Origin of the sequence: Cryptosporangium aurantiacum, assembly GCF_900143005.1 — a bacterium.
Classification (GTDB): Bacteria; Actinomycetota; Actinomycetes; order Mycobacteriales; family Cryptosporangiaceae; genus Cryptosporangium; species Cryptosporangium aurantiacum.
In genome coordinates this window covers 55309-112979 of sequence record NZ_FRCS01000016.1, presented here as the reverse complement: position 1 = coordinate 112979, position 57671 = coordinate 55309, and the positions used below count along the sequence as shown (strand labels likewise).

The 57671-nt window shown below is 72.1% G+C and carries 52 protein-coding genes and 2 pseudogenes (2 of these 54 only partly in view); 39 read left to right on the top strand and 15 right to left on the bottom strand.

Annotated elements, in window-relative coordinates; translation table 11 throughout:
* Window positions 1-1310: the 5' portion of an ATP-binding protein gene (locus BUB75_RS35625; protein ID WP_073263675.1), read on the bottom strand. 1435 nt of this gene lie to the left of the window's left edge; the window shows 1310 of its 2745 coding nt (coding positions 1-1310); the start codon lies at window positions 1308-1310; the stop codon falls past the left edge of the window.
* Between the two features lie 121 nt (window positions 1311-1431).
* On the opposite strand from BUB75_RS35625, the gene BUB75_RS35620 reads away from it, so the two are divergent.
* From BUB75_RS35620 to BUB75_RS35560, 13 genes are all read left to right on the top strand, one after another.
* Complete coding sequence (locus tag BUB75_RS35620; RefSeq protein ID WP_073263673.1) at window positions 1432-2448, top strand: LLM class flavin-dependent oxidoreductase; 1017 nt, start codon at window positions 1432-1434, stop codon at window positions 2446-2448.
* 27 nt (window positions 2449-2475) lie between these two features.
* The gene (locus tag BUB75_RS35615) at window positions 2476-4086 is read left to right on the top strand and encodes a thiamine pyrophosphate-dependent enzyme (protein ID WP_073263671.1); all 1611 of its coding nucleotides are present in this window, start codon (window positions 2476-2478) and stop codon (window positions 4084-4086) included.
* Between the two features lie 15 nt (window positions 4087-4101).
* A complete protein-coding gene (locus BUB75_RS35610) occupies window positions 4102-5571 on the top strand; it encodes an aldehyde dehydrogenase family protein (RefSeq protein WP_073263669.1) in 1470 nt (489 codons plus the stop codon).
* Entirely contained in the window at window positions 5568-6617 is a 1050-nt protein-coding gene (locus BUB75_RS35605) for an Ldh family oxidoreductase (RefSeq protein ID WP_073263667.1), read from the top strand. The genes BUB75_RS35610 and BUB75_RS35605 overlap by 4 nt, the downstream gene beginning before the upstream one ends.
* A 10-nt stretch (window positions 6618-6627) precedes the next feature.
* On the top strand, window positions 6628-7440 hold the full coding sequence (locus BUB75_RS35600) for an enoyl-CoA hydratase/isomerase family protein (RefSeq protein WP_073263665.1): 813 nt from the start codon (window positions 6628-6630) through the stop codon (window positions 7438-7440).
* Complete coding sequence (locus tag BUB75_RS35595; RefSeq protein WP_073263664.1) at window positions 7440-8450, top strand: acyl-CoA dehydrogenase family protein; 1011 nt, start codon at window positions 7440-7442, stop codon at window positions 8448-8450. The genes BUB75_RS35600 and BUB75_RS35595 overlap by 1 nt, the downstream gene beginning before the upstream one ends.
* Window positions 8451-9605, top strand: coding sequence for an acyl-CoA dehydrogenase family protein (locus BUB75_RS35590; RefSeq protein ID WP_073263662.1), 1155 nt, complete (start codon window positions 8451-8453; stop codon window positions 9603-9605). It abuts the gene before it with no gap.
* A complete protein-coding gene (locus BUB75_RS35585; protein ID WP_178380072.1) occupies window positions 9605-11215 on the top strand; it encodes an AMP-binding protein in 1611 nt (536 codons plus the stop codon). Before BUB75_RS35590 ends, BUB75_RS35585 begins: the two co-directional genes overlap by 1 nt.
* A complete protein-coding gene (locus tag BUB75_RS35580) occupies window positions 11208-12428 on the top strand; it encodes an acyl-CoA dehydrogenase family protein (RefSeq protein WP_084742116.1) in 1221 nt (406 codons plus the stop codon). The genes BUB75_RS35585 and BUB75_RS35580 overlap by 8 nt, the downstream gene beginning before the upstream one ends.
* Complete coding sequence (locus tag BUB75_RS35575; RefSeq protein ID WP_073263656.1) at window positions 12425-13573, top strand: acyl-CoA dehydrogenase family protein; 1149 nt, start codon at window positions 12425-12427, stop codon at window positions 13571-13573. The genes BUB75_RS35580 and BUB75_RS35575 overlap by 4 nt, the downstream gene beginning before the upstream one ends.
* Window positions 13570-13971, top strand: coding sequence for a Zn-ribbon domain-containing OB-fold protein (locus tag BUB75_RS35570; RefSeq protein ID WP_073263654.1), 402 nt, complete (start codon window positions 13570-13572; stop codon window positions 13969-13971). The genes BUB75_RS35575 and BUB75_RS35570 overlap by 4 nt, the downstream gene beginning before the upstream one ends.
* A 5-nt stretch (window positions 13972-13976) precedes the next feature.
* Window positions 13977-15179, top strand: coding sequence for a thiolase family protein (locus BUB75_RS35565; protein ID WP_073263652.1), 1203 nt, complete (start codon window positions 13977-13979; stop codon window positions 15177-15179).
* 95 nt (window positions 15180-15274) lie between these two features.
* Complete coding sequence (locus BUB75_RS35560) at window positions 15275-16075, top strand: TauD/TfdA dioxygenase family protein (protein WP_073263650.1); 801 nt, start codon at window positions 15275-15277, stop codon at window positions 16073-16075.
* Between the two features lie 45 nt (window positions 16076-16120).
* Here BUB75_RS35560 and BUB75_RS35555 read toward each other — a convergent pair whose 3' ends face one another.
* A complete protein-coding gene (locus tag BUB75_RS35555) occupies window positions 16121-16885 on the bottom strand; it encodes an SDR family oxidoreductase (RefSeq protein WP_073263648.1) in 765 nt (254 codons plus the stop codon).
* 77 nt (window positions 16886-16962) lie between these two features.
* On the opposite strand from BUB75_RS35555, the gene BUB75_RS35550 reads away from it, so the two are divergent.
* The 3 genes from BUB75_RS35550 (at window position 16963) to BUB75_RS35540 (ending at window position 20417) form a co-directional block, all read left to right on the top strand.
* A complete protein-coding gene (locus tag BUB75_RS35550) occupies window positions 16963-18471 on the top strand; it encodes a class I adenylate-forming enzyme family protein (protein WP_073263646.1) in 1509 nt (502 codons plus the stop codon).
* Window positions 18472-18594: 123 nt separating this feature from the next.
* The gene (locus BUB75_RS35545) at window positions 18595-19131 is read left to right on the top strand and encodes a hypothetical protein (protein ID WP_143175629.1); all 537 of its coding nucleotides are present in this window, start codon (window positions 18595-18597) and stop codon (window positions 19129-19131) included.
* A gap of 122 nt (window positions 19132-19253) precedes the next feature.
* Window positions 19254-20417, top strand: a complete 1164-nt coding sequence (locus tag BUB75_RS35540) for a hypothetical protein (RefSeq protein ID WP_073263642.1) — start codon at window positions 19254-19256, stop codon at window positions 20415-20417.
* A gap of 5 nt (window positions 20418-20422) precedes the next feature.
* Here BUB75_RS35540 and BUB75_RS35535 read toward each other — a convergent pair whose 3' ends face one another.
* Genes BUB75_RS35535 through BUB75_RS35525 form a run of 3 tightly spaced genes read right to left on the bottom strand, consistent with a single transcriptional unit; the run spans window position 20423 to window position 23871 of the window.
* Window positions 20423-21580 carry an acyl-CoA dehydrogenase family protein gene (locus tag BUB75_RS35535; protein WP_178380071.1) on the bottom strand — a complete coding sequence of 386 codons (1158 nt, stop codon included), beginning with the start codon at window positions 21578-21580 and terminating at the stop codon, window positions 20423-20425.
* 4 nt (window positions 21581-21584) lie between these two features.
* Complete coding sequence (locus tag BUB75_RS35530; protein WP_143175634.1) at window positions 21585-22799, bottom strand: CoA transferase; 1215 nt, start codon at window positions 22797-22799, stop codon at window positions 21585-21587.
* Window positions 22786-23871 (bottom strand): acyl-CoA dehydrogenase family protein, encoded by a 1086-nt coding sequence (locus BUB75_RS35525; protein WP_073263640.1) that lies wholly within the window; start codon window positions 23869-23871, stop codon window positions 22786-22788. Before BUB75_RS35525 ends, BUB75_RS35530 begins: the two co-directional genes overlap by 14 nt.
* A gap of 68 nt (window positions 23872-23939) precedes the next feature.
* On the opposite strand from BUB75_RS35525, the gene BUB75_RS35520 reads away from it, so the two are divergent.
* From BUB75_RS35520 to BUB75_RS35480, 9 genes and pseudogenes are all read left to right on the top strand, one after another.
* Window positions 23940-25238, top strand: a complete 1299-nt coding sequence (locus tag BUB75_RS35520; RefSeq protein ID WP_073263639.1) for an acyl-CoA dehydrogenase family protein — start codon at window positions 23940-23942, stop codon at window positions 25236-25238.
* Window positions 25231-26598 carry a hypothetical protein gene (locus BUB75_RS35515; RefSeq protein WP_073263637.1) on the top strand — a complete coding sequence of 456 codons (1368 nt, stop codon included), beginning with the start codon at window positions 25231-25233 and terminating at the stop codon, window positions 26596-26598. Before BUB75_RS35520 ends, BUB75_RS35515 begins: the two co-directional genes overlap by 8 nt.
* Window positions 26595-27845, top strand: a complete 1251-nt coding sequence (locus BUB75_RS35510; RefSeq protein ID WP_073263635.1) for a hotdog family protein — start codon at window positions 26595-26597, stop codon at window positions 27843-27845. The genes BUB75_RS35515 and BUB75_RS35510 overlap by 4 nt, the downstream gene beginning before the upstream one ends.
* 11 nt (window positions 27846-27856) lie before the next feature.
* A complete protein-coding gene (locus BUB75_RS35505; protein ID WP_218617969.1) occupies window positions 27857-28654 on the top strand; it encodes an enoyl-CoA hydratase/isomerase family protein in 798 nt (265 codons plus the stop codon).
* A gap of 60 nt (window positions 28655-28714) precedes the next feature.
* A pseudogene (locus BUB75_RS48645) lies at window positions 28715-29401 on the top strand (enoyl-CoA hydratase/isomerase family protein); the annotation flags it as partial.
* An 84-nt stretch (window positions 29402-29485) separates the two neighbouring features.
* Entirely contained in the window at window positions 29486-30313 is an 828-nt protein-coding gene (locus tag BUB75_RS48640) for an enoyl-CoA hydratase-related protein (protein ID WP_073263771.1), read from the top strand.
* Window positions 30314-30430: 117 nt separating this feature from the next.
* Window positions 30431-31975: a FadD3 family acyl-CoA ligase gene (locus BUB75_RS35490; protein WP_073263631.1), complete on the top strand. Its 1545-nt coding sequence runs from the start codon at window positions 30431-30433 to the stop codon at window positions 31973-31975.
* The gene (locus tag BUB75_RS35485; protein WP_073263629.1) at window positions 31972-32718 is read left to right on the top strand and encodes an NIPSNAP family containing protein; all 747 of its coding nucleotides are present in this window, start codon (window positions 31972-31974) and stop codon (window positions 32716-32718) included. Before BUB75_RS35490 ends, BUB75_RS35485 begins: the two co-directional genes overlap by 4 nt.
* Window positions 32719-32741: 23 nt before the next feature.
* Window positions 32742-33980, top strand: a complete 1239-nt coding sequence (locus BUB75_RS35480) for an amidohydrolase family protein (protein ID WP_073263627.1) — start codon at window positions 32742-32744, stop codon at window positions 33978-33980.
* 74 nt (window positions 33981-34054) lie between these two features.
* On the opposite strand, the gene BUB75_RS35475 is transcribed toward BUB75_RS35480, so the two are convergent.
* Both BUB75_RS35475 and BUB75_RS35470 read right to left on the bottom strand, forming a co-directional pair.
* Window positions 34055-35284, bottom strand: coding sequence for a CaiB/BaiF CoA transferase family protein (locus BUB75_RS35475; protein WP_073263625.1), 1230 nt, complete (start codon window positions 35282-35284; stop codon window positions 34055-34057).
* A 23-nt stretch (window positions 35285-35307) separates the two neighbouring features.
* Window positions 35308-36054, bottom strand: a complete 747-nt coding sequence (locus BUB75_RS35470) for an enoyl-CoA hydratase-related protein (protein WP_218617966.1) — start codon at window positions 36052-36054, stop codon at window positions 35308-35310.
* 88 nt (window positions 36055-36142) lie between these two features.
* On the opposite strand from BUB75_RS35470, the gene BUB75_RS35465 reads away from it, so the two are divergent.
* Entirely contained in the window at window positions 36143-36832 is a 690-nt protein-coding gene (locus tag BUB75_RS35465) for a GntR family transcriptional regulator (RefSeq protein WP_218617965.1), read from the top strand.
* On the opposite strand, the gene BUB75_RS35460 is transcribed toward BUB75_RS35465, so the two are convergent.
* Window positions 36829-38052: a CaiB/BaiF CoA transferase family protein gene (locus BUB75_RS35460; protein ID WP_073263621.1), complete on the bottom strand. Its 1224-nt coding sequence runs from the start codon at window positions 38050-38052 to the stop codon at window positions 36829-36831. The two genes, BUB75_RS35465 and BUB75_RS35460, sit on opposite strands and share 4 nt — an antisense overlap.
* A gap of 260 nt (window positions 38053-38312) precedes the next feature.
* Here BUB75_RS35460 and pgfA point away from each other — a divergent pair, with 260 nt between their 5' ends.
* Entirely contained in the window at window positions 38313-39380 is a 1068-nt protein-coding gene (gene pgfA, locus BUB75_RS35455) for a cell envelope lipid trafficking protein PgfA (protein WP_084742115.1), read from the top strand.
* Window positions 39381-39385: 5 nt separating this feature from the next.
* Here pgfA and BUB75_RS35450 read toward each other — a convergent pair whose 3' ends face one another.
* Window positions 39386-39964 (bottom strand): TetR/AcrR family transcriptional regulator, encoded by a 579-nt coding sequence (locus BUB75_RS35450; protein ID WP_073263618.1) that lies wholly within the window; start codon window positions 39962-39964, stop codon window positions 39386-39388.
* 94 nt (window positions 39965-40058) lie between these two features.
* On the opposite strand from BUB75_RS35450, the gene BUB75_RS35445 reads away from it, so the two are divergent.
* The 8 genes and pseudogenes from BUB75_RS35445 (at window position 40059) to BUB75_RS35410 (ending at window position 48748) form a co-directional block, all read left to right on the top strand.
* Window positions 40059-40508, top strand: a complete 450-nt coding sequence (locus BUB75_RS35445; protein ID WP_073263616.1) for a MaoC family dehydratase — start codon at window positions 40059-40061, stop codon at window positions 40506-40508.
* Window positions 40505-41728, top strand: a complete 1224-nt coding sequence (locus BUB75_RS35440; protein WP_073263615.1) for an acetyl-CoA C-acetyltransferase — start codon at window positions 40505-40507, stop codon at window positions 41726-41728. Before BUB75_RS35445 ends, BUB75_RS35440 begins: the two co-directional genes overlap by 4 nt.
* Before the next feature lie 173 nt (window positions 41729-41901).
* Complete coding sequence (locus BUB75_RS35435) at window positions 41902-43176, top strand: glycosyltransferase family 4 protein (protein WP_073263614.1); 1275 nt, start codon at window positions 41902-41904, stop codon at window positions 43174-43176.
* Window positions 43142-43897 (top strand): annotated as a pseudogene (locus tag BUB75_RS35430) (class I SAM-dependent methyltransferase); the annotation flags it as partial. The gene BUB75_RS35435 and the pseudogene BUB75_RS35430, both read left to right, overlap by 35 nt.
* Complete coding sequence (locus BUB75_RS35425) at window positions 43894-44970, top strand: glucosidase family protein (RefSeq protein ID WP_073263609.1); 1077 nt, start codon at window positions 43894-43896, stop codon at window positions 44968-44970. The pseudogene BUB75_RS35430 and the gene BUB75_RS35425, both read left to right, overlap by 4 nt.
* Window positions 44952-45644, top strand: a complete 693-nt coding sequence (locus BUB75_RS35420) for a class I SAM-dependent methyltransferase (protein WP_073263607.1) — start codon at window positions 44952-44954, stop codon at window positions 45642-45644. The genes BUB75_RS35425 and BUB75_RS35420 overlap by 19 nt, the downstream gene beginning before the upstream one ends.
* A gap of 54 nt (window positions 45645-45698) precedes the next feature.
* Window positions 45699-46322, top strand: coding sequence for a TetR/AcrR family transcriptional regulator (locus tag BUB75_RS35415; RefSeq protein WP_073263605.1), 624 nt, complete (start codon window positions 45699-45701; stop codon window positions 46320-46322).
* A gap of 395 nt (window positions 46323-46717) precedes the next feature.
* A complete protein-coding gene (locus tag BUB75_RS35410; protein ID WP_178380070.1) occupies window positions 46718-48748 on the top strand; it encodes an APC family permease in 2031 nt (676 codons plus the stop codon).
* Window positions 48749-48776: 28 nt separating this feature from the next.
* Here BUB75_RS35410 and BUB75_RS35405 read toward each other — a convergent pair whose 3' ends face one another.
* From BUB75_RS35405 to BUB75_RS35395, 3 genes are read right to left on the bottom strand one after another with little or no spacing between them, the layout of a single operon-like run.
* Window positions 48777-49970 carry an LLM class flavin-dependent oxidoreductase gene (locus tag BUB75_RS35405; protein ID WP_084742125.1) on the bottom strand — a complete coding sequence of 398 codons (1194 nt, stop codon included), beginning with the start codon at window positions 49968-49970 and terminating at the stop codon, window positions 48777-48779.
* A gap of 26 nt (window positions 49971-49996) precedes the next feature.
* The gene (locus BUB75_RS35400; RefSeq protein ID WP_178380069.1) at window positions 49997-51088 is read right to left on the bottom strand and encodes a phosphotransferase family protein; all 1092 of its coding nucleotides are present in this window, start codon (window positions 51086-51088) and stop codon (window positions 49997-49999) included.
* Entirely contained in the window at window positions 51085-52173 is a 1089-nt protein-coding gene (locus tag BUB75_RS35395) for a TIGR03857 family LLM class F420-dependent oxidoreductase (protein WP_073263601.1), read from the bottom strand. Before BUB75_RS35395 ends, BUB75_RS35400 begins: the two co-directional genes overlap by 4 nt.
* A 144-nt stretch (window positions 52174-52317) precedes the next feature.
* On the opposite strand from BUB75_RS35395, the gene BUB75_RS35390 reads away from it, so the two are divergent.
* The 3 genes from BUB75_RS35390 to BUB75_RS35380 are packed head-to-tail and all read left to right on the top strand — an operon-like array spanning window position 52318 to window position 54727.
* Entirely contained in the window at window positions 52318-53175 is an 858-nt protein-coding gene (locus BUB75_RS35390; protein ID WP_073263599.1) for an amidohydrolase family protein, read from the top strand.
* A gap of 12 nt (window positions 53176-53187) precedes the next feature.
* Entirely contained in the window at window positions 53188-54375 is a 1188-nt protein-coding gene (locus BUB75_RS35385) for an amidohydrolase family protein (protein WP_073263597.1), read from the top strand.
* Window positions 54376-54433: 58 nt separating this feature from the next.
* Entirely contained in the window at window positions 54434-54727 is a 294-nt protein-coding gene (locus BUB75_RS35380; protein ID WP_073263595.1) for a hypothetical protein, read from the top strand.
* On the opposite strand, the gene BUB75_RS35375 is transcribed toward BUB75_RS35380, so the two are convergent.
* The 3 genes from BUB75_RS35375 to BUB75_RS35365 are packed head-to-tail and all read right to left on the bottom strand — an operon-like array spanning window position 54724 to window position 56909.
* The gene (locus tag BUB75_RS35375; protein WP_073263593.1) at window positions 54724-55572 is read right to left on the bottom strand and encodes an LLM class flavin-dependent oxidoreductase; all 849 of its coding nucleotides are present in this window, start codon (window positions 55570-55572) and stop codon (window positions 54724-54726) included. The genes BUB75_RS35380 and BUB75_RS35375 overlap by 4 nt on opposite strands.
* 21 nt (window positions 55573-55593) lie before the next feature.
* Entirely contained in the window at window positions 55594-56028 is a 435-nt protein-coding gene (locus BUB75_RS35370) for a nuclear transport factor 2 family protein (RefSeq protein ID WP_073263591.1), read from the bottom strand.
* Window positions 56025-56909, bottom strand: coding sequence for a TIGR03619 family F420-dependent LLM class oxidoreductase (locus tag BUB75_RS35365; RefSeq protein WP_073263589.1), 885 nt, complete (start codon window positions 56907-56909; stop codon window positions 56025-56027). The genes BUB75_RS35370 and BUB75_RS35365 overlap by 4 nt, the downstream gene beginning before the upstream one ends.
* An 88-nt stretch (window positions 56910-56997) precedes the next feature.
* On the opposite strand from BUB75_RS35365, the gene BUB75_RS35360 reads away from it, so the two are divergent.
* Window positions 56998-57671: the beginning of a GMC family oxidoreductase gene (locus tag BUB75_RS35360; protein WP_073263588.1), read on the top strand. Its footprint extends 952 nt past the window's final position; only the first 674 of its 1626 coding nucleotides appear in the window; its start codon is at window positions 56998-57000; its stop codon lies beyond the right edge, outside the window.

The following is a 57671-nucleotide window of genomic DNA, read 5'->3' as shown; positions in this document are numbered from 1 at the left end:
TGCCGGCAGATCCGATCGACGGCCGCAGCGTCGGCCGCGGTGACACGATATCCGGGGCGAACGGCCGCGACTCGCGAAACGAAGAGCCGCACCGCGTCGCCGGTGACGTCCAGACCGGCAACCGGGTGCAGGTGCTCGCCGGTCACCCCGAGCCGCTCCCGGCTGGTGGCCAGGATCCGCAGGTCCGGGCAGGCGCGCAGCAGCCGGTCGGCGACCGCCGCGACCCCCGCGACGAGGTGCTCGCAGTTGTCCAGCACCAGCAGCGTGGCGGCCCGGCCGAGGTGCGTGGTCAGCCGCTGCTCCCGGACGCCGAGCGCGGCGGCGATCGCCCCGGCGACGTGTTCGGGCCGCTCGACCGGCGCCAGCTCGACGAGCCAGGCGCCGCCGGGGACGTCGTCGCGGCAGGCCAGCGCGACCTCGACCGCGAGCCGGCTCTTCCCCGCACCACCGACGCCGGTGAGCGTCACGAGGCGGGTGCGCCGCAGCAGGTCCGGAAGCGCGGCCAGGTCGGCGCGGCGGCCGACGAAGCTGGTGTAGGCGGCCGGGAGGTTCCCGCGGACGGGTTCGCGGAGCATCTCCACGTGCAGCCGTTGCAGCGCGGGCGACGGGTTGACGCCGAGTTCCTCGGCCAGCACCCGGCGCAGCGACGCGTAGGCCTCCAGCGCCTCGGCCGACCGGCCGGACCCCTGCAGCGCACGCATGAGCAGGCCGGTGAACGGCTCGTGCAGCGGGTGCTTCGTGGTGAGCGCGGTCAGCTCCGCGACGACGTCAGCGTGGCGGCCGAGCGCGAGGTCGGCGGTGAACCGGTACTCCAGCGCCGTGAGGCGCAGCGCCTCCAGGCGCACGACCTCGGCCTCGGCGAACGGTTCGGTGGCGAACTCGGCGACCGCCGGGCCGTGCCAGAGCGCGAGCGCCGCGTCCAGCTCGTCGCGGGCGCGGGCCGGAGCACCGTCCGCCAGCGTTCCCGCCGCCGACCGGACGAGCGTCTCGAACCGGTGGGTGTCCAGAGCGCCGGGCGCGACGCACAGCCGGTAGCCGCCGGTGTGGGTCACCAGCTCCGGGTTGCCGAGGCGCAGCGCGGCGCGCAGCTCGCTGATCCGTACGTGCACCATCTCGGGAGCGCTGCGCGGCGGGCGGTCACCCCACAGCGCCTCGGTCAGCTCGCCCACCGGCACGACCTCGTCGGCGCGCAGCAGCAGCACGGCCAGCAACCGCCGGTGCCGGGGACCGCCGAGCGGCAGCGTCGTATCCGCGAGCCTGGCCTCGACCGGGCCGAGGACGCGGTACTCGAGCGTCGCGGCGGTGGACATCGACGCCCAGTGTCCCGCCGTGAGCCCACGGCGACCGTCACCTGGCTGACACCCCGGAAAAACTGGTTTCAGATTCTGCTTCTGCCGGACGCCGCCCGGGTGCGCGACTTAGGCTCCCCCCATGGCCGAACCGCTGATCTCGGTGGGCTTGCCCCCGAGTTCCCGCATCGTCGACTACGCCCGCACCGCCGAACGGCTGGGCTACCACCGCGTCTGGGTCTTCGACTCGCCCGCGCTCTACGGCGATCTCTGGGTCGCGCTGGCCCGCATCGCCGAGGGCACCGAGCGGATCGGATTCGGCGCCGGTGTCGCGGTGCCGAGCCTGCGGCATCCGATGGTGACCGCGTCCGCGATCGCGTCCGTCGAGGAACTGGCCCCCGGCCGGCTGGTGACCGCGTTCGGCACCGGTTTCACCGCGCGTCGGACGCTCGGCCAGAAGGGCATGCGCTGGGCCGACCTCGCGACCTACGTCCGGCAGGTGCGGACGCTGCTCGACGGTGGCGTCACCGAGATCGACGGGCAGCCGTGCCAGATGCTCCACCCGCCCGGCTGGGCACCGGAGCGGCCGATCCGGACGCCGCTCTGGGTGGCGCCCGGCGGGCCGAAGGGGTTCGCGACCGCTCGTGAGCTGGGTGTCGACGGGATCGCGTTGATGATGCCGCCGGGCGAGGACGTCAGCGGCTGGCCCGCCAGCGCGCTGCTGATCAACGGCACGGTCGTCCGCCCGGGGGAAGACCACACGAGCCCACGGCTGGTCGACGCGGCCGGCCCGTGGTTCGCCACGATGTTCCACGGCATTTGGGAGCTGTTCCCGGACGCGTTGGACGGCGTCCCCGGCGGCGCGACCTGGCGAGCGGGGCTGCTCGCGGCCCGGCCGGAGAACGAGCGGCACCTCGCCGTCCACGAGGGACACGGGATGGTGCTGACCGACCGGGACCGGGCCGCGATCGCCGAGGCCGGTGAGGGGATCCTGACCGGCGGCTGGACCGGTGAGCCGGCCGCGATCCGGAACCACCTGCGTGAGGCGGGCGAGACCGGGATCGGCGAGGTGATCTTCACCGCGTCCGGCCCCGACATCCCGGACGAGCTGGAAGCGTTCGCCGCCGCGGTCGGTGCTGACGCATCCTCTGCGCGGTGAACCCGTAGACCATGTAATGTATATTCTATGCAATCGCTGAACGAGGGTGCGCGGGCCGATCAGCTGACCGGCGGCCAGGCGCTGGCCGGGCAGCTCGTCGCCGAGGGTGTCGAGGTGATCTTCGGCCTACCCGGGGACCAGCTGATGACGGCGCTCGACGCGTTCGTCGACCGGCCGGAGCTGCGCTACATCGTCACCCGCCACGAGCAGGCGACCACGTACATGGCCGACGGGTACGCCCGCACGTCAGGGCGCCCCGGCGTCGCGATGGTCGTGCCGGGCGTGGGCGTCTACAACGCGGCCACCGGGCTCGCGACCGCATACGCCTGCTCGTCGCCGGTGCTGCTGCTGGCCGGCCAGGTGAACCGTGCGGGCATCGGCCGCGAACTGGGCCTGCTGCACGACGTCCACGACCAGCTGGAGATCGTCCGGCCGATCACCAAGTGGGCCCGGCGGATCACCGACCCGGCCGACGTCGCGGCGGGCGTCGGCGAGGCGTTCACCCGGATGACGTCCGGGCGGCCGCGGCCGGTGGAGGTGGAGATCCCGCCCGAGACGTTCGCCGAGAAGACCACCGCTGGTGTGGTGGACCCGGTACGGGTGCCCCGGGCAGCGGCGGAGGACGCGCAGCTCACCGCCGCCGCGGCGGCGCTGCGCACAGCGTCCGCACCCGTGGTGGTCGCCGGAGGCGGCGTTGTTCTCGGGGACGCGACGGCCGCGCTCACGCGGGTCGCCGAACTCCTGCAGGCGCCGGTCGTCACCACCCGCGAGGGCAAGGGAGCGATCGACGATCGCCATCCGCTCTCGGTCGGGACCGCCTGGGTGAACCCGCGGATGCGGCCGGTGCTCGGCGCGGCGGACGTCGTGCTGGCGGTCGGCACCCGGGGCGCGGGCCTCGGCCTGCGCGACGGTCAGCGGCTGATCCACCTGGACGTCGACGCCGAGCAGATCGGCCGTAACCACCCGGCGGCGGTGGCGGTCGCCGGGGACGCGGCGCTCACCCTGGAGAAGCTCGCCGAGCAGCTCGACCAGCGACCGGACGGGACCGCGGAGACCCGCGCGATGCGGGCCACCGCCGAGGAGCGGCTGGCCGCCGTCGGGCCGCAGTGGGAGATGGTCCGGGCGCTGCGCCGGGGCATCCCGGAGGACGGCATCCTGGTCTGCGACACGACGAGCGTCGCCTACATGTGCCACATGGGCTACCCGGTGTACGCGCCGCGCACCTACCTCTCCACGTCGTACATGGGCACGCTCGGCTTCGGTTACCCGGCGTCGCTGGGTGTGAAGGTCGCGGCGCCGGACGCGCCGGTCGTCACCGTGACCGGCGACGGCGGGTTCCTGTTCGGGTCCAACGAGCTGGCCACCGCGGTGCAGCACGGCATTCACACGGTCACGGTCGTCTTCGACGACGGGGCGTACGGCAACTCCAACCGCGACCAGCGCGACCGGTTCGGCGGCCGGGAGTACGGCACCGCGCTGCGCAACCCCGACTGGGTCGCGCTGGCCCGGGCGTTCGGTGCGGACGGGATGGTCGTGAACGACATCGCGAGGTTGCCCGCCGCGCTGACCGAGGCGCTGGCTACCGAGGGCTCGACCGTGATCGCGGTTCCGATGGACCGCCTGCCGTCGCCGTTCTGAGTCGGAGGGATTGTGATGGTCGTCGATCTCGACCGGCACGAACAACTGGCCGCCGAGGTGCTGCCGCAGACCGGCCTGCTGGTCGGCGACGCGTGGCTGCGCGCGGGCAGCGGCGGGGAGTACCAGCACGTCGACGCCGCGACCGGGCGTCCGCAGGCCACCGTGCCGCTGGCCGGCGCGGCCGAGGTGGACGCGGCGGTGGCGGCGGCCCGGGACGCGTTTCCGGCCTGGCGCGGACTGCGGCCGGATCTCCGGCGGAACGCCCTGCTCCGGCTCGCGGAGCTGATCCGTTCGCGGGCGTCCACGATCGGCCAGGTGCTGACGCTGGAGTGTGGTTCGCCGATACTCGGTGCCACCGCGTTACCCGCGCGAGCCGCTGACTACCTCGAGTACTACGCGGGGCTGGCGGACAAGATCGAGGGCAGCGTGATCCCGATCTTCCCGGAGCGGGCGTTCGACTACACGCTGCCCGAGCCGTACGGGGTCGTCGCGGTCGTGTCCACCTGGAACGGCGGCATCTCCGCGCTGGGCCGGAAGGCCGGTGCGGCGCTCGCGGCCGGCAACACGGTCGTCGTCAAGGCGATGGAGCTGGCGCCGTTCAGCGCGGTGATCTTCGGCGAACTCGCGCTCGAAGCGGGTTTTCCGCCCGGGGTCGTCAATGTGCTGCCGGGCGGGGTGGAGGCCGGACGAGCGCTGGTGGCCCATCCCGGCGTCGACAAGATCAGCTTCACCGGCGGGATCGAGGCCGCCCGGCAGATCCTGGTCGCGGCCGCGCAGCACATCACGCCGGTGGTGCTCGAGCTCGGCGGCAAGTCCGGGAACATCGTCTTCCCCGACGCCGACCTGGACGCCGCCGGGGCGTTCGCCGGCGTCGCCTGCATGCGCAACTCCGGCCAGGGCTGCGTGATGCCGACCCGGTTGATCGTCCACTCCTCGATCCATGACCAGATCGTTTCCCGCGCGCTCGCCGGAATCGCGGCCATGCCGATCGGGGATCCGCTCGACCCGGCGACCGCGTTCGGGCCGGTGGTGTCGGCGCGGCACGCCGACCGCATCCTGGCCATGGTCTCGGCGGCCGACGGGGAGATCCTGACCGGAGGCCACCGGCTGGACGAGCCCGGGTTCTACGTGGCGCCCACGGTGGTCGACCGGATCGCGGCCGATGCGCCGCTGGCGCAGGAAGAGGTGTTCGGCCCGGTCCTGGCGGTGCTGACGTTCGACGACGAGGACGAGGCGATCGCGCTGGCCAACGCGACGCCGTACGGGCTCGCCGGGTACGTGCACACGACCGACCTGTCCCGCGCCCACCGGGTCGCCGCGGCCCTCGACGCCGGGTACGTCTCGCTCAACGGGTTCGCGGCACTGCCCGCCGCGGCCCCGTTCGGCGGTTACGGCCGCAGCGGCTTCGGCAAGGAGGGCGGCCGCGAGGGCCTGGCCGAGTTCGTCCGGACCAAAAACGTCTACCTGCCGCTGGAGCTCCGATGATCGTCGCCGCCGGCCGTCTGCACACGCTGCTCTCCGACATCCTGGAGGGGCTCGGCGCGCCCCGCGAGTACGCCGACACGGTCGCCACGCTGCTGGTGGAGGCCGACCTGCGTGGCGTCGACTCGCACGGCGCGCACCTGATGGCGCTCTACGCCCAGCGGATCCGCAGCGGGCACCTCGACCCGGCCGCCAAGCCGAAAATCGTCTCCGACGAGGGCTCCACGCTGGTGCTCGACGCGGGCCTCGGGTTCGGGCAGATCGCCGGGCTCGCCGCCGTCCACCACGCGATCTCCCGCTCCGAGGAGTTCGGGATCGCCGCGGTGGCGGTCCGCGAGGGCACCCACCTCGGCGCGCTCGCCGCGTACACCGAGCGGGTGGCGCGCGCCGGGCGGATCTGCCTGTGCTTCCAGAACGGCCCGACGTTCGTGCCGCCGTTCGGCGGCATCGACCAGCTGTTCTCCACGAACCCGCTGTCGTATGCGATCCCGACCGGTGACGAACCGACGATCGTGTTCGACGTCGCGACGACGACCGTCGCCGGCAACAAGCTGCTGCTGGCGCAGAAACGCGGGGACGCGTCGATCCCGGCCGGGTGGGCGACCGATGCCGACGGCGTCCCGACGACCGACCCGGCGGTGGCGTCCGTGCGGCACCTGCAGTGGTTCGGCGGCCACAAGGGTTACGGGCTCGCGCTGCTGGTCGAACTGCTCGCGGGTGTGCTTACCGGCAGCAGCTTCGGGCGGACCGAACACACCGCGTCTCCGGTGCACGGCGCCGAGCGGGTCGCGAAGGGTTTCCTGTTCCTGGCGATCGACCCCGCTCGGTTCGTGCCCGACTTCCGGGCCCGGGTGGACACGCTGATCCGGGACGTCCACGCGTCCCGGCCCGCCGCCGGTGTCGAACGCGTGCTGGTGCCCGGTGAACTCGAACACGAGCGGCGTCAGCAGCGTCACCGCGATGGCATCCCGCTGCCGGAGGCGCTGTGCGCGGAACTCGATCGGTACGCGTCCGAGGTCGGGGTTCCCGGTCTCACGGCTTCCGTCTGAGGGGTCTTTCATGTCTGATCGTTACGACTTCACCTACTTCCGGACCGAGCTGCGGCCGCCCGGCGTCCTGTGGGTGACGTTCGACCGGCCGGAGCGCCGCAACGCGATCACGCCCGAGATGCACGACGAGATCGCGCCGCTGTTCGCGCGGATCGCCGCCGACCGGGACGTCCGGGTCGTGGTGCTGACCGGCGCGGGGGATAAGGCGTTCTGCGTCGGCGCGGACTTCAGCGGGATGCAGTCCAACCTCGACTCGTCGGCGTACGAGGACGGGCATCCTTCGCTGATGCAGGGCTCGGTCGCGGTGGTGCGCGGGCAGCTCGCGGTGCCGCAGCCGATGATCGCGGTGATCAACGGTGACGCGCTCGGGCTCGGCGCGACGATGGCGCTGTTCTGCGACATCACGCTGATGGCCGACACCGCCCGGATCGGTGACCCGCATGTCAAGGCCGGGCTGGTCGCCGGGGACGGCGGCACCGTGCTGTGGCCGCTGATGCTCGGTCTGAACCGGGGCAAGGAGTACCTGTTCACCGGCGACCTGATGACCGCGGCCGAAGCGGACGGGTTCGGCCTGGTCAACCACGTCTACCCGGCGGCATCGCTGGAGGCCGAAGCGACGAAACTGGCCGAGCGGATCGCGGCCGGGCCCGCGGTGGCGATCCAGTTCAACAAGCGGCTCGCCAACGCCGACCTGGTGGACCGGGTCAACCGGGTGCTGGACGCGTCGCTGGCGATGGAGGCGCTGACGTTCGAGACCGCGGACCACCGGGAGGCGGTGCGGGCGTTCCTGGAGAAGCGGCCACCGCGGTTCGGCGGGGTCTGATGGACCTTTCGCTCACCGCGGACCAGGAGGCGCTCCGGGAGGCGTTCGGCGACCTGCTCGCCAAGGAGTCGACGCCCGCGCGGGTGCGGGCCGCCGAGCCGTCCGGGTACGACGAGGAGCTGTGGCGCACGCTGGTCGCGGCCGACGTCCCGCTGATGGGAGTGCCGTCCGGGGGCGGTGCGTCGCTCGCGGAGCTGGTCGTGGTGGCGCGGGAGGCCGGGCGGCGGTTGGCGCCGGTGCCGCTGGTGGAGGCGTGGGTGGCTGCGCGGCTGCTGGCGCGGTTCCCGGCGGGCGTTGCGCTGCTGCGCGGCGTCGGAACCGGCGAGATCCTGCCGACCCTGGCGGTGCGCCCGGTCGCGGGCCCGGCGGCTGCGCCGGTGGCGCGGCTGGTGCCGGGTGGGGCCGTCGCGGACGCCGTCGTCGTCCTCGCCGGGGACGAGTTGCTGCTGGTCCGGCGGGACGGACCTCGGCCGTACGCACCCGTCCCGCCGAACCTGGGCTGCCAGCCGCTCGCCGACGTACCACTCGCCGGGGGCGTGCCGCTCGCGCAGGGCCCGGAGGCCCGGGAGGCGTTCGCGGCCGCGGTGACCGAATGGACGCTGCTCACCGCCGCCACGCTGGACGGACTGCGTGCCGAGGCGTTGCGGATCGGCGTCGAGTACGTGACCGAACGGCACGCGTTCGGCGTCCCGATCGGCTGGTTCCAGACCGTGGCCCACCGGCTGGCGGACGCGGTGACCGCGGGCGAAGGGGCCGAACTGCTCGTCCACGAGGCGGCCTGGGCGCTCGACGGCGACCGGCCGCGCGGCGCGGCGCTGGCGTCGATGGCGTTCCTGCACGCGGCCGAGGTCGCGTTCGTGACCACCCGGGCCTGCCTGCAGTTCCACGGCGGGTACGGCTACACGCTCGAGTACGACATCCAGCTCTACCTGCGCCGCGCCAAGGCCTGGCCGCTGGCCCTCGGCGCGCCCCGGGACCTCTACCGCGCGCTGGCCCGGGAGGTGTTCTGAATGGACTTCACCCCGCACGACGCGTTCGCCGCGCACCGCGAGGCGGCCCGGGCCTGGGCGGCCGAGCACCTGAAACCCGAGTGGGTGGACGACGAACGCCTCCGCGGCGCCCACCACCACCCGGAACTGCACCGCCTGCTCGCCGCCCACGGACTCCTGGCCGCCGGCTGGCCGGCCGAGTACGGCGGTTCGGACGTCGACCGGGGCTTCGCCGACGCGGTGTTCGAGGAGATCCACGACTACGGCCTCGCCCAGGACGGCTGGATCACGACCTGGATGGTGCTGCACACGCTGCTGCGCACCGGCACCGAGGAGCAGAAGCGGACGATGATCCCGGCCGCGCTGCGGGGCGAGGCGATCATCGTCCTCGGTTACACCGAGCCCGGCTCCGGATCCGACATGGCCGCCGCGCGGACCCGGGCCGTGCCCGACGGCGACCACTGGGTGATCGACGGCGCGAAGATGTTCACCAGCACCGCCGACCAGGGCACCCACGTTTTCCTGCTCACCCGGACGTCCGAGCCGAAGAACCGCGGGTTGACGTTCTTCCTGGTTCCGCTGGACGCTTCCGGCGTGGAGGTACAGCCGGTCCACACCGTCGGCGGTCAGCGGACCAACGCCACGTTCTACACCGGAGTCCGGGTGCCGGACTCCGCGCGCGTCGGTGCGGTGGACGGCGGCTGGGACGTCGTCCGGATCGCGATGGTGTTCGAGCGCGGAACGCGCAACGGGAACCACCGGCCGGGCCTGCTGGACCGGGCCGCGTCCTGGGCCCGGGACGCGGGTGTCGTGGACGACCCGGGCGTCGCCGAACAGCTCGCGCGGCTGGCCATCGACGAGGAGGTCGCGCGGCTGCTCACCGCCCGCGCGGAGTGGATCACCAGGGACGGCGGCCTGCCCGGCGTCGAAGGGTCGATGGCCAAGCTGTTCACCAGCGAGGCCGCCCAACGACAGCACGCCGCGCTGCTCGACCTGCTCGGCGCGGAGGCGGTACTCGACCAGCGCGCCCCGGACGCACCGCTGGCGGGCGAGGTCGAGTTCGCGTTCCGCAACAGCCTGGTCGACACGATCTACGGCGGCACGAGCGAGATCATGCGCGAGATCATCGCCGCCGGCCGCCTGGGCTTACCCCGCAGTCGTCCGAAGGAGCGATGATGCTCGACCGCGCCGTACTCCCGCCGCACGCGGTGGCCCGCTGGGCCGCGCAGACCCCGGACGCCGTCGCCGTGGCGCACGTGGACGGTCGCGGCCTCACCTACGCGCAGTTGCACGCGGACGCCCTGACCTGGGCCGGTGCGCTGCGCGGGCTGGGCGTGGAGGCGGGCAGCCACGTCGCGACGCTGCTGCCGCAGGGCTTCTACGGTCACCGGACGCTGCTCGCGCTCGGCTGGCTCCGCGCGGTGGAGGTGCCGCTGAACACCGCGTACGTCGGCGACATTCTGCGGCACGCGCTGTCCCTGTCCGACGCCGAGTTCCTGCTCACGACCGAGGCCTTCCTCGAGCGGATCCGCCCGCTCCTGGGCGTCCTTCCGCGGCTCGGGACGATCGTCCTCGTGGACAGCGTGCCGGACGAGGCCCCCGCGCCCCTGGTGGGGGAGGAGGTGACCCCGGCGCGCCAGCCCCGGCTGATCGGGGCAGCCGACTTCGCGGGGGCAGTCGCCGCGGCGGACGCGCACACGTTCGACGGGCCGCACGTCTGGGACATCGCCAGCTTGCTGTTCACCTCCGGCACGACCGGTCCGTCGAAGGCCGTGATCACTCCCTGGGGGCTGGCGCTCCAGATGTGGTCCTGGGTCCCGGACGACACGATCGGCCCGGGGGAGGGCCTGTTCAACCCGCTGCCGATGTTCCACAACTCCGGTCGCTCCGGCTTCGCCTACGCGCTCGCCCACGGCGCGCGGTTCGTGATCCGCGACAAATTCAGTGCGACGTCGTTCTGGGACGACGTCCGGGGCACCGACTGCCGGACCGCGGCGCTCGTCGGGCCGATGACCGCGCTGATCTACGGCGCTCCACCGCGCGCCGACGACGCGGACAACCCGCTGCGCAACGTCATCCTCGGCCCGATGATCCCGGAGATGGAGGCGTTCGAGAAGCGCTTCGGCGTCCGGGTCGCGACCTGCTACGGCCAGACCGAGGTCGGCGCGCCGATCGCGTCCGGCTGGGACCACGGGCCGTGGGAGGCCACCGGCCGGGAACGCACCTCGTATCCGTGGCCGGAGATCCGGCTGGTCGACGCGCACGACGAACCGGTGCCGGATGGGGAGGTGGGCGAGTTGGTCGTCCGCAGCGCCGAGCCGTGGGCGCTGAACCTGGGCTACTACCGGATGCCTGCCGAATCGATGGAGGCGTGGCGCAACGGCTGGTTCCACACCGGCGACATGTTCCGCCGGGACGCTGAGGGCTGGTACACGTTCTTCGACCGCCGGAAGGACGTGCTGCGCCGCCGCGGCGAGAACATCTCCTCGTTCGAGGTCGAGCGCGGCGTCGGGGAACACCCCGCCGTTGTCGAGTGCGTCGCCGTCGGGGTTCCGTCCGGTCTGGGGGACGACGAGGTGCTGGCGGCCGTGCTGGTGAACGATCCGGCGTTCGAGCCGGCGTCGCTGGTCGAGTTCCTCGACGGGCGGATGCCGTCGTTCATGATTCCCCGGTACGTCCGGGTGCTGGACGACTTCCCGCGGAACAGCACGACCGGCCGGGTGCGCAAGGACGAGCTGCGGGCCCTAGTGGCCGAGGACCGCGGCTGGGATCGGCTCGGTGGCTGAGGTGGCGTTCGGCGGCGGCGATGCGTTCGGGTTGGGGGCCGACGCGGCGGCGTTCGGCGAGCGGGTCCGGGCGTTCCTCGACCGGGAGCTGACCGGGGCGGCCGGCTACGCCGACCCGGCCGACCTGACCGGGCTGGCCGAGGAGTTCGAGCGCGAGCTCTCGCGGCGGGCCGGGGCCGAAGGGCTGCTGGGGTCCGCGGTGGACGCCGCGCACGGCGGCCCCGGCCGGGGCGCGGCGCATCAGGCCGCGTTCGACTACGTGGCCGCGGCCTGCGACGCCCCGCTGGTCGACACCGCGCTGACGCTGGCCGGGCATCCGCTGTTACACGACGCGAACGCCGAGCAGCAGGCGTACTTCCTGCCGCGGATGTTGCGCGGCGAGATCCTGATGTGCATCGCGTACACCGAGCCCGACGCGGGCACCGACCTGCGGGCGATCACCACGACCGCAGCGGGCGACGGCGACGGTTACCGGCTCACCGGGGTGAAGACGCTGGTCACCGGCGCGCACAAGGCCGACTGGTGCGTGACGATCGCCAGGACCCCCGAACCGGACCGGCCGGGCGCGCTGACGATGTTCCTGGTCGACCTCGCGGCGCCGGGTGTCACCGTGCGCCGCCGCCCGACGATGAACGGCTGGACGCTCGACGAGATCGAGTTCGACGACGTCCGGCTCGGGGCGGACGCCGTGCTGGGGCAGCCGGGGCAGGCGTGGCGGCAACTCGTGGCGGCGGTGCGATCCGAGCGGTCGGGGCTGTTTTATCTGGGGTTCGCGCGGCACGTGCTGGACCTGCTGGTGACCTATGTGCGCGCGACCCGGCGCGGTGGGCAGCTGCTCGCGGACGATCCGCTGGTCCGGGACGCGATCGCCGGGCTGGAGATCGATGTGGAGGCGGGGTCGGTGCTGGCGGCGCGTGCGGTTGCGGCTCCCGGTTCGGCGCTGGCGTCGATGGCGAAGGTGTTCGGCACCGAGCTGCTGCAGCGGCTCGCACAGACCGCCACCGAGATCGCCGGACACGCCGGAACCGTCTGGGCCCCACCGCACAGTTCGGCACCACCGCACGGGGCCGCATCACCGCACGGGGCCGCGGGCGGCCGGTTCGCCTGGGAGTACCTGGAACGTGTCCACGGCACGATCGGCGCCGGGGCGAACGAGGTCCTGCGCGACGGCATCGCCGACTTCGGCCTCGGCCTCCCGAGGCAAGCCCGATGACCCCCACCGCGGCAGCTCCGGCCGTCGACGCGGCGGCGATCCTCGCGCTGACCGAGTCGCCGCCCGGCTACGACCCGGATTGGTGGCGCGGCGCGCTGCCCAGGTTCACCGGCGGACTGCCGGGCGGCCGGGGCCGGTTCGCCGACGCGGTCGACGCGATCCGGCAGCTCGCCGCAGCGGCGGTGCCGTCGCCGGTCCACAACGGCGTCGTCCAGAGCGGCGCGCTGCTGGCGGCGCTCGGGGAGCGGGAGCACCTGAACGCGCTGACCGCTGGTGAGCGCCGGTACGCGTTCTGCGTCACCGAGCCGGACGGCAGCTACGGGCCCGGCAGCATCCGGACCCGCGCCGAGCCCACCGGGAAGAGCTGGCGGCTCGACGGCACGAAGTGTTTTGTCCCGTACGCCGCCGACGCCGACGTCCTCCTCGTTGTCGCGAGAGTCCCCGGCCCGGTCAGCGTCGCGGACGGGCGGAGGGCGCCCGACGTCGTGGCCGCGTTCGCGGTCGATGCCGCCGCGCCGGGCGTCCGCATCGAGCCGATCCCGACGATCGGCCTCGACCACCAGTGCGCGATCAGCCTCCGGGCGGCACCGGCGCGCCGCCTCGGGGCTTTCCGCCGTCCCGGCCGGCCACCGGACCCCACGGACCCGACGGACCCCACGGAGCCGACGGACCCCACGGACTCCGCGCTCTCGCGGGGCACGATCGCGCTCGCGGCGGACGCGCTCGGCGCCGCGGAGGCGGCGATGCGGTACGCGGTCGAGCGCGTCTCGACCCGCGTCCAGCAGGGGACGCCGCTGGGCACCCGCCAGGCCGTGAAACACCGCTGTGCGGACATGCTGCTCGACGTCGCGCTGGTCGCCGGTGTGGTGGAGCGTGCGGCGCGCCTCCTAGACCGGGACGCTGCACCGGACGACGTCCGCCGCGCCGCCGCGATCGCCAAGGCTGCCGCGGCGACGCGGTGCCGCCGGGTCACCGCGTCCGCTCACCAGCTCTGCGGCGGCGACGGCATCCACGCCGACCGGCCGCTCCACCTCTGGTACCGCCGGGTGAAGGCCGCCGAACCGATGCTCGGCGACCCGCGCCACCACCGCGCCACGGTGGCCACCACGCTCCTCGACTCCTCTCGATCGGAAGGCTTCGGATGAGCACACAACAGATTCCCTTCGTGGATTACCTGGAACTGGGTGACGATCCACATCTGGTCGCCGAGGAGTGCACCGCCTGCGCGGCGCGCTACTTCGGCCGCCGCAACGCCTGTGCGCGCTGCGGCGCCCGGGAGTTCCACCGCGTCCCGATCGCGACGAGCGGCGAGGTCCGCGCGTTCACGATCGTCACGTTCGCGGCGCCCGGCGTCCCGGTGCCGTTCGTCGCTGCGGTCGTGGACTGCGACGGCACCAGCGTGCGCGCCAACCTGGTGGACGTGGACACCGACCCGGACCACGTCCACCTGGGCATGAAGGTGGCGCTGACGACCTACGTCACCGGCGTCGACGACGAAGGCGTCGAGGCTGTCAACTACGGCTTCCGGCCGGTGGAGGGGTAACGAACATGGCGGAGACCCTGTGGATCCTCGGCATCCACATGACGAAGTTCGGCAAGCACCCCGACGAGGACCTCGTCGACCTGGCCTCGGAAGCGGCGCTCGGCGCGCTCGCCGACGGCGGTGTGTCGATGAAGGACATCGGCGTGCTGGCGGCGGGCAACCTGCTCGGCGGCGTCGGCGGCATCGGACAGCTGCTGCAGAAGCAGATCGGGCAGACCGGTATCCCGGTCTACAACGTCCAGAACGCGTGCGCGACCGGCGCGACCGCGCTGCGGACCGTCTGCATGGCGATCAAGGCCGGCGAGGCCGAGATGGGGCTCGCGGTCGGCGTCGAGAAGCTGTCCGGCGCGGGCTTGCTCGGCGCGCGTCCGCGGAAGGACGAGAGCGGGACGTGGAGCCGGTCGGGGCGGCTCGGGGCGGTCGGTGCGGTCGACGGCCGGATCGGCACCGAGACGATGGCCGGGGTGTTCGCGCAGGTCGGGATGGAGTACGGCCACAAGTACGGTGGTGCGGATTTTGAGCTGTTCGCGCGGATCAGCGAGAAGAACCACGCCCACTCGACGCTGAACCCGCTCGCCGCCTACCAGAAGCGGATGAGCCTGGAGCAGATCATGAACGACGTCATGATCGCGTACCCGAACACGCGGCCGATGTGTTCGGCGAACACCGACGGCGCCGCGGCCGCGGTGGTGATCGCGGACTCGGCGCTGCAGCGGCTGCCGCTCGAGCAGCGTCGCCGGGCGGTGAAGATCGCCGCGTCGGTGTTGACCAGCGACCCGTGGACGGAGGCGTGCCAGGTGTTGCCGGACGTCAACACGCTGACCCGCGCCGCCGCCGCGCAGGCGTACGAGCAGGCCGGGGTCGGGCCCGGTGACCTGGACCTGGTCGAGCTGCACGACTGCTTCGCCACCGCCGAACTCGTCCACTACGACAACCTGATGCTCTGCGAGGAGGGCGGTGCGGTGGACTTCTTCAAGTCCGGAGCGCCGTGGCGGGACGGCTCGACGCCGGTGAACGTGTCCGGTGGGCTGCAGTCCAAGGGGCATCCGATCGCGGCGACCGGCATCGCGAACGTGTGGGAGATCGCGACCCACCTGCGCGGTGAGGCCGGGGATCGTCAGATCGAGGGGGCTCGCGTCGGGCTGGCGCACGTGATCGGCCTCGGTTCCGCGTGTGGCGTCCACATCTTGGAGAAGGCCGCGGCGTAGCACCAAGTAGTAAGGGGCCGCAGGCGGCAACGGCGGGCTACGGCCCGTTCGAGTTCATCATGTATAAAGTATAGAAAACCTTGGCTGGAGGAGACATGGCGACTGCCACAGCACTGGAGATCGAGCGACGCTCCTCGGCGCTCGGCGCGCTCATCACCGGCGTCGACCTGGCCGGCGGCGTCGACGACACGACGCTGACCGCGCTCCAGGACGCGTTCCTGAAGTACCAGGTCATCTGCATCCGGGGTCAGCAGGCGATGACGCCCGACGACCAACTCGCGTTCGCCTCCCGCTGGGGGGAGGTGTCGGTGCACCCGTACGTGCCGAGCATCGAGGGGCATCCCGGCGTGATGAAGATCCACGAGCCCACGCCGCTCACCCAGCGGTGGCACGCCGACACCACGCACGCTGAGCGGCCACCGGCGCTGAGCATGTTGCTGGCGCGGGTGATCCCCGAGGTCGGCGGCGACACGATGTGGTCGAACGCGGCCCTGGTCTACGAGCAGCTCTCGCCGGGGCTGCGGGCGACGCTCGATACGCTGCACGCGGTTCACCAGGGCACCACGCTCGCCGACCAGGCCGGGCTCGATCGCAAGGCCGTCACACAGAGCCACCCGGTGGTGCGGACGCATCCGATCACCGGCCGGAAGGCGCTGTTCGTCAACGGCGACTACACGACGCACATCGAGGGCTGGACCCCCGAGGAGAGCGCGCCGCTGCTCGAGTACCTGTACGCCCAGGTGGGGCGCGCGGAGTACGTGTACCGGCACAAGTGGCGGGTCGGCGACCTGGTGATCTGGGACAACCGGTGCACGCAGCACGCGGTGGTCGGCGACACCGGCGGCGCCGAGCGCGTGCTGCACCGCGTGACGCTGTTCGGCGACCGCCCGGTCTGAGGAGGCCGGCCGCGCCGGCCCCGTGGCGGGCCGGCGCGGGGCGGGTCAGGCCTTGGGGCCGCCGGCGACGTAGAGGACCTGGCCGGACACGAATCCGGCGGCCTCGCCGACGAAGAACGAGACGGCGTTCGCGATGTCGTCCGGCACCCCGGCGCGGGCCACCGGGATCTGTGCGGCCCGGGCCGTCACGTAGGCGTCCCAGTCCTGCCCGAGGCGCTCCGCGGTCGCCTTCGTCATCTCGGTCCGGATGAACCCTGGCGCGATGCTGTTCACCGTGACGCCGAACTTGCCCAGCTCGATCGCGAGCGTCTTGGTCAAGCCCTGGATGCCCGCCTTGGCCGCGGCGTAGTTGGTCTGTCCGCGGTTGCCGAGCGCCGAGGTGCTGGACAGGTTCACGATCCGTCCCCAGCGGGCCGCGACCATGTGCCCCTGCACGGCCTTGCTCATCAGGAACGTGCCGCGCAGGTGCACCGCGATCACCGCGTCGAAGTCGGCCTCGGACATCTTGAACAGCAGGTTGTCGCGGGTGATCCCGGCGTTGTTGACGAGCACGGTCGGCGCGCCGAGCGTCTCGGTCACCCGGGCGACGGCGGCCTCCACCGCGGTGGCGTCGGCGACGTCGGCGCCGACCGCGAGCGCCCGTCCACCGGCCGCGACGATGGCATCGGCGGTCTCCTTCGCCGCCGACTCCTCGAGGTCGAGTGCGGCGACCGCGAGGCCGTCGGCGGCCAGACGGACGGCGGTCGCGGCGCCGATGCCGCGCGCGGCGCCGGTGACGATCGCGACCCGGTGGAGTGGGGGTGTGCTCATGCGGTCTCCCGGAAGCTGAGGGGCGGGCTACCTACTATATAAAATGTACTGCTTCCAGATCCGACAGGAGAGCACCGATGTCCTCGCTGGCCGACCTGCTGCTCGCGCACCCGTTCACCGACGACGAGGCGCTGCTGCACACGGCCGACCGGACGCTGACCGCCGGCGAGGCTCGCGCGCGGACCGCCGAACTCGCCGACCGGTTGCGCGCGGCCGGGGTGCGGCCGGGTACCGCGGCCGCGGTGCGGCTGCCGAACAGCCCCGAGTCGGTGCTCGCGATGACCGCGATCTGGTCGGTCGGGGCGGTCTTCGTGCCGGTCAACGCCGCGGCGCCGCCCGCGGAGGTCGAGTACGCGCTGGCCGCGGCCCACCCGGTCGCCCTGGTGGAGACCGACCCGGACGATGGCGTCCGCGTGCGCCGCCTCGACCCGGCCCCGGACACCGCGGGGGGCGTGGAGGTGGCGGGCGGCGCGGGCGGCGCGGGCGGCGCGGCCGTTCCGAGCGGCGTCGCGGGCGGCGGCGTCCGGCGTGTGTATGACGTCGGGACCGCGTTCGTCACCTGGACCTCCGGGACCACCGGAACGCCGAAGGCGATCCTCCACACTCACGACGGTTACCTCGAACTGCTCGACCGGGTGCTCCGGCCGCTGCGGGCACGCGCCACCGCCACCCCCGCCCGGCCACCGTCGCCGAACCTCATCCCGGTCTCGTTGGCGCTCAACAGCGGCATTTACAACGCGCTGTTCGGGCTGCGCGCGGGTGCGGCGCTGGTGATCATGGACCGATTCCGGCCGCGGGAGTTCGCCGACCTCGTCGCGCGGTTCGGGATCCGGTCGACGGTGCTCCCACCGGCGGCGATCGCGATGCTCACCGCGTCGGACGTCGAGGCGCTCGCGCCGCTGCGGTACGTCCGGAGCATCACCGCAGCGCTCTCGCCGCTCCAGGCCCGCCGTTTCACCGAGCGGTTCGGCGCGTTCGTCCTCAACAGCTACGGCCAGGCCGAGATCGGCGAGGTGATCGGCTGGACCGCCGCGGACGCGAAGGCCCATCCGGAGAAGGTCGGCGCGGCCGGGCGTCCGCTGCCGGGCGTCGAGATCCGGGTCGGCAGCGAAACCGGGGCCCCGGACGGCGAGGTCGGGCCGCTGTGGGTCCGGCCGCCGCGGATGGCGTCCGGCTACGCGACCGGCGAGCTGCTCGCCGACCGCATCGACGCCGAGGGTTTCCTCGACACCGGCGACCTGGCCCGGATGGACGAGGACGGGTTCGTCTGGATCGAAGGGCGCGCCGGTGACCTGATCAACCGCGGGGGCAACAAGGTGTTCCCGGAACAGGTCGAAGAGGTGCTGCAGTTGCATCCGGCGGTGTTCGAAGCGGCCGTAGCCGGAGCACCGGACGAGCGGCTCGGTGAAGTGCCGGTGGCGTTCGTCGTGGACGCCCACGGCGCCGTACCGGCCACCGACGACGAGCTGGTGCGGCTGTGTCGCGACCATCTTGTCGCGTACAAGGTGCCGGTGGCGTTCCACCGGGTCGACGCGCTGCCGCGCACCGAGGTCGGCAAGCTCCGGCGCCAAGAATTGCTCCGATAATTATGACAAAAGCAATTGTTTTTGTGCGAAGCATGAAGAATTGACTTCCGACCAAAAAGGACTATAACAGGATACGCGTACATCGAGACAAAAGTGTCTCGGCGCCCTTTCTAAGGAGTACGCGTGTCTTCTCAACCCCTCATGAAGCGGCTCGCTGCGGTTGCGGTCTTCGGTGCGGCGACCGGTGTCGCCGTGCTGACCGGCGGACCAGCCCACGCCGACACGGTCACGGTCAACTACTCGTGTGAGACCCCGCTGTCCGGCACCGTCGTCGGCGACGTCGAGGTCACGGTCACCGCGCCCGCGACGGCGACGGTCGGCGAGACGGTCGAGATCACGGTGACGACCGGTCCGACGCCGGTCACCTCACCGATCGACCTGGCGGCGGGCAGCGTGACACCCTCCGCCGAGGGCGTCGTCTCGGGCGCCCAGACCGGCACCGTGACGGTGACCGGGCCGGCCAACCCGGAGACGATCCCGGCGGGGACGCCGATCCAGTTGCCGCCGATGACCGGGCAGCTGACGCTGACCGCACCGGGCCAGGTCGACCTGACGCCGGGCACCGCGTCGGCGGTGGCGAGCACGATCTTCGGCACGTTCACGATCCCGTGCACGCCGACGTCACCGCCGGGTGTGGCAGCCTCCATTCAGGTGAGCTGACCCCGCTTCACGTCCCGGCGCCCCCGCACGGGCGCCGGGACGTGCAGGGTTTTCCACCAGTATTTGATAGATCCGGCTAATTCGCTGAGCCGCGTCGGACGACGCGATTAGCGTCCGCGCTCATGACGTGGATCCGGCGAGTGACGACGTGCGCCGTAGCGGTACTGGTGGTGGTGGCGGGGACCGCCACTCCGGTGAGCGCGGCACCCACCGCGCGGCTGATCAATCCGGTGCCCGACGAACGGTTCCACATCTTCGATGTGAGCGAGGGCGGCTACGTGCTCGGCTACCCGACGACGAGCGGGCACTTCAGCCCGACGCTCTGGCACGACGGCACGCTGACGACGATCACCACGTCCGGTCGCGCCACCGCGGTCAACGACTCGGGCACCGTCGCCGGGACGCGCTACGTCGGCGAGCAGGCCAGGGCGACGCTGTGGTCGGCGAACGGAACTCCGACCGACGTCGCCCCCGCCGGTGCGCAGGACAGCTGGGCGCTGGCCCTGAACGACCGCGGGCAGGCCGTGATCGGTTACACCCTGCCCGGAGAGATCGGCACCAGTGCGAGCCGCCTGGCGCTGCGCACCGGGGACACGCTCACCGACATCCCGCTCGCCGCCGGCGTGACGGTTGGGCAACTCACCTACTCCAGCAGCCATGCGACCGTGATGCTCACCGACAGCGGCGTGGTCGCCGTCAACGGCCGGAGCCTCGCCCAGGGCATCGGCGTGCCGTTCGTCTGGGCCGCTGGCGTCCGCACCGACCTGCTGCCGGTGGTCGGACCGAACGGCCTGATCAACGACATCAACGAGGCCGGTCAGGTCCTCGCCGCCACCGGCACGTCACCGACCCGGACCGCGGTCTGGCAGGCCGGAACGGTGCGCTGGCTGACGGACCTGGCCAGTAACGGGTACTCCCTGGGCCAGGGGATCAACGAGGCCGGTGCGATCGCTGGGTCGTCGGACAACTGGTACGGGCAGAGCCGCGCGACGCTCTGGCCGAGCGCCACCAGCAAGCCGATCGACCTCGGCACGCTGCCGGTCGGCGGCCCCAGCTCTGCGCACGACGTCAACGACCGTGGTGAGGTCGTCGGCTCCTCGAACATCCTCCTCTCGGGGCGCCGGGCGGTGTTCTGGGGTACCGATCGGCGCGCGCTCGAGCTCCCGTCGATCCCGTCGGGCCGCTCCGGCGACGCCCAGTGGCTCACGAACGCCGGCCTGATCGCCGGATCGGACACCGGGGCCAACAGCGCCGACCGTGGTCTGGTGTGGATAGTGACCCGCTGATTTTCTCAGTCCCGCGCCGCCGGGCCGAGGGTCTGCCGGGCGATGATGACCTGCTGGATCTGGCTGGTGCCCTCGTAGATCCGGAACAGGCGGGCGTCGCGGTAGAAGCGTTCGACCGCGACGCCCCGCATGTACCCGGCGCCGCCGTGGATCTGGACCGCCCGGTCCGCGACCCGCCCCACCATCTCCGAGCAGAAGTACTTCGCGGCGGCCGGCCCGGTGATCCGGTCGGTGCCCGCGTCGTAGGCGCGAGCGACGTCGAGGACGAGCGCGCGCCCGGCGTAGTGGTCGGTCACCGAGTCGGCGACCAGCCCCTGGACGAGCTGGAATCGCGCGATCGGCTTGCCACCGGCCCGGCGGGACTGCGCGAACTCCACCGACTCCGACACCAGCCGGCCGGCCATCCCGACGCACAGCGCCGCGATGTGGATCCGACCGTGGGCGAGGCACTGCGCCGCGATCCGGAAGCCGTTGTTCACGCCCTGGTCCCCGCCGACGACCGCGTCACCGGGGAGGATCACCTCGTCGAGGTACACGTCGGCGGTGTGCGCCCCGAACTGGCCCATCTTGCGGTCGGGGGTACCCACGCTGACGCCGGGTGTGTCTGCCGGGACGAGGAACGCGGTGATGCCGCGGTTGCCCGGAGCATCCGGGTCGGTGCGGGCGAACACCATGAACACGTCGGCGACCGGCGCGTTCGTGATGTACCGCTTGGCGCCGTCGAGCACCCAGCGGTTCCCCTCGCGGCGCGCCCGGGTGGTCAGCGCCGACGGATCCGAGCCGGCGTCCGCCTCGGTGAGCGCGAACGACGCGGTGACCTCGCCGGACGCCAGCCGGGGGAGCCAGACCTTCTTCTGCTCCTCGGTGCCGCCTTCCAGCAGCACGTGACCGGCGATCCCGTTGTTCGTGCCGAACAGCGAGCGCAGCGCGGGAGTGGTCCAGCCGAGCTCGAACACCAGCTCGCACTCCTGCGCGACCGACAGCCCCAGGCCCCCGTACGCCGTGGGGATCGTGAAGCCGTAGAGCCCCATCTCCTTGCACGCGGCGACGAGCGTGTCCGGAACCGCGTCGGTGGCGTCGATCTCCTCCTCGCGCGGCACCACCTCGTTCCGCACGAACGTCCGGACCGCCGCGACGATCTCGGCCAGGTCGGCAGCATCCACCAGATCAGTCCTCCGTCGGAAGGGCGCCGACCACACCCGCGGCGCGGAGGTCGGCGACGTCGTGCACGGTGAGCCCGAGTTCGGCGAGCACCGCGTCGGTGTGGGCGCCGAGAGCCGGGACCGCTCCCATCGGCGCCGTCCGCCCACTGAACACCGCAGGGGGGAGCAGCGCCCGCACCGGCCCGGCGGGGGTGTCGACCGGACGCCAGCGATCGCGGGCGGCCAGGTGCGGATGCTCCACGACCTCGCTCGGCGTCCGATAGACCGAATTGCCGATCCCGGCGGCGTCCGCCGCCTTTTGAATGTCGGTCAGGGCTCGGGACCCGCACCAGTCGCCGACGATCGTGTCCAATTCGGCCCGGTGGGCGACCCGATCGGGGTTGTGGCGGTAGCGGTCGTCGGCGGCGAGGTCGGGGCGGCCGAGCAACTCGGACGCGAGCCGCTGCCACTCCGCGTCGTTCGTGGTACCGAGCACGACCGTGCGGCCGTCCGCGGTCGGGTAGGCCCCGTACGGTGCGACCGCGGGGGAGCCCATGCCGACCGGCAACTGGTCGACGCCGGTCGCCGCGGTCCAGGTCAGCGGGTACCCCATCAGCTCGGCCATCGCGTCGAACATGCTCACCGCGATCCGGGCGCCGGTGCCGGTCGCCGTCCGTTCGGCCAGCGCGCCCAACACGGCGATTGCCGCGTACAGGCCGGTGGTGCCGTCCGCGAACGGCGGCCCCGGCTTCGCCGGTGCGCCGGGAACCCCGGTGATCGCGCAGACGCCGGTCTCTGCCTGCACCAGCAGGTCGTACGCGCGTTTGCCGGACAGGGGCCCGCCGTCTCCGTACCCGGAGATCTCGACGCTGACGAGGTGCGGGTGGTCGCGGGTGAGGTCGTCCGGGCCGACGCCGAGCCGGGCGGTGGCGCCGGGTGCCAAGTTCGAGACCAGGACGTCCGCGCGGGCGAGCAGCCGGTGCAGCAGCGCCCGTCCGTCCGGGTGGCGGACGTCGAGCGCAACCGACTCCTTGCCCCGGTTGAGCCAGACGAAGTGCGCTGCCTGGCCGTTCACCACGTCGTCGTAGGAACGGGTGAAGTCGCCGCCGCGCGGGTTCTCCACCTTGAGGACGCGGGCGCCGAGGTCGCCGAGCGTGCGGGTGCAGAGCGGCGCGGCCACCGCCTGCTCGAGCGCGACGACCGTGACGCCGGCCAGCGGGCCGTTCTCAGAAGACACGATCGAGATGATCGCTGACACGGGCCCAGTGTGTGGCCGAGGAGCCGAGAATCTCGTCGTTCGTGATCGCGCGCTTGTAGTAGAGGTGCGCGTCGTGCTCCCAGGTGAAGCCGATGCCGCCGTGGAGCTGGATCGCGTCGGCGGCGACCGTGGCGGCGGCCTCGGCGCAGTACGCCTTCGCGAGCGCCGCGACCAGAGCACGTTCGTCGGCGTCGGCTTCGGCTTCGGCGGCGTGGCGGGCCGCGGAGCGGGCCAGCTCGACCTTGATCAGCATTTCCGCCGCGCGCTGCTTGACCGCCTGGAACGACCCGATCGGCCGGCCGAATTGGACGCGTTGCTTCGCATACGCGACCGTGAGGTCCAGGCATTGCTGCGCGACGCCGACGAGCTCCGCGGCGAGCAGAACGCGGGCGACGTCGAGCGCAGCCGGAATCGCGGAACCGTCGGCGCCGACGCGGACCGCCGCGACCCCGCCGAACTCGACCAGGGCCTGGCGCCGGGTCAGGTCGAGGCTCATCAGCGGCGTCCGGGCGACGCTCGTGACGTCCTCGACGGCGAAGATCCCCGGGCCGTCCGGTGCCTCGGCGACGACCAGCAGAAGCCCGGCGGTCGCGCCGTCCACGACCCGCTCGACGCGTCCGGTCAGGCGCCACCGGCCGTCGACGCGCTCGGCACGCACCGCCGGCCCGCCGTCCGGGGCATCCGGGAGCGCGACGGTCGCGGTGAGCGTGCCGGCGGCGATCGGGGGGAGCCACTGTTTTGCGGCCTCCGCATCACCGGAGGCGAGCAGCAACGGCACCGCCGCCCCGACGGTCGAGAACAGCGGCGCGCAGACCAGCGTTCGGCCGGCGGCTTCGAACACGTCGGCGAGCGCGCCGAGCGGTAACCCGAGCCCGCCGTACTCGGCGGGTATGCCCAGCCCCGGCAGGCCGGTCTCCCGCGCCCAGCGGCGCCAGGCATCCGGGTCGTACCCGGCCGGGGTCGCCATCAGCTCCCGCACCCGCGCCGGGGGGCAGGAGTCGGCGAACACGGTGGCGGCGAGGTCGCCGACGTCCGTACCGAACGGCTCGTCCATGCACAGGCTCCCCGGTAGTTGCATCATGTACTTTGTATAAAATCTAACATGCGACTACCCTCCGGTTCATGACTCCGCCGCCGGAACTCCTGGCCGCAGGCACTGCGGACGAGGCCGTCGCCGCCGCACTGGACTGGGTACGCCGGAACACCCCGCCGACCTGGGTCGGAGCCGCCGAGAGCGGTGGTGCGGGTGCGGTGCGGCAGGTCCGGTCCACCGCCGAATACCGCGCCTGGTACCCGACGTTCGCCGGCTCCGGGCTCGCGGTGCCTGCCTGGCCGGTCCCGTACGGCGGACTGGGCTGGGCGCCCGCGGTGGCCGCCGCGGTCGACCGGGCGTTACGTCCGTACCACTTACCCCGGCTCAACCCGCTCGGCCTCAACCTCGCCGCTCCGGCGTTGTTCGCACACGGCACCGAAGAGCAGCGGCTGCGCTACCTCCCGCCGATCGTCCGCAACGACGAGGTGTGGTGCCAGCTGTTCAGCGAGCCGGGCGCGGGCAGCGATCTCGCGTCGCTCTCGACCCGCGCCGAACGCGACGGCGACCGCTGGCTCATCACCGGCCAGAAGGTCTGGACGACCTGGGCGCACCTCGCCGACTACGCGGTCCTGCTCGCCCGCACCGACCCGGACGCGCCGAAACGCGCCGGGATCACGTACTTCCTGATCGCGCTCGACCAGCCGGGCGTCGAGATCCGGCCGCTGCGGCACATCGGCGGTGAGATCGACTTCAACGAGGTCTTCCTCGACGGCGCGGTGGTCCCGGACGCACAGCGGGTCGGCACGGTGAACGACGGCTGGCGGGTCGCCCGGGCGACGCTCTCCGGCGAGCGGCAGATGGTGTCCGGATCCGGGTCGGGCGGCGTCGACCGGATCGGCGGCGCGGGCGCCGGGCGGCTGGTACGCCTGGCCAAGGAGCGCGCCGCCGCGGTTCCCGGCACCGGCTGGGACGACCCGCTGGTGCGCGCCGAGATCACCCGCCTCTGGGCCGAGGAGCAGCTGCGCTCCCGGACCAACCAGCGGGTGCGAGCCACCGTGAAGGCCGGTCGTGCGCCCGGACCGGAGAGTTCGATCGGCAAGGTGCACGGATCGGACCTCAACCAGCGCATCCAGGCCCGTGCGGCGGCGCTGCTCGGGCCGTCGCGGACGACGTGGCCGGCCGCGGCGGACGCCTGGGACGACGCGGTCGAGGCCTATCCGGACGGCATGCCCGCCGAGGTCCGGGGTGCGCTGCGCAGCCGGGCCAACACGATCGAGGGCGGCACCACCGAGGTGAACAAGAACATCATCGCGGAGCGGGTTCTCGGGCTGCCGCGCGAGCCCGACCCCTGGGAGGGGAAGCCCTGGCGCGAGGTGCCCCGTGGCTGAGACGGCGTCGCCCCCGGTCGCCGCTGAGACGGTGGCCGGGCGGTTGTGGCGGGTGTTGCGGCAGGCCGGGGTTCGGGCCGTCTACGGAGACGCCGACCGCGGCCTGCCGGTGACCGCGCGGGCACCGGCGGCGCTCGCCCCCGTGCTGGTCGCCGCCCACCGGCGGGTGCACCGGGAGCTCGCCGCGTCGTGGGTGGACGGAGTGCTGACGATCGGCGCACCGGCGGGCGGGCCGGCCGCGGCGGAGGTGCCCCCAGCGTGTCCGCCCGAGGGCTGGGTGGTGCTGCTCGACGAGCCCGAGCGCGTTCCGGACCTCGTCGCGCTCGGAGTGGACGCCGCCGCCGCGGGCCGGTACCTCGCGATCCGCGTCGACCTGGACCTCGCGGGACCGGCGGGGGAGCTGCGGGACCCCGGCCCGGCCGAAGCCCCGCCGACCGCTCCGCCGGAAGACCACCTCGCCCGGCTGGCCGCGGCGCAGCGGCCGGTCGTCCTCGCCGGCCCGGGTGTGATCACGGCCGGTGCGGTGCCCGCGCTGCACGCGTTCGCCACCGCGGGGCAGGTCGGGGTGCTCAACACCTGGGGCGCCAAGGGCATTTTCCCGTGGCAGAGCCCGCATCACTGGGCGACCATCGGCCTGCAGCGCGACGACTTCCGGCTCGCCGGGCTGGCCGACGCCGACCTGATCGTCGCGGTCGGGCTAGATCCGGACGAATCGCCGGCCGAGCGCTGGCAGCTCGCGCCGTCGCTGACGCTCGCGCCGGACAGGCTGGGCGCGCTGGCGCACGAGTGGCGCCGGGCCGCCGGGCTCCCGCCGATGCCGCCGCTGCGGCACCGCCTGGCCGAGGCCACGCAGAGCGGGTGGACGGTCCGGACCGGACCGCTGCCCCCGTCCCGCGTGACGATGACGTACGGCGAGATCGCCGCCCGCGGCGGGCTGGTGGCCGCCGACCCGGGGACCGCCGGGTTCTGGGTGGCACGGACGGTCGGCACCACGCTGCTCGACACCGTGATCGTGCCGGGCCACCGTGTTCCGCCCGGGTTCGCGGTCGCGGCGGCGCTGGTTGCGCGCATCCCGAGCCCGGCCCGCCCGGTCCTCGCCGTCCTCGACGACCCCGCGGCTGGGCGGGTCGGGGAACTGTTGGAGCTTGCCGCGTCGCTCGGGTTGCCGGTGCCGGTCGAAGTCTGGACGGACGACGGCCCGGCGCCGGACGCGGAACCGCATGCCGCCCGCCTCCGGGGCGCCGTCTACGGCGACGCGCCGGCCGTCCTCCCGCTGCGGACCGACGCACGCTGGCTGGCCCGGATGACCGACGTCGCGGGACCGGTGATCGCGTGGAACGACAGGAGCACTCACCCGTGAGCGAAACCCGCACCGAACCCCGGATCACCGACGAGGCGATCGCGCGCCTGCGCCGCCGGATCGGCATCCCGGTCCCCAACCCCGCCCCGCCGCACTACCGCGAACCGGGCGTGGACGCGTTCCGCATCGTCGCGCAGGCCTACGGCGACGACAACCCGCTCTGGAGCGACCGCGACCACGGCGCGAAGTCCCGCTGGGGCGGGCCGATCGCGCCGCCACCGCTGGTCGGGGGCGACACGCTGATCGGCGAGAACACGGTGAGCGCCGTCGCCGACGAGCACCGCGCGCTGATGAAGGGCGACCCGCTGCGCGGCGTCCACGCGTTCTACGCCAGCAGCGCGCGCGAGTGGTGGGCGCCGCTCGAGCCGTACGCGCGGATCCGGCGTCGCGACGCGCTGGTCGGCGTCCACGACAAGACCAGCGGCTTCGCCGGGCGCGCGGTGCACGAGTGGACCGGGCAGGTGTTCGGCACGACCGACGGGCGCCTGCTGGCCGGGCAGTACAAGCTGATGATCCGCACCGAGCGGCAAAAGGCCCGGGAGAAGAAGAAGTACGCCGAGATCGAGCCCTACGTCTATACCGACGCCGAGATCGACGACATCGAGGCGCAGGTGGTCGCCGGGCGGCGGCGCGGTGCGGAACCCCGGTACTGGGAGGACGTGGCCGTCGGCGATCCGCTCGACCCGCTGGTGAAGGGCCCGCTGACCGTCACCGACATGGTCTGCTGGCACGTCGGCATGGGCATGGGGTTGTACGCGATCCGTCCGCTGGAGCTCGCGGTCGCCAACCGGCGCCGGATCCCGCGCTTCTACCACCGCGACGAACTCAACGTCCCGGACGTCATGCAGCGCGTCCACTGGGATCCGGAGTTCGCCCGCCGGTCGGGTAACCCGACCACGTTCGACTACGGCCGGATGCGCGAGACCTGGCTGATCCACGCCTGCACGAACTGGATGGGCGACGATGCCTGGCTGTGGAAGCTCGCCTGCCGCTTCGAGGCGTTCAACTACGTCGGCGACACCCAGTGGGTCCGCGGCGAAGTGACCCGGCACTACCTCGCCGACGGCGGACGCCCGGCGGTCGACGTCGCGCTGCGCACCGTGAGCCAGCGGAACGTCGAGACGACGACCGGCTCGGCCACGATCCTGCTGCCCAGCCGCGAGTACGGGCCGGTCCGGCTGCCCGACCCACCCGGCACGGACCTGGAGAGCGCCATGTCCGCGATCGTCGAACGGTTCGCACAGTGAGAACCGGGGACGTGGGGACCGACAGGCTGGGGGTCGTGCAGGACGGTGCCGTCCTGCGGCTCCGGCTCGACCGGCCGGACAAACGTAATGCTCTGGACGACGTCATGGTCGCCGGGTTGATCGAGGCTGTCGTGGCGGCGGGCAGCGACGAGTCGGTGCGGGCCGTCCTCCTCACTGGCGCCGGTGACCACTTCTGCTCCGGCGCGGACATCGTGGCGCGTAACGCCGGTATCGACGGCCGCCCGCGGGTCGGCAGCATCCAGCGCCGGCTGCCCTGGCAGGCCCACCGGTTGGTGCCGGTGCTGCTGGAGACGCAGGTGCCGATCGTCTGCGGCGTCCGCGGCTGGGCCGCAGGCATCGGTCTGGGGCTGGCGCTCGCCGCGGACGTCACGGTCGTCGCCGAAGACGCGCGGCTCTGGGCGCCGTACGCGGCGCGCGGCTTCACCCCGGACGGCGGCGTCACCTGGATGCTGCCCCGCCGCATCGGCGAGGTGCGGGCGCGGCGGATGTTGCTGCTGGGGGAGCGGGTGGACGGCGTTACGGCTGCCGAGTGGGGGCTGGTCGACCGGGCGGTGTCGTCCGAGGCCGTGGACGCGGAGGCCGAGAAGGTCGCGATCGCGTTGGCCGCGGGGCCGACGGTGGCGCTCGGGCTGGCGAAATCCCTGCTGCACACCGGACGGTCGGCGTCGCTGGAGGCGCACCTGCGGGACGAGGCGTTCGGCATGGAGCTCTCGTCGCGCAGCGAGGACTTCCGCGAGGGCCTCGCCGCGTTCCGCGAGAAGCGTTCGCCCGATTTCACCGGCCGATGAGCGCTCGCGCGAAGAGAAGGGTGCACGGATGAGCGCTCGCGCGAAGAGAAGGGTGCACGGATGAGCGCGACCTACCGTGGGCTCCGGGTGGAGCGGCGTGGCCCGGTGGGATGGTTGATCTTCGACCGGCCGGACGTCGGGAACGCGATGGACGCCGGGATGCTCGACGATCTGCCCGCTGCCTGGGCGGAGCTGGACGCCGACCCCGAGGTCCGGGTGATCGTCAACACTGGGGGCGGATCGGCGTTCCAGACCGGTTTGGACGTTCGGCAGCTCGCCCGGGACCCCGGTGCGCTGCGGGAGCAGTCGCGGCGCACCAAACGCGCGGAGCTGCGGCTCACCGCCTGGCACAACAACGTGGGCACGCCGGTGATCGCGGCGGTCAACGGGGTCTGTGCCGGCGGCGGGTTGCACTTCGTGGCGGACGCCGACGTGGTGCTAGCCGCGGAGTCGGCGACGTTCCTCGACCCGCACGTGTCGGTCGGGCAGGCGAGCGTGTACGAGCTGATCGGGCTGGCCCACCGTGGCGCGGTGGAGCCGGTCGCGCGCCTCGGGCTGACCGGGCGGCACGAACGCCTGGACGCCGCCCGGGCGCACGCGCTGGGGTTTGTCAGCCAGGTCGTGCCCGACGACACGCTCGCCGGGGCCGCCCAGTCGCTCGCCGAGCAGATCGCGAGCCGGCCGCCGGAGGTCCTGCGCGCGGCGAAGCGAGCCCTCTGGTCGGCGCTCGAGACCCCCCGCACCACCGCACTCCGCGCCGCCGCGCCCGCGCGTACGCCTGCCTCGGCGGCGACCGAGCCGCGTTATCGATCCGTCAGTGAGAGGACTGTTATGACCGCGCCGTCGGACACCTTTACCTACACCGAGTTCGAGACGTTGCGGGTCGAGCGGCGCGGTCCGGTCGGGTGGCTGCTGTTCAACCGGCCGGACCGGCTGAACGCGATGACCAACCAGATGCGTGACGAGCTCGCGGTCGCGTGGCTCGAGCTGGATCGGGACCCGGCGGTGCGGGTGATCGTCAACACCGGCGAGGGGCGCGCGTTCCAGACCGGTGTCGACGTCGCCGAGATCGCGTCGGACGGCGTCGGTATGGAGCGGTACCGGGAGTCGATGGAGAACTTCGACGTCCATTTCACCGCCTGGCACCAGCGTGTCGCCAAGCCGGTCATCGCGGCGGTGAACGGTGTCTGCGCCGGGGGCGGCTTCCATTTTGTCGCGGACGCCGACGTCGTCATCGCGGCCACCGACGCCCAGTTCACCGACCCGCACGTGTCGATCGGCCAGGTCGTGGCGATCGAGGCGATCGGGCTGCTGCGCAAGATGCCGTTCGAGCCGGTGATGCGGATGGCGCTGACCGGGCGGCACGAGCGGATGTCGGCCGAGCGCGCGTACCAGCTCGGCATGGTGAGCCAGCTGGTCGAGCCCGACGCACTGCGGGACGCCGCGCAGGAGCTCGGCGAGCTGATCGCGCGGAACTCGCCGGTCGCGATGGCCGCGACGAAGCGCGCGCTGTGGGGTGCGCTGGAGACCGGCCTCACCGAGGCGTGCCGCGCCGGGGCCAAAGACCTGGTGAGCGTCTGGGGCCACCCCGACCAGACCGAAGGCCCCGCCGCCTGGGCGGAAAAGCGCGAAGCGAAGTGGGCACCGCTGGGCGACTGACCGGAAGCGGATTGCATTGGAAGGCCTATGACCCTTCCGAATGCAATCCGCTTCGGCGGCCGCCCCCGTGCGGTGGTGCCCTGATAATGTATAAAGTACGCGCCAACAGGAGGTGCCATGGAGCCCGAGACGATTCCGGCTGCGCTCCGGCGTGCGGCCGCCCGATGGCCGGACGAGACCGCGGTGGTCGAGGACGGCCGCCGCACCACCTGGGCCGAGCTCGCCGACCGGGCGACCGAGGTTGCCCGCGCGCTGGTCGGCAGCGGCGTCCGCCCCGGTGACCGGGTGGGCCTCTGGGCGCCGAACTCCACCGGCTGGATCGTCGCGTCGATGGGCGTCTACGCCGCCGGGGCGATCCTGGCGCCGGTCAACACCCGCTTCACCGGTGCGGAGGCCGCGCAGGCGTTACGCACCGCCGGCGCGAAGCTGCTGTTCACGGTCACGGATTTTCTGGACACCGACTATGTCCAGGCGCTGTCTGTCGACCCCGAACTTCTGGGTTCGCTCGACGTCGTCATCATGTCGGGGAAGCCGGATTCGTGGCGGGACTTTCTGGCCCGCGGAGCGGGCGTCGACCACACGCCGGCGGAAGAGGCCCTGACCGCGGACGACCCGTCGGACGTGATCTTCACGTCGGGGACCACCGGGCGCCCCAAGGGTGCGCTGCTGACGCACGGGTCGAGTACACGGACGTATCTGGCGTGGTCGGACGCCGTGGGGCTGCGCCACGGGGACCGGTACCTGGTCGTCTATCCGTTCTTCCACTGCGCGGGGCTGAAGTCGGCGGTGCTGGCGTGTGCGTTGCGCGGCGCGACGATCGTGCCGTGCCCGGTGTTCGCGGTGAACACGGTGATGAGCCTGGTCGAGAAAGAGCGCGTGACGATGCTGCCGGGGCCGCCGTCGCTGTACCAGTCGCTGCTGAACGCGGACCTGAGCGGCTACGACCGGTCCTCGCTGCGGCTGGCCGTGACCGGGGCGGCCGCGGTGCCGGTGGAGCTGGTCCGGCGGATGCGGGACGAACTGGGGTTCGCGTCGGTGGTCACCGCCTACGGGCTGACCGAGACGACGGGCACGGTCACCGCGTGCCGGCACGACGATCCGATCGAGGTCATCGCGAACACCAGCGGGCGACCGATCCCGGGCATGGCGGTGCGGATCGTCGATCGGGACGGGAAGGACGTGCAGGCCGGGGAGCCCGGCGAGGTGCTCGCGCGGGGGTTCGCGGTGATGCGCGGCTACTACGGCGACCCGGACGCGACCGCGGCGGCGATCGACGCCGACGGCTGGCTGAAGACCGGCGACATCGGCGTGCTCGACGCGGCGGGCAACCTGCGGATCACCGACCGGATCAAGGACATGTTCATCGTCGGCGGCTTCAACGCCTATCCGGCGGAGATCGAGAACGTGCTGCTCGGGCACGAGGGAGTCGCGGCGGTGGCGGTGGTGGGGGCGCCGGACGAGCGGCTCGGGGAAGTCGGGTACGCGTTCGTGGTGCCGCGCGCCGGGGCCGACCCCGGTGACCTCCTCGAGTGGTGCCGGGGGCGGATGGCCAACTACAAGGTGCCCCGCTACCTGGAGATCGTGGACGAGCTGCCGCTGAACCGCACGGGCAAGGTCGAGAAGCGGGTCCTGCGGGATCGGGTCGCGGAGGCCCTGCGATGACGAACGAGAAGGTCTACATCCACGAGTTCATCGACATCATCGGGCACCATCGCGCGGACTACATGCACCACATGACCGCGAACTGGAGCCCGATCGCCCAGGAGGAGCGCAACCAGCTCTGCTACGGGGTCTGGGGCATCGTCGGGACGACCCGCGACTGGCCGTCGGTGCTGAACCTCTGGGAGGAGGACGGCTTCGACGGGATGGCGTCCTCGTTCCGGCACGAGCTGGGCAGCACCACGCTGCAGGATCCGAAGCTCGCGAAGTGGTGGGCCGAGGCCGCCAGGTTCCGGTCGCACGGCACCGACCGGCTGCTGGTCCCGGCGCCGTGGACACGGACGATCTCCGAGCTCTGCGCGGACGGTGTGCGTGGGGAGGTCTATGCGCACGAGCAGTTCACGTGCGCGCCGGGCGGTGCGGCGGAGCTGCTCGCGCGCGCCGCCGACGCCGAACCGTTGCTGAGTGAGCACGGGTGGCAACTCGCCGGCGCGTGGGAGACCGCGATGACCGGCGACTCCGAGATCTTCCTGCTCTGGGCGATCCCGACCTGGGAGCAGTGGGCGTCCGCGGAGAAGGCGGAGCGCGCCGACACCAAGCTCGGGCGCTGGCGGCGGTCGTTCTATCCGCGCACGACCTCGGCGCACCGGTTCCTGCTGGTCGACGCCGAGCTGAGCCCGTTCCGTACCGGGCGGCAGCCGACCCGCGCTGACCGCCGCAGCGCTTGGACCGAGGAGGAATCGTGACCACTCAGCCCCACCACCCGCCCTTGGATGGTGCTTCGCGCTCCGCCCACCCGGCTGTCGACACCGGAACCTCGAACATCCCGGGGATCGTCGACGTCGATGCCCACGTCGTGGAGCCGGCCGATCTGTGGACATCGCGGTTACCGGAAAAATACAAGGACGTCGGGCCGCACATCGTCTACGCCCCGAGCGGCAAGCCGATCCTCGACGGCGGCAACTACATCGAGGCGCCGGGCACCGAGGGACCGGACGTGGCCTGGTGGTTCTACGAGGACCACCAGTACTCGATCAAGCGGCTGATCGCCGCCGCGGGCTTCCCGCCCGAGGAGATCACGATGGACGGCGTCACCTACGAGCAGATGCGCAAGGGCTGCTGGGACCCGAAGGAGCGGATCGCCGACAACGCGGCGAACGGCGTCGAGGCGCAGATGTGCTTCCCGAACTATCCCCGGTTCGCCGGGCAGCTGTTCATGCGCGGGAAGGACAAGGAGCTCGCGCTGCTGTGCGTGCGCGCCTACAACGACTGGATGGTCGAGGAGTGGTGCGCGGGGTCGGACAGCCGGCTGATCCCGCTCTGCATGGTGCCGCTCTGGGACGTGAACCTGGCGGTCGAGGAGGTCCGGCGCAACGCCGCCCGGGGCGTGCGGTCGGTGCTGTTCAGCGAGATCCCGGCCTACCTGGGGCTGCCGAGCATTCACACCGGCTACTGGGATCCGTTCTTCGCCGCCTGCGCGGAGACCGGCACGGTCGTGAGCATGCACATCGGGTCGGGCACCAAGACGCCGAACACCGGTCCCGACGCGCCGGACGCGGTCGCGTCGACGATCATCTTCGGCAACTCGATCGCCAGCCTGACCGACTTCCTGTTCTCCGGGGTCCTGCACCGGTTCCCGTCGTTGAAGCTGATGTACGCCGAGGCGCAGATCGGGTGGGTGCCGTATCTGCTCGAGCGGATCGACGACGTCTGGGAGACCCACAAGGGCTGGAGCAACTCGAAGGCCAACTGCCCGGAGCTGCCGTCGACGTACTACTTCCGTCAGGTCAGCTCCTGCTTCTTCAAGGACCGGGTGGGCATCGACCTGATCGACAAGGTCGGCGTCGACAACATCCTGTTCGAGACCGACTACCCGCACCAGGACGGGACGTGGCCGGCGTCGATCAAGGCCGCCGAGGAGCAGTTCGGCCACCTGCCGGCCGACCAGATCCGCAAAATCGCCCGCGGCAACGCAATCCGCCTCTTCAACCTGCCGCTCGCCCCGTAACCCGCGACGTCTGCGGAGGCGCTGCACACTTTGTGCCCCTCCAGGGGCACAAAGTGTGCAGCGCCTCGTCTCGTTCAGCCGAGCCCGACGATGCCCTGGGCGTTGAGGGCCGCCACCGCGTCGGCGGTGAGGCCTAGCTCGGCGCCCAGCAGCTCGGCGGTGTGCTCTCCGACGTACGGTGGCCGCTTCTCCCCGGTGTCGGGCACCGCGGAGAGCTTGACCGGGTTCCCGGCGACGAGGACGGGGTCCGGCGCGCCGTCGGGCCGGGGGATCTCCACCAGCATGCGGCGGGCCGCGACGTGCGGGTCGTGGACGACGTCCTCGGCGCGGTAACACGGCGCGGCGACCAGACCGGCGTCGGCGAGGCGCCCGGCGGCGTCGCGCATGCCGTAGCCCGCGGCCCAGTCCTCGACCGCGGGACGGATCGTGTCCGGCCACCGGTCGTGCCAGCCCCAGCCGTCGGCGAACCGCTCGTCGCCGACCCACTCCGGACGCCCCAGCAGGCGCGCCAGCCGCTCGAACTGGTGCGGCCTGCTGACCTGCAGCACGCACCAGCCGTCCCGGCAGCGGAACGACGTGAGCAGGTACGGGACGCGCGTCTCCACGTCCGGCTCGCGGCGCAGCCCCATCGACCAGAAGTTCGTGACGACGTCCGAGATCGACAGCATCGCGTCCAGCATCGCGACGTCGACGAGCTGGCCCCGGCCGGTCTGCTCGCGGTGCCGGAGAGCGGCGAGGACCCCGATGACGCCGAACAGCCCGGTGCCGGTGTCGCCGAGGCCGCCCATCGGGTTGAGCACCGGCGGCTGGTGCGGATGCCGGGCGTACTCGTAGGCGCCGCACATCGCCTCCGCGACGCTCGCGTAGGCCGGCCAGCGCGCGTACGGCGACCCCTCGACGTCGCGCCCGAACCCGGTGATGCTCAGGTACACCAGCCTGGGGTTCCGTTCGCTGACCGACTCGTACCCGAAGCCGAGCCGATCGGCGCGCCCGGGGCCGAGGTTCTCCGCGAGCACGTCGAACCGTTCGGCCAGCCCGAGGACGAGGTCGCGCCCCCGGGGGTCCTTGAGGTCGACGGCGATGCTGCGCTTACCGGATCCGTAGCGGAGGAACGTCGCACCGGCGCGGCGGCCCGACCCGTCGATCATCGCCGGCTGGGCGGCGCGACCGGACTCGCCCGCCAGCGGCTCGACCTTCACGACGTCGGCGCCGAGGCGGGCCAGCAGCTGGGTCGCGAACGGGACGGCCTGCATCTGTTCCAGCGCGAGGACGCGGACGCCGGCGAGGGGTAACGGCACCGTCATAGATAAAATATACAAGATACGCGTCAGCGAGACCGGACCTTCGCCCGTAACCGCGTCACGGTTTCCCGGAAGTACGGCTGCGCCACCGACCACTCCTGGGCGGCGAGCTCCACCGCGGCGGCGTCGGCCGGGTCGGTCAGCGACCGGGACGCCCGGAGCGTCGCCTTCGCCAGCCGCACCAGCTCGGGCGACCGCGCCGCCACCCGCTCGGCGAACGCGGTGGCCAGCGCGGGCAGTTCGGCGTCCGGGACGCAGCGCCAGGCCAGGCCGCGGGCTGCGGCTTCCGCGCCGGTGAGGCTGTCGCCGCAGAGCACCAGCGCGGCGGCGCCCTGCTCGCCGATCCGTTCGGCGAGCCGCCACAGGTGCCCGCCGCCGGGGTGGATGCCGACGTCGAGGAAGCGCGGGTCGAACCGGGCGCTCTCGCCGGCCAGGACGACGTCGCAGGCCAGCGGCAGGTTGACGCCGGCGCCGATCGCGGGCCCGCTCACCGCGGCGATCGTCGGGACCGGAGCGTCGGCGAGCGCGGTGAACCCCGCGTAGGACGCCGCCAGCGGATAGTCGCGCGCGATCAGTCCGTCGAGCGAACCACCGGCGCAGAACACCGGCGGCTCGGCGTCTAGGACCAGCGCCCGGGCCTCGTCGGCCACCAGCGCGTGGACCGCCGCCGCGAGATCGTCGCTGAGTTCGCGGCTCAGCGCGTTGCGGTGGCCGGGGTCGGCGAGCGTGAGCCGCCCGATACCGTCGTGCAAGCGCGTGCGGACCAGCGACACGGGCACCTCCGAGCAGGTCAGAGCCGTATGAGATAATGTATATATCATTGGTGGATGAGGGAGGTCCGCGATCGTCACGCGAGCAGGGGTGGGTAACCAGCAGGTCGACTTCGTTGCCGACGAGGCCGGTGGGCTGTCCCGTCCGACCAGTGCACAGCAGGTGGCCGCGCACATCCGCCGGATGATCTTCGACCAGCGGCTGCGGGCCGGGGAACGTGTTCCCCAGGACGAGATCGCCGCCGAGCTGCGGGTGAGCCGGGTGCCGGTGCGGGAGGCGGTGATCGCCCTCGACCGCGAGGGGTGGGTCACGTCGCGTCCGCACCTCGGTGCGTTCGTCAACGGGCTGGACGAGAACTCGGTCCGCGACCACTACGAGCTGCTGGGGCTGATGTACGGCCTGGCTGCGCGGCGGGCGGTCGAACGCGGGTCGGAGGACGGGATCGCGACGCTGGCGAACATCGCCAAGGACCTGCAGGCCGCGACCGAGGCGGACACGTTCTCCGCGCTCAACACCGCGTTCCTGCGGCAGCTGCTGCTGATGGCGTCGTCGCGCCGGATCACCGCGGTGGCCAGGGTGATCACCACGAACATCGTCCCGGGGAACTTCTTCGCCGAGGTGCCCGGCGTGATCCGGATCCACAAGCGGGGGATGCGGACCGTGCTCAAGGCGCTGCGCGCCGGTGACGGCCCGGGCGCGGAGGCGGCGTTCGTCGACCTGCTCCGCGCCGAGACCGACAGCGTCGTGGACCTGCTGGCCGAGCGAGGGTTGCTCTCCTAGGGCGTCCCGCGCAGCGCCGCGATCTGGGCCTCGGTGTAGCCGGCGACGTCGCGGAGCACGGCCTCGGTGTCGGCGCCGAGCGTCGGTGCCCTGGTCGGCTGCACAGCCGGTTCGTCCGGAAACCGGATCGGGTTCGGCATCATCTCGGTGCCGGTCCGTTCCACGTCCGTCCACGGCAGCCGTGCGGTGAACTGTGGATCGTCGCCCACGGTCTGCGGCGTGTTCACCGGCGCCAGCGGTACGTTCGCGGTGACGCCGAGCTCCACCCACTCCCAGGTGTCGCGTTCGGCGAACAGTTTCGTCAGCTCCCGCCGGAGCGCGACGTTGCCGACCGCGTGGTTCGCGATCTCCTGCCGGTCGTTCTCGTCGATCAAATCAGGACGACCGACGGTATGCGCGAAATTGCGCCAGAACGTGTTCTCGGACGCCATCAGCAGCACGTGCCCGTCACGAGTCGCGTACACCTGATATCGGACGCTTTCTCGCATTCCGCCGGTGCCCGGCGCCCGGCGTCGTAAGCCGTCGGCGGCGTTGCCGGTCACCTCGTTCTCCGGCCGTCGGTACGCCCGCCACCCTTCGATCCGAAGCCAGTCGAACGCCGCGGCCGCGTCCGACTGGGCGACTTCGACGCGGCTGCCGGCGCCGGTCTCCCGGGCGCGCAGCACCGCGGCGAGGATTCCGAGCGCACCGAACAGCGGCCCGGCGGTGATTCCGATAGAGGTGTGGTCGGGAATGCTCGGAAAGCCATCGGCGTCCGGTTCGGGCGTGATGAGCCCGGCCCAGGTGTCGAACGCGATCCCGTGACTGGCCAGGTCGCGCAGCGGCCCACTGGTGCCGAAGCCGCTGATCGTGGCGAACACGAGCCGGGGGTTGACCGCCCGCAGCGTCTCGAAGCCGAGCCCGCGCCGCGCCAGGCCGCCCGGCCGCATCGCTTCCACGACGACGTCCGACCGCGCGGCCAGCGCGGTGAACGCCGCCGCGCCCTCGGGGGTGCGCAGGTCCAGGACGACGCTGCGCTTTCCGCGGTTGAGGTGCAGATGCATCAGCGAGACGCCCTCGACGATCGGCCACGCCATGCCTCGCACGTAGTCGCCGCCCGGCGGTTCGACCTTGATCACCTCGGCGCCGAGGTCGGCCAGGTGCGTCGTGACCGCCGCCGGCCCCAGGATCGAGCACTCCAGAATCCGTAGGCCGGCCAGCGGGGGAGGGATTTGTGTCACTGCGTCCTCCACGAATGGATCACCAAGCGAAGCAGAATCTTCTACAGTATCGATTACGGGAGTGGATCTTCCTGTTGACCGGCGCTAGAACCGGTTCTAGTATTTCCGCCACGTTGTTCTGTGTTCGCGTTCCAATTCACACCGGACATCCGTTGTGAGTGCCGGGGCCCGAAGAATCCGACACTGGCCCCCGCGCACTGAGCTCCTCCCGCCCGTTCCGCAGTTTGTTTCTGGATCAACGGCGATCGGATGGTGTCCCCATGACTGCTGCTCCCGATCCGAGCGTGACGTCCGAACGTGAGTCGGCTCCGGTGGCCCCGCCACCGGTGCGGCCCGCGCCGGCCCCGTCGCTCGCGTCCGGAGAGCCTCCGCGATCTCGCCGGCTGCTCCGCAGCGTGCTTCTCGGTCTCGGAATCTTCTTGCTCGTCGTCGGCATTCTGTTGCCGCTCTACGTCTACCCACGAGTGGCCGTCCTCCCCGAAGACCCACAGACCGAACAGGTCCTGAAAGCGGAGAACGCCACGGTCCTGATGGCGGATCCGAGTAATCCGGCCGGTGCGAGCGTGCTCACCGGCGTCGACGTGACCGCCACGAACTTCGTGTCGGAGGCGCGTGGCGTCGACGGCAAGGGCGACAACGACGCCGTCTGGGACATCGCGACCCGGATCGAGGTCGACGGTCGTGGCCTTCTCCAGGCGCGGGTCGAGCGGCTCTCGATCGACCGGAGCACCACCGAGTCGACGAACTGCTGCGGTGACCGCCTCGTCGAGAGCGAGGAGGAGCCGGACGGGAAGCCCCTGCGCCACGAGGGCTACTACACGTTCCCGTTCGACACCCAGAAGGAGTCGTACCAGATCTGGGACGTCAACCTGCAGCGCTCGTCGACCGCCGAGTACATCGGCGAGTCCACTCGCGAGGGCATCGACGTGTACATGTTCCGCAAGGCGGTGCCGCTGCAGAAGGTCGGGTCGAGGGAGTTGCCCGGCGGCCTGTTCGGCTCGAAGGAACTCAACGTCGACGCCGAGGCGTGGTACGCGAGCACCCGCACCTACTGGATCGAGCCGAACAGCGGTGACGTGGTCGGTATCCGCGAGGAGATCACCCAGCAGTACACCGCTAACGGCCGTACGGTGACCGCGTTCGAGGCGAAGCTGGAGAGCGGCAAGCCGGCCCAGGACCGGCTGGACCAGGCGAGCGGAGCAGCGCTGGTCCTTCCGTGGCTGCGCGGTCGCGCCTCGATCGTGCTGATCCTGATCGGCCTGCTGCTGTTCGTGGCCGCCGCGCTGGTCGGACGGCCGATCCGCCGCCGCCGTACGCCGGCCCACTGAGCCGGTCATCGTGCGTCGACCTGCTCGTCTCGCAACCGCGGGACGAGCAGGTCGACGAACTCGTCGGCGATCCGGTGGATCTCGTCCAGGCTGCCGCCGCGGTAGATCGCGTGGCTCAGGCGCGAGGTGATCAGCGCCCAGAGCATCGTCGCCGCGTCCTCGGCGGACGCCGCGCCGAGCACCGCCACCTCCGCGGCCAGCGACGCCCGTGCGGTGCGACCGAACTCGGTCAGCAGCGCGCGGGCGTTCGGGTCGGCGCTGCTCTGCAGCGTCACGTGGGCACGGTAGAACTGGGGCAGGCGTCCGTAGGCGGCGATCACGCCGTGGATGCGGGCCCGCATCCGGGCTTCCGGCGTCCCGTGGTCGGCTCCGGCCACCGCGGCGGCGCCGGCCGCCCAGTCGGAGAGCACCGCGGCGTACAGGTGCTCCTTCGACGTGAAGCACCGGTAGAGCGTGCCGAGCGCCACCCCGGCGCGCTGGGCGACGTCCCGCATCTGGACGGACTCGTACTCCTGTTCCTCCAGCGCCTCTCGGGCGGCGACGAGGATGCGGCCTCGCCGCTCCGTCTGCCACGTCGTCGTCATCGCATACCTCCGGTCACGAGCGATGCGTATTGTATATTCTATTTCCGCTGCCGGGCGGTACCGGGCCGACCGGCGACGGCGAAGGAGTCGCCCGATGCGGGTGTTCACGTCCCCTGACCAACTCGAAGACGCCGTCGGCGCCGATCTGGGCGCCAGCGACTGGCTGCCGATCACCCAGGAGCGGATCGACCGGTTCGCCGACGCGACCGACGACCACCAGTGGATCCACGTCGATCCGGAGCGGGCCAAGGCCGGGCCGTTCGGTGCCCCGATCGCCCACGGCTACCTCACCGCCGCGCTGCTGCCCGCGCTGATGCGGCAGATCTACCGGGTCGAGGCGCGGATGGCGGTCAACTACGGGCTGAACAAGCTCCGGTTCCCCGCGCCGGTGCGGGTGGGGTCCTCGGTGCGTGCGGTGGTCCGGCTGGTCGAGGTCACGAAGGTCGCCGACGCCGTCCAGGTCGTGTCGACCGCCACGGTGGAGATCCGGGGCGAGACCAAACCCGCGGTGGTCGCCGAGGTCGTCGGGCGGTTCTACCTGTGAGCGCGCTCCGGGAGGCCGTGATCTGCGCGCCGCTGCGGACGCCGGTGGGACGGTACGGCGGGGTGCTCAAGGGTGTGCCGGCCGCGACCCTCGGCGCGACCGTGATCCGGGCGCTGCTCGACCGCACCGGCCTGCCGCCGGACGCCGTCGAGGACGTGATCTTCGGCCAGTGTTACCCGAGCGGGGAGGCGCCCGCGATCGGCCGGGTCGCGGCGCTCGACGCCGGGCTGCCGGTCGAGGTCGGCGGTGTGCAGGTCGACCGCCGCTGCGGCTCGGGTCTGCAGGCGGTGATCTGGGCGGCGATGCAGGTCCAGACCGGCGCTGCCGACGTCGTCCTGGCCGGCGGCGCGGAGAGCATGAGCCAGGTCGAGTTCTACTCGCCCACCGCACGCTGGGGCGCCTCCGGGGACCAGCTGGTGTTCCACGACCGGCTGGCGCGGGCCAGGGTGACCGCGGGCGGCGAACGCTTCCCGGTGCCGGACGGCATGCTGGAGACCGCGGAGAACCTACGCCGCGAGTACGGGATCTCCCGGCTCGAACAGGACGAGTACGCGCTGCGGTCGCACGAGCGGGCGGTAGCCGCGCAGAAGGACGGCCGGTTCGCCGACGAGATCGTCCCGGTGACCGTGACCGACCGGAAGGGGAACACGACCGTCGTCGAGGTCGACGAGCACCCTCGGGCCGACAGCTCGCTCGAGGGCCTCGCGCGGCTCCGGCCGGTGCTCGGCCGCAAGGACCCGGACGCGACCGTGACCGCGGGCAACGCGAGCGGTCAGAACGACGGCGCCTCGGTGTGTGCGGTAATGACCCGCGAGCAGGCCGAGCGGTGGGGCCTGCGGCCGCTGGCCCGGCTGGCGTCCTGGGCGGTGGCCGGGGTGCCGCCGGCCACGATGGGGATCGGGCCGGTGCCCGCGGTGGCGAAGACGCTCGGGCGGGCCGGGCTGGAACTGGCCGACGTCGACCTGATCGAGCTCAACGAGGCGTTCGCGAGCCAGGTGCTCGCCTGCACGCGGGCGTGGGGCTTCGGAGCGGGAGACTTCGAGCGGTTCAACGTCAACGGCTCCGGCATTTCACTGGGTCACCCGGTCGGGGCCACCGGTGGCCGGATCCTCGCCACGATGCTGCACGAACTCGACCGGCGCGGCGACCGCTACGCGCTCGAGACGATGTGCATCGGGGGCGGCCAGGGGTTGGCGGCGCTGTTCGAGCGGGTCACCTGAGAGTCACCGGACGCTTCATTTCGGCAAGGCTACATTTTGCCGAATCTGCATCAAGAAATTGGATTCTACTTATACTGGCCAGTGCCGGATTCCTACCGGCAATCGTCGAATAGCCAGCTCGGTAACGCTGACCTGTCGTGTGACTGGCGGGGCGGCTGCGAGAGGAGGTGGAAGTGCGAATCGGCTTGCTCTCGTACCGTAGCAAGACGCACTGCGGCGGCCAGGGGGTGTACGTCCGGTACTTGAGTCGCGGCCTGGTGGAGTTGGGTCACGAGGTGGAGGTGTTCTCCGGCCAACCTTATCCGGAGGACCTCGACCCCCGGGTCCGACTGACGAAGGTGCCCAGCCTCGACCTGTTCGGCGGGCCGGACTTCCCACGCCGCGTCCGGTTACGCGACTTCGGCGACCGTTACGACGTCCTCGAGTACCTGACGACCAAGACCGGCACGTTCGCCGAGCCGCTGGCGTTCAGCTACCGGATGGCCAACCTGATGCGGACGCGGGCGGCCGACTTCGACGTCCTGCACGACAACCAGTGCCTCGGTTACGGGCTGCTGACGATGCGCCGCCGCGGGATCCCGCTGGCCGCGACGATCCACCACGCGATCAGCCGCGACCGCCGCGTCGAGCTGGACGCCGCCCGGCTCCACAAGAAGTGGGGCGTCCTGCGGTGGTACGGCTTCGTACGGATGCAAGCCCGGGTGGCCCGCCGTCTCCCGGTGCTGATCGGCGTCTCGGACGTGGCGAGCGCGGATGCCATCGCGGACTTCCGGATCGATCCGGCGGCGTTCCGCGTCGTGCCGCTCGGCGTCGACACCGACGTGTTCCGGCCCGCCGACGAGCAGGGCCCCGGGCGTGTTCCCGGCCGCATCGTCGCGGTGGCCAGCGCCGACCGCCCGCTGAAGGGCGTCGCGCACCTGCTCGACGCGATGGCCAAGCTGCGCGTCGACCACGACGTCGAGCTGCAGCTGGTGTCCACGCTGGAGCCCGGCGGCGCCACCGAGCGCCGGATCGCTGAGCTGGGGCTCCGCGACGCGGTCACGGTCCGCACCGGCCTGACCGACGCCGAGCTCGCGGCGCTGCTGGCGTCCGCCGAGGTGATGTGCGTGCCGTCGCTCTACGAGGGCTTCTCGTTGCCGACCGTCGAGGCGCTGGCCTGCGGCACCCCGGTCGTGGCGAGCCGCGCCGGCGCGTTACCCGAGGTCGTCGGGGATGCCGGCGTGCTGGTCGAACCAGGCGACGCGGGGTCGCTGGTCACCGCGATCGACGCGCTGCTGCGGTCGCCCGCCGAGCGGGCCCGGCTGAGCGCGGCCGGGCGGGCCAGGGCGGAGGAGCGATTCAGTTGGACGTCGGTGGCGCGCGCGACGGTGGCGGCCTACGAGGACGCGATCGCGGCCGCGCGCGCCCCGGAACCCGCGTTGCTCGCGACCGCCGGACAGGAGGCCTGACGTGCTGACCGTGGACTTCGACCGGCTGCGGGTGGGCCGCCGGACCCGATTCATCGACGTCGGCGCCGGCGGCGGGAGGCACTCGTTCGAGGCGCTCCGCCGGGGCGCCGAGGTAACCGCTTACGACCTGGACGAGGTCGAGCTCAAGAGCGTCGCGGAGATGTTCGACGCGATGGCGGAGGCCGGCGAGGTGCCGCCCGGCGGCTCCGGCCAGGTCCAGGCGGGCGACGTCCTGGCGATGCCCTACGCGGACGGCCACTTCGACGTCGTGCTCGCCTCGGAGATCCTGGAACACGTTCCCGAGGACGACGCCGCGATCGCCGAGCTGGTGCGCATCCTGGCCCCCGGAGGGACGCTCGCGGTCACCGTCCCGCGCTGGCTGCCGGAGCGGATCTGCTGGGCGCTCTCCGACGAGTACCACGCGAACGAGGGCGGCCACATCCGGATCTACCGGGCCGACGAGCTGGAGTCCAAGCTGGTCGGCGCCGGGCTGGTGGCCACCCACAAGCACCACGCGCACGCGCTGCACTCGCCGTACTGGTGGCTCAAGTGCGCGGTCGGCCCGAACCGGCCGAAGCACCCGGCGGTGGACGCGTACCACCGGCTGCTGGTCTGGGACCTGATGAGCAAGCCCGCGGCGACCCGGGTCGCCGAGCGGGTGCTCGACCCGTTCATCGGCAAGAGCGTCGCGCTCTACTTCACCAAGCCGGTGGCCTCGTGAGCGGGGAGATACCGGCGCTCGACGGCGTCCTCTCCGCTGACGAGTGCCTGCTGACGGCCAAGGCGATCGCGTCGGTCCAGCAGGAGTCCGGCGCGCTGCCGTGGTTCCCCGGCGGCCACACCGACCCGTGGGACCACATCCAGAGCGCGATGGGGCTGACCGCGGCCGGGTTCACCACCGAGGCCGAGGCCGCGTACGACTGGTGCCGCCGGGCGCAGCGCGCGGACGGGTCGTGGGCGGCGAAGTACGTGGGGGAGGACGTCGTCGACGCGAGCACCGACGCGAACTTCTGCGCGTACGTCGCGACCGGCGTCTGGCATCACTGGACGGTCACCGGCGACCGGGCGTTCGTCGATCGGATGTGGCCGGTCGTCCGGCGGGCGATCGGGGCGGTGCTGCCGCTGCAGGCGCCCGGCGGGGAGATCCGCTGGAAGCGCGAGCCGTCCGGCGCCGTCCGCAGCGAGATCCTGCTCACCGGCAACGCCAGCATGCACCTGAGCCTGCGCTGCGCGGTCGCGCTCGCCGAGCTGGTCGGCGAGCTGGAGCCGGAGTGGGAGCTCGCCGCCGCCCGGCTCCGCCACGCGCTGGACGAGCACCCGGAGCGGTTCGCCGACAAGAGCCGCTACTCGATGGACTGGTACTACCCGATCCTCGGTGGTGCGCTCGCCCCGGACGTCGCCGAGGCCCGGCTGACCAGCCGCTGGGACGACTTCGTGGTGCCGGGGCTCGGCATCCGCTGCGTCGCCGACCAGCCCTGGGTCACCGGCGCGGAGACCTGCGAGCTGGTGCTGGCCCTGGACGCGGTCGGCAGGCGCGACGACGCGCTCGAGCAGCTGGCGGCGATGCAGCACCTCCGGCACACCGACGGCTCGTACTGGACCGGGTACGTCTACCCGGACGCCGAGCGCTGGCCGGTCGAGCAGACCGCCTGGACCGCCGCGACCGTCATACTGGCCACCGACGCGCTGTCCCGCACCACGCCGGGCAGCGGACTGTTCCGCGGTGAGGGCCTCGCAGCGGGCGCCCTCGCCGCAGCCCTGGAGGGAACCTGCTCATGCCCAGCGACCCGGTGACCGCGTTTCCCGGCTACCTCGCCGACCTGGCCGAGTCGGTCAAGGGGTTCATGCCTCCGGACGAGGGGCTCGCGCTGCACGCGGCCGCGCTGGCCCACCTCGGGGACGGCGTCGCGGTGGAGATCGGCACGTACTGCGGCAAGTCCAGCATCTACCTGGGGCACGCCGCGACGGTCACCGGCGGCACCGTGGTCACGATCGACCACCACCGCGGCTCCGAGGAGCACCAGATCGGCTGGGAGTACCACGACACGACGCTGGCCGACGCGGACGGGCGGCTCGACACGCTCCCCGAGCTGCGCCGGACGCTGGCCGCCGCACGGCTGGAGGACGTCGTGACGCCGATCGTCGGGCGTTCGGTGGACGTGGCCCGCTGGTGGCGTCACCCGATCGACGTGCTGTTCATCGACGGCGGGCACACCGACGAAGCGGCCAGGACCGACCTGCACGGCTGGGCGCCGTGGGTCAGGGCCGGGGGTGCGCTGGTGATCCACGACGTGTTCCCGAACCCGGCCGATGGCGGCCAGGCCCCCTACCGGATCTACCGCGAGGCCCTCGACGGTGGGGAGTTCGTCGAGGTGAGCGTCACCGGTTCGCTGCGGGTCCTGGAACGCGTCCGGACGACGCCCCGGCTGGCCACGGTGGGGCAGGACGCCGCGGCGACGGTCCGCTGAGCGACCCGTACGATCCAGTACCGTCTTACCTAGGGTGACGAGGTAGGGCGGTCCATGGTTACGCAGGCGCAGGGTGCGGGCGGGGGTCTACCCCTGGAGGGGATGCCGGCCTGGCAGCGCGCTCGACGGCAACGCATCGTCGACGCCGCCCTCGCCGCGCTGCAGCGGCAGGAGTACGAGCAGATCCAGATCCGCGACGTCGCGCAGGTGGCCGACGTCGCGCTGGGCACGCTGTACCGGTACTTCTCGTCCAAGGAGCACCTCTACGCCGCCGTCCTGCAGGAGTGGGCGGCGCTCGGCCGGGCGGGCACGACCCGGTCGCGGCGTCGCTCGGCCGAGGCCAGGGTCCGCGCGCGGATGCACGGCGTGATCAAGGCGTTCGAGCGTCAGCCGCAGTTCTACAAGGTGCACATGCTGCTGCAGAGCAGCTCCGACCCGAACGTCAAGGCGCTGCGGGCGGAGTTCGCCGAGTCCGCCCAGGCGATGCTCGCCGAGGACTTCGCCGTCCTCGGCGCCGACCGTGCCGACGACGCGGCGACGATGCTCTGGTCGATCATCAACACGATGCTCAGCCAGGCGATCTATCACGGCGGCAGCATGGCCGAGGTCTACCGGATCGCCGACCGATTCATCGACCTGCTGGCCCCCGAACTCGCCGAGGCCGCGCTCGCGCCGTGAAGTGAGCGACCGTTCAGGCGCCGGAGCTGCTCCCACCTAGTGAAACGCGTTGCAGTTATTTACGCGTCCACTGTTGACCGTGTGACGGCAGAGAAATAGAGTCCGGTCCCAGTTCGGGATCCATCCCCACGCGTTCGATGCGTGTCCGGGCCCTTCGTCGCGTTCGCGCCGAGGACCACCGGCTGCTCCACTGCTCCATCGCGCTTTCCCCCGTGCCCTCCGCCACCAACCGGGTGATCGTTCTCGCCGTGCGGAGGTCGTCTGCCGGTAGCCCTGACCCGTTCGACCCTGTCGGAAGGCTCGTCATGGCAACGTCCTCGGCAGCGCCGCCGCCGCCCACCGATTCCAGACAGTTCAGACGCCTGCGCACCGGGCACCTGCTCATCCTGCTGCTCGTGACCCACACACCCTTGACGGTGCTCTGGGGCGCGGTGCCGGAGAGCTACCGGAGCGGGCAGGTCGAGGCGTCGCCGCTGGTCTGGGCGTTCGCCGGCATCGTCTTGCTCGGATTCGTGTTCGGGTACAGCGGCCTGGCCAAACGGCTACGACACCCGGGCGGCGTCTACGTCCAGGTGGCGCACGGCCTCGGTCGCCCGATCGGGGTGGGCGCGGCCGCCGTGATGCTGGTGGCCTACGTCGGCCTGATGGGCGCGCTGTACAGCTTCTTCGCCGGCGTCCTCAAAGGCCTCGTATTGAGCCTGTTCGACGTCGAGATCCCGATCGCGGTCGGAGTCGTGTTCTGCGCGGTCGGGGGAGTGCTGCTCAGCCGACTCCGTCCCCGCCGGCTGGTCCCGCTGTTCTCGGTCATCCTCGTGATCCAGCTGATCACGGTCGTCGTGACGATGGCCGCCGCGTTCTCCTCGCCCGCCGGTGGCACGGTGTCGTACCAGAGCCTGGAGCCGGGCGGGCTGCTGACCGGGTCGTTCGGGGTCGCGCTGGTGCTGGCGCTGATGGCGTCGGCCGGCACCGAGACCGCCGCCAACTACACCGCGGAGCTGGCCAACCCGGTCCGCTCGCTGCCGCGCGCGACGTACCTGTCCTACGCGGTCACGACCGCCGTCGGCGTGGGCGGAGCGCTCGCGGTGAGCGCGCTCGTCGGGCCGACGAACGCCACCGCGATCGCGCAGCAGGCCGGACCGGCGCTCTTCCCCGTCCTGGTCGCCCAGGTCGTCGGGGTCGAGAACGCGGTGCTGGTGACGAACATCCTGATGGCGGTACTGCTGACCGGAGTGTTCGGCGCGACCGTCGGTCTGCAGGGCGCGCTGGTCCGGCAGCTGGCCGGCCTCTCCAGCGACGGCGTGCTGCCCCCGGCGCTGATCCGGCCCAACGCGCGGGGCAAGCGTCCGCTGGTGCTGAACGTCGCGCACCCGGTCGCCAGCGGGCTGGTGGCGCTGCTGTTCGCCGACGAGGCCGGCGCGCTGAAGTCGTGGGTGACGATCGGCTGCACGCTGGGTCTGTTCGCGATGCTGACGCTCGCCTCCCTGTCCGCGACGGTCTGGTTCCTCCGTGGTGAGGCGGACGAGTCGGGGTTCTTCGGCTGGGAAGGCCAGGTCGTCGCCGCCGCGTTCTCCGCGGTGACGCTGTTCCTGATCGTCGTCTACGGCCTCACGCACATCCCGGCGCTGGACACCAGCGATACGAGCGGCGCGACCTGGTACGTGCTCGCGCTGATCTTCCTGCCGTTCGTGCTGGGAGTGGTCGCGACGCTGGTCATGCGGGAGACGCGTCCCGAGGTGTACGCCAAGATCGGCCGGGGCGGCCTGCCCGACGGCGACTCGGAAGCCGACGAGCTCGCGACGTCCTCGCGCGCGGTCGCCCCGCAGCCGGCCGCGGCCGCGACGCGGTACGCCGCGTACCCCGCCGCTCCGCCTCCCTCGGCCGGCCCGTACGCCGCCGGCCAGAACCCGTCGGGCCCCTACGCCGACGGCCCGTACGCCGAGGGCCCGTATCCCGGGAATCTGCAGCCCGTGGATCCGTATGCCGCCGCCCAGCCGGGCCCGCACTCGCCGGTGCCCTACCCGGCGGGGCCGCCGAATCAGTACGCCGCGCTCGCGCATCCGGAGCCCGCGAACCGGCCCGGCCCCTACCCGGCGGGCGCGACCCCGGCGGGCGCGACCCCGGCGGGGGTCAACGCGGCGGGACCGTATCCGGCGAGCGGGCAGCCGGAGGCACCGTATCCGCCGCTGCCGCAGCGGGAGGCGCCCGCGGGTGACATCCCGCGACCGCGGGTCCCGCAGGACGCGTCCTGGCCGGATGCGCTGAACCGGCCCGCGGTGCCGCAGCGCGCGGGCGCCGAGCCGACGCCGGACGGCTACACCTGGTGGGACGACAACGGCGAGCGCGCACCGGAACCCGACGACGGACGCCCGGCGGTCGGCTCCCGGTCGCTGGACCGGCGGCGCTGGGACAACACCCCGGAGCGCTGATCCGCGCTCCGGCACCGCGCCCCGGGTGTCACCGCCCGGCGGCGTGGTCCTCGATCGCCTTGCCGATCGCGCGGGCGGTCTGGTCGCGCCACTGCTCGGACAGCCCGACCTGCCAGTCCTGCGACCCCAGCGGCCCGGCGGACGCCCCGGTGAAGTGCGGGATCACCTCCCGCGCGAACAGCTCGTAGCTGCGCCGGGTCGCCGCCCGGTCGGCGAAGTCGGCGGCCATCAGCAGGTAGGCGCCGAAACCGCCGGACCGCTCCCAGAGCCGTTCGATCTGCGCGATCGCCATCTCCGGCGTCCCGCAGATGAACGAGCCGGTCGCGTTGCCCTGCTCGATCCGGGCCTCCAGCGGTGTCTCCGGATCGAGCGGGATCGGCAGCACCTTGCCCTGGTAGTTCTGGACGTCCACCAGCCCGTACCGGACGTCCTCCCGAGCCTGGGCCTCGGTGTCGGCGAGGTGCATCATGCCCATCAGCCGCCACTCGTCCCGGCGCATCACCTGGCCGTGTTCGGCGGCGACCTCATTGGCGGTCCGCCAGTGCGTGTCGAGCAGATCGGTGCCGCCGGGCTGGCTGGCCGCGATCGACAGCAGCCCGGCGCCGAACCGCCCCGCGGTCCGCGGACCGGCCGGCGAGAACGTGGCGGCCACGGCCAGCGGGAGACCGGTGCGCCGGTACGGGCGGAGCTGGAGCACCGCGTCCTGGAGCGTGAACCAGTCGGTCTTCCTGGTCACCGGCTCGCGGCCGTCGAGCAGCGCGACGATCGCCTCCAGCGCCTCCTCCATCATCGCCCGCTGCCGGTTCGTGTCGATGCCGAGCATGTGCGCGTCGGACGCCAGCTGCCCGGGGCCGACGCCGAGCATGACCCGCCCGCGGGTCAGGTGGTCGAGCAGCACCATCCGGTCGGCGACGTTCAGCGGGTGGTGGTACGGCAGCGAGACGACGCCGGTGCCGAGCCGGAGCTGGCGGGTGCGTGCCGCCGCCGCGGCGAGGAACACCTCGGGGGAGCCGATGATCTCCCACCCGCCGGAGTGGTGCTCGCCGATCCACGCCTCGTCGAAACCGAGCCGGTCCAGGTGCTCCAGGAGCTCGAGGTCCTGCTCCAGCAAGAGCGTGGGGTTGCGCCCGGCGCGGTGGAACGGTGCCAGGAAGATGCCGAACCGCAGCGGCGAGCGCTGTCCACTCGCGACCTCATCGGCGATCGTGCGGGACAGCGTCATCGGGTGCTCCTTCGAAACCGGCGACATCAAACCGAATCCAGGGTTCCGAGGTCGCGGATGGCCTGGCACGTCTTCGCGGTCATCGACAGGAACATCGCGTCCGCGGTGGCGCTCCGCTGCGCGGTCGCGTAGACGCAGCCGAGCACGGTGATCAGCGGCCCGTGGAGCATCCCCGCCCGGTACCCGGCGCGGCAGTCCTCGAGCGAGTACCCGCTGACGCCTTGTCGCACCAGCTCCGCGTGGTACCCGGCGACGAGGTCGTCCTCGTGGGCCCGCCGGTCGTCGATCGACAGCGAGTTCGCGAGGAAGTACGCGAGGTCGCGCCCGGGGTGGCCGACCGAGATCGTCTGCCAGTCGAGCGCGGCCACCTCCGGCCGGTCCGGGTGGAACATCAGGTTGTCCAGCCGGTAGTCGCCGTGGACGAGCGAGAACGGCGCCCGGTGGCCGGCCAGCCAGCGTTCGGTGCGGTCGGCGGCGGCCCGCAGCGTCTCGGCGTCGGCCGCGGGTAAGTCGGTGCCGAACCGCTTGACGAACGCGTCGGTCGCGTCCCGGTGCAGCGCGCCGAGGAACGCGCAGCCCTCGGCGTCCGGCGGTGACAGCCATTCCAGCCCACCGGCCAGGAACGTGCTGTTCCAGAACGGCGCGTGCAGGCCGGCGAGGTTGACGACCGCGTCCCGCGCCCGGTCCGGCGCGCAGCCGACGGCCTGGCTGCCGGGCTCGGCCGGGGAGAGGTCCTCCAGCACCAGCGTGAAGCGGGTGTGGTCCGGGCTGATCGCGCCGTACCAGCAGCGCGGGATCCGGGCCCGGACCCGGTCGGCCAGCTGCCGGTAGAAGCCGACCTCCCAGGCGAACCCCTGGCTGACCATGCTGCGATCGCTTCCGCTGGCGATCTTCACGACGACGCTCGGTGGCGCACCGGGGGCGCCGTCCAGCTCTACGCGGTAACTAGCGCCGATCTGGCCCGTGCCTATTCGCTGCGCGCGGACGGCGCGCAGATCAGCGTCGATATCACTGCCGAGCCGGAGCACGCGGCTCAGCCAGGCCGGGGTCAGATCCGCAGGATCGTCGATGACCAGGGTCGGGTCGTCTTCGGTCGGCAGCGGCAGGGGAGCGGTCACGCGACCCACCCGGGGTTGGCGGGGTAGTTCCGGACACCGGCGGGCCGGACGTCCCGGTAGGCGTCGACGATCGGCGCCAGCTCGTCGGGGCTGGCGCCGTGCAGGATCACGCCCGAGACGCCGAGCGAAAACTGGCGGGCGACCTCGGCCGCGCACTGCTCGGGCGTGCCGGTGGCGGCCGCGGCCAGCCACTCGTCGGGGATCAGCGTCGCGAGGTGTTCGAGCTGCTCGGTGCTCGCCCGGTCGTCGATCGCGCCGAGGAAACTCCGCACCATCTCGTCGGCGCGGAAGCGGGCCAGGACGCCCGGGTCCCAGTCGTTGATCGTGATCAGCGCGTCGCCGTAGCCCTGCAGGTAGGTCGCGAGGCGGCCGACGGTCTTCTTCAGCCGGACGTCGGCCGGGAGGTGATCGCCGATCGTGCCCAGCACGGACCAGACCCGGATCGACGCCGGGTCGCGGCCGGCGGACTTGGCGCCGCGGGCGATCGCGTCCAGCGCGGTCTCCAGCGCCCGGTCGGAGAAGTACGTGTGCAGGACGACGCCGTCGGCGACCCGTCCGGCCAGCTCGAGGGTCTTCGGGCCGATCGCGACCAGGATGATCGGGATGTCGAAGTCGAAGTACGACTCCTGGTGCAGGTAGGGGTACGACCCGGCGGGGCCGTCGTGGCCGAGGATCGCTTCGCCCTTCCACAGCCGGCGCATCAGCCCGGCGAAGTCCTCGATCTGCGCGGACGTCACCTTCTTCAGCCCGATGGCCTGGAACCGCAGGTCGACGCCGCGGCCGAGCCCCAGCGCGAACCGGCCGCCGGTCATCGTGTGCAGCGTGGTCGCCAGCGACGCGGTGAGCAGCGGATGCCGCGTGTTGTGGTTGGTCGCGGCGGTGGCGAGGCCGAGCGTCTCGGATACCGCGCCCATCGCGCCGACGATCGCGCCGGCTTCCTTGTAGTTGTAGCGCTCGGACAGGAAACCGACGCCGAGGCCCAGGGCCTCCGCGGCGGGTATCTCCTGCACCACGTCTCGCGGGCTGCGGGTGTGCCCGGCCAGCGCGTAGAAACCCAGCTCGTTCAGCTGCCGGTCGGTACTCACCGTCGAGCCCCTCCAGACAATATGAAATATACAACGGGACGCTACCAACGCCCGCGCGCGCCGGTCAACAGCTCGCTTGACGGAACTAGAATTCTGTTTCAGAATGCGGATGGTTGGTACCGCACCCACAAGAGGGGCCAGCGCATGACGTTCCCGGCCGGCGCTCCGGTCATCGACACGATGATCGGGTTCGTCCACGAGGGCTTCGCCCAGTACGACTTCATCCGGAAGCAGACGAAGGACGCGTCGTCGAAGGCTTCCGAGTTCCCGGCGGAGTACATGTTCAAGAACGTCCCGAAGGATCTGCCGACGTCGGATCCGGTGGGCGTGACGCTGCACGAGATGGACCGGTTCAGCATCGAGAGAGGGCTGATCGGCGTCTCCGACGAGACGTCGCGGCTCGCGCTGAAGCAGCACCCCGACCGGTTCGTCGCATCCGGTTCGATCGACGACCCGAACGACGTCGTCGGCAGCGTGCGGGCGATCAAGCGGGAGTACGAGGAGTTCGGGATCCGGGCGACGTCGGTGTTCCCGTCCGGGACGTTTCCGCAGGTGGCGATCGACGACCCGAAGATGTACCCGATCTACGCGACGTGCGTGGAGCTGGGTATCCCGATCTTCGTGTGCGCGGGTGTTCCCGGGCCGCGGCTGAAGTTCGCGCCGCAGGAGGTCTCCCGGATCGACACCGTGATGTTCGACTTCCCGGAGCTGGTGTTCGTCACCCGGCACGGCTGCGAGCCGTGGGAGCAGCTGGCCGTGAAGCTGATGCTCAAGTGGCCGAACCTGTACTACTCCACGTCGGCGTTCGCGCCGAAGTACTACCCGAAGGCCGTCGTCGACTTCGCCAACACCCGCGGTGCGGACAAGGTGCTCTACGCCGGCTACTTCCCGATGGGCCTGTCGCTGGAGCGCATCTTCCGGGACATGCCGAGCGTCCCGTTCAAGGACGAGGTCTGGCCCAAGTTCCTGTACGGCAACGCGGCCCGCCTGCTGGGCCTCTGAGAGGCGATCGGAATGACTGAGCTCCCGTTCAAGTTCTTCGACTGCGACAACCACTACTACGAGGCGTTGGACGCGTTCACCCGGCACCTGGAGCCGGAGTATCGCAAGCGCGCCATGCAGTGGGCGACGATCAACGGCAGGCAGCGGCTGCTGGTCGCGGGCAAGGTGAACAAGTTCATCCCGAACCCGACGTTCGACCCGGTCGCCGCACCCGGCGTGATGGACGAGTACTTCCGCGGCCGCAACCCGAAGAGCGCCGACGTGAAACAGCTGTTCGGGGAGCTGGAGCCGATCCGCCCGGAGTACCGGGACCGCGACGCCCGGATCGCCTGCATGGACGCCCAGGGCATGCAGGGCTGCATCATGCTGCCCACGCTCGGGGTCGGGATGGAGCAGGCGCTGATCGACGACCTGCCGGCGATGACCGCGGCGTTCCGGGCGTTCAACCGCTGGCTGGACGACGACTGGGGCTTCGCCTACCAGGAGCGGATCTTCGCCGCGCCGTACATCACGCTGTCCGACCCGGACAACGCGGTGCGCGAGCTGGAGTGGGCGCTGGAGCGGGACGCCCGGTTCGTCGTCATGGTCGGCGGCCCGGTGATGACCGTGTTCGGCTCGCGCGCTCCGGCCGACCGGATGTTCGACCCGTTCTGGCAGCTGGCGAACGATTCCGGCATCACGGTGCTCTACCACGGCGGCGAGTCGCCCTACACGAAGTACCTGAAGGACTGGGGGGAGAACGACTTCACCGAGGCGTTCCGCGCGAACGCGTTCCGCGGGTTGTTCTCGCCGAACCCGCTGCAGGACACGATCGCGTCGCACCTCGCGCACGGGCTGTTCGCCCGCTTCCCGAACCTGCGGATCGCGTCGATCGAGGTCGGGTCGGACTGGGTGTTCCACCTGTTCGAGAAGCTGACGAAGTCCTACGGCCAGGTGCCGCACCTCTACCCGGAAGACCCCCGCGAGACGTTCAAGCGCCACATCTGGGTCTCGCCGTTCTATGAGGACGAGCTGGCCAGCCTGCTGCGGCTGATGGGCCCCGACCACATCCTGATGGGCTCGGACTACCCGCACGTCGAGGGGCTCGCCGAGCCGGCGTCCTACATCAAGGACCTGAAGAACTACGACTACGACGACGAGCAGTGCCGCAAGGTCATGCGGGACAACGGCCTGTTCCTGTCGGTGCGTCGTCCGGTTTGATCCACTGGTCCGGCGCGGGGGTGACCTCGCGCCGGACTCTTCCGGGGAGGAGCGCGCCGTGCGCGTCGCCAAAGCGAGCCTGGCCAGCCTGCTGCTGGAGGAGGGCGAGGAGGACCTCGCGGTCCTGATCGTCCGGTCCGACCTCCCGGAGGAGATCGTCGTCGAACGGGACGCGGACGCGCTTGCCGCGATCGGCCTGTCCGGCGACGAACTGCACGCGCTCCTCCCGACGATCGAAGCGCGGGGGGACGCCGACCCGGGCATCGCCGCTGACGAGATGGCGCAGCTGGAGCAGACGATCTCCGACCGCTGGGCGCACCTCGTCTCCGACTGGACGGGCTCGTCCCGCTAGGCGCGCGGGGGGCCGGCGTCGATGCGTTTGGCGGCGGCGTCCCACTCTCCGGGCGCGGGGCGGAAGCCCTCCAGCCACCAGGTCGCGCCCGCGGCCGCGATCGGCTCCACGACCTCCCGGGCCGCCTCTCCGCCCTCCGGCGTCCGGCCGGTGATCACGACGTCGAACCCGTCGAGGTTCCCCCGGTGTTCGGCGATACCGGCCACGATCTCGTTCACCACCGCAGGCGTCGCTCCCCACGACCCGTCGGTCATGTCGACGATCATCGGCGCCACGCCGTCCCACCGTGCGGCCCGCCGCAGCGGACGACGGGCCGGCCAGTTGCAGCCGATCCAGACCGGCGGACGCGGCCGCTGCACCGGCGTCGGCCGGAACGTGACGTCGGTCGCGGTCAGGTGGGTGCCCCGGAAGGTGACCGGCTCACCCGACCACAGGCCGGTCAGCACCTCCAGGCCCTCGTCCAGCCGCTCGGCGACGATCCGCGGCTCCACGGGCTCGCCCCAGGTGCCGAACTCGGCCTCCAGCGTGAACCCCAGTCCGGCGCCGAACACCAGCCGTCCGCCGGAGAGCCGGTCGAGCGACGTGGTCTGCCGCGCCAGCGTGCCGGGGCGGCGCCGTGCGACCGCGGTGACCAGTGGCCCCAGCGCGATCCGCGACGTGCGGGTGGCCGCGACCGTCAGCAGCACCCACGGATCGGCCACGTCCGCCGGTCCGAACGCGAACACGACGTGGTCCCAGACGAAAAAGCCGTCCCATCCGGCCGCTTCCGCGCGTTGAGCCAGTTCCCCGACCCGGTCCGGTTCCGCGAACTCGCCGAGGTTCGGTAAGCAGACGCCGTATCGCATGCCGATAGGCTAGTACGACACTTAGCCAATCGTCGAAGAATCGAGAACTCGCGGATTGCCGTCCCGGAAGAACATCCGGGCCACCCGCGAGCGGATCCGCCACCCCGCGGTGGTTCGCACCCACTCGTCCTCGTAGTACGCGGCGAACACGACCCGGTTGCCGCCGGGCGCACCCCGCCGGATCAGCGTGGCGTGCGCGTAGCTGCGGCTGGTCGCGCTGTCGCCGGACAGCCGCACGGTGACGTTGCCGATCAGGTGCTGGGTGGCGTCGAGGTCTCGGTGGGCCCGGTCCATGAACGCCACGACGGCGTCCGCCGACCGCAGCGGTTCCGGGAGCCCGTAGTCGGCGACGACGTCGTCGGCGAACACGTCGGTGGCCAGCAGCCGGAAGTCGCGGCTGTCGATCGCCCAGGCGTAGGCGTTCAGCGCGTCGTGGATGTCGGACCGGTCGCTCATGACAGCCGCTCCAGCACGGTCGTCGCGTAGCGGTCGATCCACTCGGTCGCCTCGCGCAGCGTCCGGCCCTGGCCGTTGACGACCAGCGACGTCGCACCGGCCTCGGCCGCGCGCCGGGCCAGGTCGACGTGGACCGCCGGATCCCCGTCCGGCAGCGGGTACATGACCCGGCTCGGCGGGGGAGCGCCCACCGCGGCGGCGTGGGCGCGTGCGGTGTCGAGCAGCGCGGCGAAGTCCGCGATCGACTCCATGGCCGGCGATCGCAGGTGCGACGCGGTGGCCCGCGGGTTCGGCAGCGGCAGCCAGCCCGCCCGGTTCTCGACGACGCGGCGCAGCGTCAGCCTGCTGTTGCCGCCGAACCAGAGCGGCGGGGTGCACGGCGGGGTCACCACCGTGTCGCGGGCCGTGAAGTGGAGCCCCTCGTGCGTGACCGGGCGACCGGTCCAGGCCTTGCGCAGCACCGCGAGGGCCTCGTCGAACAGAGCGTTGCGCTCGTCCCAGTCGACGCCGAGCGCGCGGAACTCCGCCTTGTGGTACCCGGCGCCGAGGCCGAGCTCGACCCGTCCGCCGGAGAGCGCGTCCAGGCTCGCGACGAGTTTCGCCAGGTGGAACGGGTTTCGGTAGGGCAGCACGACGAGGTAGGTCAGCAGCCGCAGCCGGGTGGTCGCGGCCGCCGCGAACGCCAGCCCGACGAACGGGTCGACGCCGTCGTGCCCGCCGGTGGTGCGCCAGGGCTGCGACGGCGCCGGGTGATCGGTGAGGTGCACGGCGCTGAACCCGGCCTTCTCCGCCGTTGCCGCCAACTCGCCGAGGCTCGATCCGTCGAGCAGGTAGGCGGGCGCCGGACAGGTGTGGAAGGGCAAACCGTAAGCGATGTCCACCCCGCTGTTATAGAACTGAAGTCTGGTTTTGGTCAACGCTCGAGAGTGCTGCCTGGGCATGAGCGGAGCCTGAGTCACAATTGGCGGGATGAGCGAGTTCGACGTCGTCGTCGTGGGCGGCGGCACCTCCGGATGTGTACTGGCCGGCCGGCTGTCGGAGAACCCGGACCGCCGGGTCCTCCTGCTGGAGGCCGGTCCGGTCTTCGCCACGCCGGGCGACTTCCCGGAGGAGCTGCTGCGCGTCTCGTCGCTCTCCGCGGTGCTGCCCGGTAATCCGTACAACTGGCCGCTGCCCGCCTACCTCACGCCCGACCTGCCGTGGACGATCCCGCGCGGCCGGGTGCTCGGCGGCTCCGGTGCGATGAACGGCGCGAACTACGTCCGCGCCACCCGGGCCGACTTCGACGACTGGGTCGCGCTCGGGAACGCGTCGTGGTCCTACGAGGCGTGCCTGCCGTACTACGTGCGCGCCGAGCACGATCTGGACTTCCGCGGCGACCTGCACGGCGGCGACGGCCCGCTGCCGGTGCAGCGGGTCAAGGGTGAGGCGCTCAGCCCGCTGTCCGCCGCGTTCCTCGACGCCTGCCTGGCGGCAGGCTTCCCCGAAGAGAAGAACAAGAACGGGGACGAGACGCCGGGCGCCGGGCTGATGCCGGGCAACTTCGCCGACGGCATCCGGGTGAACACCGCGATCTCGCACCTGCTGCCGCACCTCGACCGGCCGAACCTCACCGTGCGCGGCGGCGCGGTCGTCACCCGGGT

Bases quoted from the DNA above. Each gene is read 5' to 3' on its own strand.
- BUB75_RS35420 (WP_073263607.1), top strand. From the start codon at position 44,952: ATGCCCAGCGACCCGGTGACCGCGTTTCCCGGCTACCTCGCCGACCTG.
- BUB75_RS35520 (WP_073263639.1), top strand. From the start codon at position 23,940: ATGACTCCGCCGCCGGAACTCCTGGCCGCAGGCACTGCGGACGAGGCC.
- pgfA (WP_084742115.1), top strand. From the start codon at position 38,313: ATGACTGCTGCTCCCGATCCGAGCGTGACGTCCGAACGTGAGTCGGCT.
- BUB75_RS35385 (WP_073263597.1), top strand. From the start codon at position 53,188: ATGACTGAGCTCCCGTTCAAGTTCTTCGACTGCGACAACCACTACTAC.
- BUB75_RS35450 (WP_073263618.1), bottom strand. From the start codon at position 39,964: ATGACGACGACGTGGCAGACGGAGCGGCGAGGCCGCATCCTCGTCGCC.
- BUB75_RS35375 (WP_073263593.1), bottom strand. From the start codon at position 55,572: ATGCGATACGGCGTCTGCTTACCGAACCTCGGCGAGTTCGCGGAACCG.
- BUB75_RS35550 (WP_073263646.1), top strand. From the start codon at position 16,963: ATGTCCTCGCTGGCCGACCTGCTGCTCGCGCACCCGTTCACCGACGAC.
- BUB75_RS48640 (WP_073263771.1), top strand. From the start codon at position 29,486: ATGACCGCGCCGTCGGACACCTTTACCTACACCGAGTTCGAGACGTTG.
- BUB75_RS35490 (WP_073263631.1), top strand. From the start codon at position 30,431: ATGGAGCCCGAGACGATTCCGGCTGCGCTCCGGCGTGCGGCCGCCCGA.
- BUB75_RS35600 (WP_073263665.1), top strand. From the start codon at position 6,628: ATGTCTGATCGTTACGACTTCACCTACTTCCGGACCGAGCTGCGGCCG.
- BUB75_RS35370 (WP_073263591.1), bottom strand. From the start codon at position 56,028: ATGAGCGACCGGTCCGACATCCACGACGCGCTGAACGCCTACGCCTGG.
- BUB75_RS35615 (WP_073263671.1), top strand. From the start codon at position 2,476: ATGCAATCGCTGAACGAGGGTGCGCGGGCCGATCAGCTGACCGGCGGC.
- BUB75_RS35595 (WP_073263664.1), top strand. From the start codon at position 7,440: ATGGACCTTTCGCTCACCGCGGACCAGGAGGCGCTCCGGGAGGCGTTC.
- BUB75_RS35555 (WP_073263648.1), bottom strand. From the start codon at position 16,885: ATGAGCACACCCCCACTCCACCGGGTCGCGATCGTCACCGGCGCCGCG.
- BUB75_RS35565 (WP_073263652.1), top strand. From the start codon at position 13,977: ATGGCGGAGACCCTGTGGATCCTCGGCATCCACATGACGAAGTTCGGC.
- BUB75_RS35575 (WP_073263656.1), top strand. From the start codon at position 12,425: ATGACCCCCACCGCGGCAGCTCCGGCCGTCGACGCGGCGGCGATCCTC.
- BUB75_RS35570 (WP_073263654.1), top strand. From the start codon at position 13,570: ATGAGCACACAACAGATTCCCTTCGTGGATTACCTGGAACTGGGTGAC.
- BUB75_RS35415 (WP_073263605.1), top strand. From the start codon at position 45,699: ATGGTTACGCAGGCGCAGGGTGCGGGCGGGGGTCTACCCCTGGAGGGG.
- BUB75_RS35605 (WP_073263667.1), top strand. From the start codon at position 5,568: ATGATCGTCGCCGCCGGCCGTCTGCACACGCTGCTCTCCGACATCCTG.
- BUB75_RS35445 (WP_073263616.1), top strand. From the start codon at position 40,059: ATGCGGGTGTTCACGTCCCCTGACCAACTCGAAGACGCCGTCGGCGCC.
- BUB75_RS35390 (WP_073263599.1), top strand. From the start codon at position 52,318: ATGACGTTCCCGGCCGGCGCTCCGGTCATCGACACGATGATCGGGTTC.
- BUB75_RS35585 (WP_178380072.1), top strand. From the start codon at position 9,605: ATGCTCGACCGCGCCGTACTCCCGCCGCACGCGGTGGCCCGCTGGGCC.
- BUB75_RS35540 (WP_073263642.1), top strand. From the start codon at position 19,254: ATGACGTGGATCCGGCGAGTGACGACGTGCGCCGTAGCGGTACTGGTG.
- BUB75_RS35590 (WP_073263662.1), top strand. From the start codon at position 8,451: ATGGACTTCACCCCGCACGACGCGTTCGCCGCGCACCGCGAGGCGGCC.
- BUB75_RS35475 (WP_073263625.1), bottom strand. From the start codon at position 35,284: ATGACGGTGCCGTTACCCCTCGCCGGCGTCCGCGTCCTCGCGCTGGAA.
- BUB75_RS35525 (WP_073263640.1), bottom strand. From the start codon at position 23,871: ATGGACGAGCCGTTCGGTACGGACGTCGGCGACCTCGCCGCCACCGTG.
- BUB75_RS35610 (WP_073263669.1), top strand. From the start codon at position 4,102: ATGGTCGTCGATCTCGACCGGCACGAACAACTGGCCGCCGAGGTGCTG.
- BUB75_RS35405 (WP_084742125.1), bottom strand. From the start codon at position 49,970: ATGACGCTGTCCCGCACGATCGCCGATGAGGTCGCGAGTGGACAGCGC.
- BUB75_RS35620 (WP_073263673.1), top strand. From the start codon at position 1,432: ATGGCCGAACCGCTGATCTCGGTGGGCTTGCCCCCGAGTTCCCGCATC.
- BUB75_RS35485 (WP_073263629.1), top strand. From the start codon at position 31,972: ATGACGAACGAGAAGGTCTACATCCACGAGTTCATCGACATCATCGGG.
- BUB75_RS35560 (WP_073263650.1), top strand. From the start codon at position 15,275: ATGGCGACTGCCACAGCACTGGAGATCGAGCGACGCTCCTCGGCGCTC.